The sequence below is a fragment of the Verrucosispora sp. CNZ293 genome, from assembly GCF_002754655.1.
The window spans coordinates 2284240-2341910 of record NZ_PEFR01000001.1 but is presented as its reverse complement, the minus strand read 5'-3'; the positions used below and the strand labels follow the sequence as shown (position 1 = coordinate 2341910).

Sequence of the window (57671 nt, the reverse complement as noted above, 5' to 3'; positions counted from 1 at the left end):
TGAGCAGCTCGAACACCGCATCGTGGTCGCGCACCCGGGCGGTGAACCGGTGCTCGAGCGTCTCGGCGATGCTGCGCCGCAGCTTGACCTCGATGAGGTCGGACTCGGCCAGAAGGCCCTCAGTCCGGCGGCCGATGAACTGTTGGATGTGGTCGCGCAGTCGGGCCGACCGCTGGATCTGGGTCGCCACCAGCCGCCGAAGGTAGGGGCTGGCGCGCCCGCCGAACGGGCTCATCGCGTCCCACGTCACCGTGGTTTCGCCACCCTCGTCGCGCGTCCGGGCGAGCAGTGGCAGTGGAATCCACACCGGCTGCCCATCGGTCATCACCGACACGCGCGAAACTACCCGTTCGGGCGGACCAGCCTGCCAACGCCGCGTCCGTCCGCCGCCCTGCCGTTTGGCGGTCTCACCGCGGGAGACGGCTTCAACGACCTGCTCGTGAGCCGGCGGCTCGGTACTGTTCCAGCCGCCGGCATAAACGGCGAACGCATGCACCCGAAGCGGCGCGCCTGCGGTGCGCAGTTGCAGCGTCGCCGCCGTCCGACTCTGCCAGTCGCATTGGCAGTGACCCGGTTCGACGGTCGAGGCCGGCCAGAGCGTGCCGGTCGTCACGTCCTGGTAAACGTAGGTCGTGATGACCCGCGTGGGGTCGGGGAACCCGCCCTGCAGGACGTGGCGGCCGCTTGTCGTGATGACGCCGTACCGGTCGAGGTACTTCAGCGCGCGCAGGTCGGAGCGGACCAACTCCACGAGGTCGTCCTGGAGTCCGAGGAGCCGGCCGATGTCGGCCGCCTCACGCAAGCCAGCGCGGGCCAGGCCCAGCACCGCTGCCTGGAACACATTGAGGCGGTCCTCGTGCACCAGCGGCGACACGACGCGGTACCGCAGCGCCGGCCAGAGCAGCCACCGCTGCCGTCCCCGGAAATCGGCGAACTCGGGCCGAACGACCGGGCACTCAGGTCCGAATCCCCGCACCATGCACCCCCTCGCAGAACTCGCGAAACGCGACAATGCCCTCGGCGACGGACCGGCCCGGCCGGCCTGGCAGCTCCGGCGTGGCCGCCCGGTCGGCCATGGCGACGTCCCCGACGGCGATAAGCAACCGGCGTTGTCGGCTCATCGCCACGCACATGCGGCTGTCGCTGAGCAGGTGCCCGTACCTCTGCACGGCCTCGGCGGGACCGCCGACGGGCCGCGGGACCTGACTGCTGCGTGTCACCGACAGCAGCACGACGTCGAATTCCATGCCCTGGAACGCATCCACAGTGCCGACCCGCAGCCTCGGCCTCGGCTGCTCCTCATCCGTGAACTGCATCGCTGGCACGGGCATGAAGGTGTCGTCGTCGTCGACCACGGCCAGCCCGGCCTGCTGTAACTCGGCCTCCAGCAGCTCCTGCTGGGCCTTGTAGAACGTGATTACACCGAACGACAGTCGCCGCTCCCGGTCCAGCTCGGCCAACTCGGCCAGCTCCCGGACTAGCCGACGGGCCTCGGCGGGCCGGGTCCAGCTCGTCCCGGACCGCTTTTCGTCTCCGTCCCGTCGCGGCACATCGATCCAGGCCGCCACCTTGCCGGCGTAGGTCGACAGCTCGTGGGTCAGCCGCGCTGTCGACGGATCGGGCTTGATCACGTCGGGGCCGCCGTAAAAGACCTCGCTCACGAACCGACCGAGTGCGGGATGCATGCGGAACTGCGTGTCCAGCACGATCGTTCGCGCCGCCGGCTTCTCGTCGGCGAACAGGCCAAACCAGCGCTCGAAAAGGCTTTGCGACAGCTCCGAGCCGTCGAGGGAGCGGTTGCGGCGCAGCTCACGCTCGACCTTCTGCTCCAAGACGTGCGGCAGCTGCTTGTGGTCGCCGACGAGGACGATGCGCCGACGAGCGAACGCCATCGGGATCATTAGGTCGAGCGGATTCGCCCGCGCCGCCTCGTCAACGACGACGGTATCGAACACGGGCAGCGGCGCGTCGAGCAGCCGCGACATCTCCTCCGAGTTCGACTGCTGGACGGTCGAGGCGAGCACGGCGTTGTACCGGGCCAGCGTCGACTCCACGAGCGCCAAGTCCTCCCGCAGATCGTCGCGGTAGGCCAGCAGGACCTCGTCCGCGCTGTCGGCAGTCTCGGCGGCCTCCTCCGCCACCGCGTCCGCGACGAGGTGCAGCAGCGCCTCCACGTCGGGATCGTGCATCGGAGCGTGGAGCAAAGCGGTGTCGGCGGCGAGCCGACCGAGCAGCTCGACGCGTAGCGCGGCAAGTTCGGCCAGCAGGCCGTCACCGCTGTCGCCGACCTCCGCAGCGGCCTCCAGCAATTGTCGGTCTGGCTTGTCGAGCAGCCGGTCCAGCTCGCGCAACGCCCGGACGGCGCGCTGCGGACCATCGTCGGCGAACGCGACCGCAGTGATGCGCAGCGACCGCGCCTCCCGCGCCAGCCGTTCCCGCTCGTCGCCGGCCAGCGTTACGGCGACCCGGTCGACCACGGCCCGGTCAGCCAGCAGGTGGTCGAGCTCGTCCCGCAGCACGCCGGGCAAGCGGGTACCCGCCAGCTCCTTGACGGTGCCGAGGAGCGCGACCAGGTCGGGACCGCTCATCGGGTGCCGCTCGTAGGCCGACGCGAGCTCCCGCAGCTTTCGCGCAGCGTCGTGGCGGGCGGACGCAGGCCGGTGCTCCTTGAGGTACCGCTCGACCGTCGCGACCACGCTGTCGCGCCATTCGCGGGAGCTTTCCCAGTCGCGGCCCGGCCGCGCCCCGACCCGCGTCGGTGGCAGGCCGTGCCGGCGTGCCTTGCGGGCGACGTTATCGACCGCGTCGTGCTGCACGCTTGAAAGCAGGATCCGCTGCATCGACACCGTGCGCTCGCCCAGCTCGTCCAGGCAGCGCAACAGGTCCGCGATGAAACGGGTCTTGCCGGTGCCTGGCGGTCCCTGCACGAGCAAGACGTCCGGGGTTCGCAGCGCCATGCGCAGCGCGGCCCGCTGGACGTCGGTGGGGGCCGGGCCGTCAGAGCCATTGATAGCCGTGGCGATGGCCTTCTCGTGAGCCCTCTCAGCGCGCGGATGCGCTCCCGGCCGCGGCACCCCCTCGATAAGCAGCCGCAGTCCGGGCATCTCGGCCTGGTCAGTCTCAATCCGTTCGCGAGCCAGGTCTCGGCGGCGCAGGCGGACCCGGTCCCCGGAGAGCGACCGGAACAGGTGGCCGGTCGGCGGGGGCGCGTCGTCTCCGCCAACAGCGAGGTCGACGGTCCAGTTGTTCCTGACTACGTACCGCACCTCGCCGTGCACACCGGCACCCGGCCGGCCGCGTCCCCCGTGCAGCTCGGGCGGGATGTTGACGGACGCCTCTAGCTGGAGCCTTCCGCTGAACGAGGCCACCGCCCGGAGGAAGGCTGCGGCGCGGTCGTCGGGCTGCAGCTCGAAGCGCCAGAGCCCATCCGCGGTGACCTGACACGACCGGTACCGGGCAGAACCCATACGCCGGGCTTCGTCGACCAGCGACTCGCGCTCGATCTCGTTGTACGCCTGCCAAAGGTCGAGGTATGTCCGCCCGTCCGAGGTGAGCCCCTGTAACGCGGCCCGAATGACCTCACTGGCGGCGGCCTCGTCGCCCCGGTCGACGAACCGCAGGTCGATTGGGCTGAGCCGAAACCAGCGAGCGTGCTGCCGAGAGGACGCGTCGGTGAGGCGCACGAGGCGCAGGGCATCGTCGGCGAGGGCGATGTCGGCGACCCATCGCCGACCGTGCAAGGTAAGGGCGCGGACGCCGGACCCCACCTCGCTGCCCGGACCTCCGCTATGGACGAATCGCTCCGCGGTCTGGCCCGGCAGCGCCGGAAGCGCGAACTCCTCGCGCAGCCAGTCCCGGATCGGGTCGAAACCCGTCACCGCCCGCTGAGTGGCGATCCGCACCTGCTCGGCCACGCCGTCATCAATGCCGACGGTCATGCTCGCTCCGATATCCGCGGTGGCGAACGCGTGGCACTGCAGGCCGATCTGTTGCGCGGTGACGTCGACGACCCACGACACGACCGTGCGCCCACCTGCGGTGAGCCAGTCCACCGTTTCCTGGTCCGTGACCGGAAGCCGGATCGGCTGGCCGCCGCCGATTGCGGGCGCCACCTCGAACTCCGCGCGGCCGGTCCGCTGACGGAGGACGACCTCCCGGTTCTTGGCGTACTTGTCGGCGAGCTTAGTTAGCCACCGCGGGACCGAAGTGGCCGGGCCAGTGGGCAACGACACGATGCGAATCTCGCCCGGCCTCAACTGCTCAGCGAACACGTGACCTCCGCAGGCTGCGGCACCAGCATTCGGTGCGGTCGGCTGTCGTCGCCGAAGTGCCACGTCCACGCCGCGGACAGCGGCTCGTCGGCACGGCCGCCCGGCAACAGCGACCGGCCCAGGCCGCCCTTCGGCGGCACTCGGCGGATCACACCAGTGCCCCGGTTCCGTACGACCAGGGTGTCGCCACCGTCCCAGCCAACCTCGGCGACCACCGCAAGAGGATCCTCGGCCCCGCGATGCACGGTACGGGCGGTGATGAGCAGCGGCCGGTCCGCCTGGACAAACAAAGTCAGGCCTTTCTCCTCCAGCGTCAGCGGACGCCGGTCACCGAGCCACGGGAACTGCTCTCGTACCAGCACCGGGACGACCGCCGGTCGGACCGTGCCGCACCACGGGCAACGGTCCTTTGCGACGACAAAGCTGTGCGGACACTTCGAACACTGCACACACCGGTCTGCCGCGCCGTCGAGGGCGGCGGCCCATTCGCCAGCGCCCGGCCGGGCGCGAGGGTCGTGAATGCCATCTTCGAAGGTCCGCCGAAACAGAGCCAGCAGCTGCCGGGTCAGGACCCGCTCAGCCGGGTAGCCGTACGGGGTCCGGTTCCGGTCGTCTGTGCTGTGCTCGATCCAAGGCAGGAGGCCGCGCTGGGCGTCATCCTCCAGCTCCGCCGGTCCCTGGTCGACGTAGTCCCCGATGAGCGGGTGATTCGTGGTGAGGGTCTCGTAAGCCAGGACCGCGAACGAGTAAACGTCGCTGAACACGGTGTTGCCGGATGTGCCCCGCAGCACCTCCGGCGCTGCGTAGTAGGCGGTGATGAGGCGGTGTGGGCCAGGAGCGCTCTCCGTCTGAAGGTTGTCTGCATCGACGAGCCACACCTCGTCGTGCTCCGGTTGGGCGGAGACGAGCACGTTGCCGGGTGAGACGTCGCCGTAGACAATGCCCCGGTCATGCAGCGTCCCGAGGATCGCGGCACACCGGGCGAGCAGCCGCAGCCGACGGCGCAGCCCGCCACCCTGCGCGTACCAGCCCGCGACGTCGTCGCTTGTAGGCCCGCAGACCGCGCTGAGCGCGACCATGTCCTGCAGAAGCTCCATCACGTAACCGACGTGGGGTGCGGCCAGTGGCTCCAACGGGCGGCAGATCGGGACACCGTGAAGTGGCAGCCAGCGCAGCCGACCCAGGCGGTCCTCCAGGCGCATCGCCGAGCCGCCGGTGCAGATCTTCACCGCCAGCCCGCCGTGGTGGGTGCGGAACACAACGCCCTCGCCGCCTTGGCCGAGCGGTGGATCGAGGACCAGTTCAAGATGTCGACCGCTGCGCGCCGTCCGCACGCTCGATGGCCAGTCTGCCGCCGGCTGACCGGCCATCAGTCGAACTCCTCCAGCCGCACCGCCTGTTGACCCGTGCGCTCGTGCAGAGTGGTCGTGACGGTGGCCGTCACCCACCGGAACAGTCCGCTGATGTCGTGAATCTGGTCGGTCCGCAGGACGCCGACGCCGGGCGTGCTGAACGTGCGCAATACCTCATCAGCCTCGGCCGTCCGGTCGGTGCCGATGCCGACGGCCACCCGCAGCGCGCGGCTCCCCCAGCGCGAGGACAACAGGTCGTCCAACGGCGCTTCCCAGTCGTCGGTCGGCATGCCGTCCGAGACCAGCACGAGGGCCGGCGGGAACGCCCGCTCCGGTACCACCTCGGCGTCGTCGAGCAGCTCGCGAACGCGGGTGAACGCGCTGCCCATTGGCGTGCGACCGCGAGGGGTCAGGTCGACCCAGACAGCTCGCGACGCAGGGACCATCGCCTGGTGCAGCACGGCCTCATCGCCGCCGAAGGCGACCACCGCCACGTGGATCTCACCACGGACGGAGTCCTCCGCGCCGAAGGCGTCGAACATCCCCGCGATGCTCCGGTTGAGCTGGATGATCTTGTCACCCTCCATGCTGCCGCTGACGTCCGCCAACACGATCACCGGCATCGGCCGGGGCGCCCTGCGGGACCGGGACGCCAGCGTGTCCGGCTGTACCATCGCGGGTTCCACCACGAAGTTCACTCCTCCACCAGTCGTCAAACGACGTCCCTGCGCCCAACATTGACGAACCTCGCAATGGCGCAGAGCCGGTCAGAATCGCAGACCCAAAATCCGAGCGTCAAGCAGTCAGAAGGATTGATGACACATGCCTTGACGTCCCGCCGGAAGGTCACGCGGCGCTCTGACCGGCGCGTGATGACCGCTTACCTCCGGCGGAGGCGGGCGTCATGGGCAGATACCTCGCCCCCGGGTAAAGCCGCCGGCTGGGCACTGGTTTTGAAGACGGAAGGCCGACGCAGAGTCGACGTGCCGGCTCATCGACCATCTGCGCCGGCTGCCGGCGCAGATGCAGAACTTCGTCCGCGGCTACTGCACGCGCTCGGTCCGGCCTGGCGGTTCTATCGCCCCGGTCGTCGGGCAAGGGGAGACGGGCTGCCTGGGTTGGGCGCTAACCGAGGATCTCCCGAGTTAGCCGGCGCGCACCGTCGCTAGCAGGGACGGGTTCTCCTCGATCAGCGCCGCGATGGCTGCCCGGAGCTGGTCGGCGGCGAGCGCCTCCACCGTGCTGCCCAGTGCCAGGAGACAGATGCTCGCCGAGCTCGAGGCTCCCGATGCCGGGATATTGCCGGACGAAAGAAGCGTGGCTGGGACGCGCTGAATCGATCGGAGGGGACGCGGCGGCCGGAAGTAGCGACGGCATACGGCGTTGTCGTGATCGAGGGAGTGGCGCTGGCGATTGCGCCAGCGGCACTCCAAACTGGACTGCCGTGATATCTCACGCCCGTCTCACGGATGCTCCGGGAAAGCTCGATAGAGCCCGACCTGTCCCGGACCGCCACCTGCCCGTTGACCTGCATGTCCGGCAGGAGCCGGTACCGTTCGGCAGACCCCGGCAAGCCGGCTGGTTCTCTGGGGGTCAAGGGGTCGTCGGTTCGAATCCGGCCGTCCCGACATAGTCAAAGCCCTGACCTGCGGAAACGCGGTCAGGGCTTTGACTTTCTTCGATGGAGATTTGAACCGCCCCCCGGAAACCCCCCGTTTACCGGGTGCGGCAATCCCGCAGGAAGTGCGTGCTCTTATCCATGATCGGCCGAAGGGGAACGAGGAACAGTCCACCTGACTTCACGAATGGCGCGAGTGCCGCCGGCCGCACGCCCTGTGCCGGTCCCGGCAGCCCGCTGACTGCAACGCCCAACGCGTCCACCGCCAGCAAGGTCTTCCTCATTTAGCCGCGAGTTGCTTGTCGCCGAAGGTGACCCGGCCCTCGATCTACCGATGACCGGGCGTCATGGCGCGGACAAAGGGTCGCTAGCCTTGGGGCCTGCTCGTGTTGGGAGGCGTCAGCCCGGAGGCGGCGGTGTTTCACCTGAAGGTTGCAGATCTTCGGGGATACAGACTGCTGCCGCGCCCCCGGGGAGTGCGCGTTGGATGTGCGATCATCAGAGCATGACGACCAGAAAGGCTTATGGCCACTGACCGCCGGCTCGCGCTCGACGCGACGCTTCCGGACCGTTACGCCCATCTCGAGGTCGTGGCCTGCAGCATCGATCATCTCGGCCGGCTCGTCGCCCTCGTCGCCGATCCCGGCCAAGGTTTCGTTCCTGTCCCGTACGTCTCCGCGCTGCGTCCGCCGCCGCGTTACGATGCGACCGCCCTCATCTGTGATGGCGTGGAGGTTCACGAGATCCCGCTGAGGGATCTTGATCTGTGGTTCTCCGACATCGACGCGCTCGGCGACGGCGTGGTGCTGGCGGCCGCTCGCTGTGATCCGCCGGGTGTCTCGTACGAGCGCTATGGGGAGCCGGTGCCGGAGGGCCAGCTTCACCTCACGGAGAACGTTCGGGTGTTCGATAGTCGGGGTCAGCTCCGGGCGTCGTTCTATGCGGGCGACGGCATCGAGCAACTCGTGACCGATCCCCACGGCAACATCTGGACAAGCTACTTCGACGAGTCGAGCTACTGGTCGGCCAATCCAGACGGCACACGCTCGTACGGGTTCATGTTCGGCCTGGCACGCTGGGACAGCAGCGGCGGCGAGCCCTGGATGGTCTCATCCGACACCCCAACCGTGGTCTGGTGCGACTGCTACGCCCTCAACGTCGGCCGGGAGCGCGTACACGCCTGTCCCTACACTGACTTCCCCTTGGTCGAACTCGACGCGCAGGGTGTCCGGGCGGTCATGTCGAACACCATCAGAAGCTGCTCCGGCCTGGCCGTCTCCGGCGCCGATGTCGCCTTCCTCGACCAGCACCGAGAGGGCGGCCGGTACCGCTGGGACATTCGTCGAGCCCGCCGAGACGGCGACGTCGTGGTCGAGAAGGAACGCGAGCAGCTGCTGCTGCCAGACGGCCGGCAACCGTCAGGTTGGGCGCGGGGAAAGGTCGGCCGTGACGAGATGCTCTGGCTTCAGGTCGACGGCGATCGCCGACGCTGGTACCGCTACGAGATCGATGCTTAGGTCCACCACCCCTCAGCATCCGAACCGATCACCTGTGTCCCCGATCGGGCGTCACCCTGGGCAAGGCTCGCGCAAAGTGCACGAGACGCGGTCTTGGCCGGTGTCAGCGCGCATTCGACGCCTCGATGATGGTGGCTGTTCCTACCGCGGGTCGGCCCTCGTGCATGGTGATCGTCATGCCCGGCTGCAGGTGACGCCAGAGGGCTGGTGACAGCGGTCCCAAGCGGACCGGCCCGGTGGCGCCTGGCGGCAATGCTGGCGCGGACTCCACCCACACGCGTGCCACGAGCAGATCGGGATCGCCCGCAGCCGTGCGCCGGCCGAGGTCCCACAGCGGTCGGACGGCGCCCTTGCCCGGAATCGGCGTTCGCCGGCCGCCTTCGGTGGGCGACAGGAGTCGCAACTCAGCGCGGATGATCCCGTGGATGCTCTCCCACCGAGCCCACCGAGCCCAGCGGCACCAAGCGGCGGCATCGGAGAGCCACATCAGCTCGGCGCTGTCGATCAGCAGATCCCACCACACGGTTGGGGGTCGCCAACCCGTGTCGAGGTCTGCGAGGAGGTCGAACGCGACCTCCCACTCGTCGTGGTCGAGGTACTCGCGTACGTCCACCACCCTCACGCCGGCCTCGTTCACGACATGAGCCGGCACCATGGCCGCAGCCCGAGCGAGCAGTCCGGCAACATCCACCCGCGGATTATTCAATGTCGCCGCACCATCAGCGCAACGGCTTCCACCGGCGCCCGGATCTGCAAACGATCAGAGGTACCGACCGGCTTACTGCTGACGGTCGATCTCCACCCAGGTCAGTCTGTCGAGCGCCGACTGCACCTCGGGAAGCGGGGTGCGGCACACGGTACCCGGCAGGGCCGGCAGGAGAGTGTTGCCTGACGCGTCCGTCAGTGCCAGCAACACCGGCATGACGAAGACCGCCGCACACACCGGCTCGCCGTGCTCCTCCTGCGGCGGTAGGTGCAGCGCCCGAACGAGGCCGTCGAACGGACCGGCGGACCGCTGCGCGGCCACCCAGGCGAAGCCGGACGAGGGCGAATCTGCGGACTGCTCGACGGACAGCCCGAAGGTGCACCGGACGGCCGAGACCGGACGGAAGTCCGTGGGCAACGGGTTCCCAGAGCGTTGTCCGGCCAGCCCGTCCACGGGCGGGCAGGAAACTACCGGCTGAGTGAGGTGGAGCGCGCGCCCGGAGCCGTTTGAACAGGCTGCCACTGCCAGGACGGCCACGAGCAACAATCCGATCCGTCGGACAGTCATGTTCATGAGACCGTGTGGCAAGGCCGTCGGTTCCCAACAGACACCGAACGCATGCTCGCTGAACAGCCGATACCCCTACCGGCAAGCCTCCGCCAACCCGAAAATCCGGGAGGTGATCGAGTATCCGCTTCTGGCTCCCCTCTGTGTCAAGACACCGCCGGGAGGAGGGTTCTATCCTGGGTGGCGGCGGGTCCGGGAAGTGACTTCTCCGAAGAGCCGGCTTGGGGATGAGAGTCGGTCACGCTGGAGCCAGTTGCCGTTCCCTGTTGTCCTCCCGGGCCCGCCGCCGTGGCCACCGCGTCGTTGGTCATGCTGCGGTAGACGATGTCGGACAGGCGTCGTTTCAGGGCGCGCATGGCTTCCATCGAGGTCTTGCCGGAGGTCTTCTTGCGGTCGAAGTAGGCGCGTCCTTCGGTGGGGTTGCGTAGCTGGACGGTGGCCATGATGTGCAGCACCCGGTTGATCTGCCGGTTGCCGGCGCGGGAGAGCCGGTGTCGCATCTGCTCGCCGGAGGAGGCGTCGATGGGGGCGGTGCCGTTCCAGGAGGCGAAGTGGGCCCGGTTCGGGAACCGGGTGATGTCGCCGACCTCGACGAGCAGCCGGGCGGCGCCGGAGGGTCCGATGCCGTGCAGGTCCATCAGGGTGGTGCCGGTGGAGGCGACCAGGTCCTTGAGTTCCTTGTCGGCTTCCTTGGTGCGTCGGTAGATGCGTTCGAGGTCGGCGATCAGTTCCGCGGCGACCCGCCGTCGGGCCTTCCCGACGGCGTCACGGGGACGGACGGTGGCCAGCAGGGCTTTGGCTTGGGCGGCGGACAGGCTCTTCTTCGCGCCACCCGGAATGAGTTCGAGGAGGAGTTGGTGCAGCTGGGACACCATCCGGGTGTGGTCCTCGCCGAGGGAGCGGCGCCGGTCGACCAGAATTCGCAGCAGGGCCAGCTGCTCGTCGTTGACCACCGGCCGCAGGCCCGCCATGCGGGTGCCGACCAGGGCGATGGAGTGGGCGTCGGTGGCGTCGGTCTTGCGGCCCTGGCCGGTGGCGAACACCCGCGCCCTGGCCGACAGCTTCGGTGGCACGTCGACGACCTGCTCGCCGTCGGCCAGGAGCCGGTTGGCGATGTGCCGGCCTATCCCTTGGCAGCCCTCAATCGCCCAGACCCGGTGCGGCCATCGGTGAGCGTACCTTCGCATCGCCGTGTAGCCGTCGCGGTCGGTGTCGAACCGGCCGCCGCCGACGACGGTCTCGTCGCCGGCCATCACCTCGATCGTGGCCGAGCGCTTGTGCGGGTCCATCCCGATGACCACACGATCCGACATGACAGTCAACGCGTCCTCCGATGCTCGGTCCACCTGGGTTGTCGAGCCGGGAGGGCAACGCTACTTCAAGCCGAGCAAACCCCTCTTGAGCCTCTCCCCGCCCTGGGGCGACGCCCGGGCTACGCAGGCCAAATGAGAGCCACACGACCAGCGTGGGCAGCCGAAATGAGAGCGACAACCCGGGCACCTCGACCGAAGCCTGGCCGGCAACGGTCGCAGGTCAATGAAACAAGTAGCCGAGATGCGGATGCCAGCATCAGCAAGCTTCATCAACGGCGTCGTGACGCATGCGTGCGTTGCGGATGTCGTGCTCGTGGATTTCCGCCCAGCGGCCGACCGCGATAATGAGCGGCAACAACGATCGACCCAGGTCGCTGAGAGCGTAATCGACGCGCGCAGCAAGGCCGGGATGCGGTGTCCGGTCTACCAGCCCGTCGCGCACCAGCGCCCGCAACGTCCGGATGAGGATCCGCCGGCTCAACCCGTCCACGGCCCGATCAAGCTCGTTGAACCCGTACGGCCGTTGCGCGAGCACCGCCATCAGCAACACGCTCCACTTGTCTCCGGTTCGCCGCAGCACGTCCGCTGCCGCACACGAGGATCGGTCCTGCGCCGAAATCGGCACCGGGATGAGTGGGGACATCAAGGTTCCCTCTTTCGCCGTCCTGAGCCGCCAGCCGAAGATCGAGCGTACCGACAGGTGGAAAGGAGCATCCGGTGCGCACTTTGGTCATCACCGGCGGAACCCAGGGCATCGGCAAGGCACTGGCTTTGCACTATCTGAGCCGAGGCGACCGAGTCATCGCCGTCGGAACGAACCAGATCAAGGGTAAAACTCTACTCGCCGAAGCCGGTAACCTCCGCGCCGGCGACCGGTGCTCGTTTCTGCCCGCCGACCTCAGCTCGCCGACGATGACTGTCCGGCTCGCCGACCGGCTACGCACGCGGTACCCGAGCATCGACGCTCTCGTGTTCGGCGCCTTTCGCTACCACACTAAGCGTCAGGAAACCGCCGAGGGAATCGAGCGCACCTTCGCGCTGTACGTGCTCAGCCGGTTCCTGCTCGCCGAGGAACTGCGCACGGCACTGGAACGAGCGCCACACCCAGTCATCGTGAACCTGTGCGGCACCGGCGGCACGGCCGGCGGGCTGCACTGGGATGACCTCCAACTCCGCAGACGTTACCGGCCCCTCGCCGCCACCATGCAAGGCGCCCGCGCCAACGACCTGCTCGGCGTCGCCTTCACCGACGAGCACCCCGACAGCCCCATCCGGTACGTGCTGCATAACCCGTTGTTCGTGAAAACCGGACTCGCCGAACCATTCAAACAACCGACCCGCACCGCGGTAAGCATCATGACAAAGCTGTTCGCCACACCGGTCGACAGAGCGATCCAGCCAATCGTCGAACGGATCGACACACCACCAGACTCCGCACTGTCCGCCTTCCGGGTACGCCGCACGATCGACGTCACCGGACCCGCCTTCGACCTGAACGCCGCCCGCCGGTTGACAAGCACACTACGTAACCTGATCGTCAACACCGCCGAGGCATAGACAAAGGACGGAATAACACTGACGGGCCGCTGCTCCCAGACACTCACCACCCACGCCGAGTCCGCCTCGGCGGAATGCGGCATCCGACATGTGTCGCCTCTTCGGCGGCCATGCCGTGGGCTCGTCGGGCGGACGCGTCGTGGTGCCTGCCGGCGTTCGACGCTGGGGTGAGCTTCTCGTACAGTCCCGGTGTGCTCGATCATGTGCCTGGTTGCTCGTGCTGCGGTGAGCCTCTGGATGGTGTCGACCTTGACATCCGGTCGTCGTTGCCGGACGCGATCCTGGCCCTGCCTGCCGAGCAGCGGGCGTCGGCCTGGGGAAACTCCGATTTCCAGCGGATCGAGGGCGTAGGCGGCTTCCTGCGCTGTCTCATGCCGGTGCACCTGACCGGTGGCGCAAGCGTGACGTATTCGGTCTGGCTGAAGCTCGACGACGAGCAACTGCGCCACGCCAACGCGGTCTGGACCACACCCGAGTACACCGATCTCACGCTCCGGGGTGAGGTTGCGAACGCGATCAAACCATGGCCCGGGCTGCTCGGTGAGATTGCCCGGGCGGAGGTCCGCGATGCCGCAACCTTGCCGTATCTGGTCGCAGAACGGAACAGTCTGTTGTCGCGGGTGCTGACCGAGGCGTGGGACCGCGACGATGTGCTCAGTCGGATCTGGCACCCGCTGCCGCTTTCGGTCCGCCAGCAGATCACCGCGAGCTGGTCCGTGGAACGCACCGCCGGGCTGGGCTCGCGAACGGCCGACGGCATCATGATGTTCGCCGGACGCGGCCGGACCGTTCACATCGAGGCGTTCGATACCTCGAAAGCCATGACAGCCGACGCTGCGATCGCCGAATTCAGCGGAGACTTGCCCGAACGGTGCGACGGCGAGTTGTCGGAGCAAGACGGCGAGGTGGTGCGACGGGCATTCTGGCTCACAGTGGTCGTCGACGGTAAGCCGCAGCATGATCTCTACGGTTATGCCGCGACCTCCGAAGGCATCCTCTGTATCACGTGCATGCACGACGACGCCTCCGACCAAGCGTGGGCTCAGAGGGTCTGGCGATCGGCGCGGTACGACAATACCGAACAAGACGCGGGTCATCTCCCTGTGTAATCAGCGGCAGCGTCACCCGGGAAAGGACGGCGCACGGATTTGCCGCTGGTCGAGCGCTGACCATCGTGGGAATTCAGGTGGGCAACTGCAGGCTCGGTGAGGGAGAGGGGAAGGGTCGCGCCCGGGTGAGCGGGTGATGCGTGTCGTCACGGTGACGGGGCTGTGCGGGTGACGTCTTCACAACGCCCCTGACATCGGCCAGTTGCTCCAGTGCGTGTTGCCCGGCAGGGTCGGCCGGTAGCGGGACGGGTCGGCAGTGGCGAGCACGTCAGCGATCTGCTGGTAGGTCTCGATGTCACTCGGGCGGACCTCGAACGGTACGCGGTGCTGCGGCAGCGTGTGACGCGAGCGGTTCTCGTGCAGATGGCGCTGTCGTTCTCGCTCAGGGTTGGGCCGCTGGACCCGCAGCGCGGTGTGGTGCCAGTCGTCCAAGCGCAGCACCTGCGGGAGATCTCTCGGGACGAGCTGACGCAGTTCCGCGTCTTCGGCCAGCAGACGATCGCGATGCTGGGGAACGAGGAGGCGAAACAGGTCCGGGGGACTGATCGTCGCAGCGGCGTCGACGCGTACGGCCTGCCCCCGGATAGTGATCGGCACCTGGCGGTATCGGGTCATGCCAGCCTCGCACTCGAACAGGTCCGCGTAGTTGTCAATGCGGTTGATGGACCGACTGGTGCAGCGCTCGTCGGTGCCGGTGAGGCAGTTCCCGAGACCGTGTAGGACGTCAACGACGTTGGCGGCGCGCGGGTTAAAGCCGACGATGTCCACGACCAGTGCCCACCGCTCACCGTCACTGAAAGCATGCAGCCGAGCCGCTATCAGATAACTGTAGGGATGCTCCGGCTCAGGAAACCGCAGCTGCTCGGCAGCTCGGTCGAACGCAGCGACGACAGCCTCAACCCGCACCATGCCCGGATCGTAGGACCCCGGTATGTCAGCCTGACCGCCCTGAGCCAGCATCCGCACATGCCGCTGTCTGTGCAGTGGCAGCCCTGCTTCGAGCGCTTCGCTTTCGCCGCCCTCTGGGCGATCATGTCGTCATGGCCGACATCGTCGAGATCCACATTCCGTTGGCACCAGCTCCTGATCTTGAGCCGGACGACTATGCGTATCCTTGGATCGATCAGATCGAGGACTTCCTGAGCGAGCTGGAAGACGAAGGCGCGATCGAGGTGTACGACGACGGCGAGGAACTCGGCGACGCATATGTCTTCTTCATCACCGCAGCGACCGAGGCCAGCCTGCTGGCCGCCGCGTCACGGGTAGCGACCCTCGTCGGCGTACCGGCCGGCGTGTTCGCCGTAGTCACCGACGACAACGCCCCGGACGGAACCGGACGACGGGTCGACCTCCCAGTCACCTGAAATGCTGGCCAGACGCACCCGCAGCCGAGCCCTCTTCCAAGGAAGAACGACGAAGGCAGCGCGGAGTTGGGCGTCCTGATCTGCCGCTGGTCGAGCGTGGCGGTGACCGTCGTGCCGATGAGGGCTATGCGGTTGTTCCGAGTCCTGCAACTCCGGGGCGCCCTGCGAAGTGCGACCTCTGCGGTGTCATCGCCCGGTTGCACCGGGCGGCCTTCGGTGGGCCGCCTGCGAGATTGGGACCCGTGCGGCGGCTCCGCTTGCATCATCCGGGAGGGCTTGGATCTCCATTCGGTGCAGCCGACCGGGTGGGCGGTGCCAGAGGCAGATCCCGGTGGGTGCCGGTGATCCCGGCCGCCTGTTCGTGGGCTTGGTTCAGGATCGCCTCGGCCTCCCGTCGGGCAGCGGTCACGATCGCCTCGCTTTCGCGCCGTGCCTCGGCACGGTGGTCGTCGGCCTGCTCCTCGGCGAGTTTGAGAATTTGTTCTACCCGCGTGCCCAGGCCACCGAGGCCTGGCCGCTGGCGGTTCCGCCGTCGTGGGGCAGCGACCGGTGTTCCTGTGGGCGGCCCGTCCTCTGCCACCGCGGCATCCTCGTCGCGGTCGACGAGGCCGTCCCCGACGAGATCGGATTCCCCTGTACCGACCAGGCAGAGCGCGGCGCCGAGCACGGCAATCGCGACGCCAGACCAGACAGCTGCCGGTCCGAGGGTCGGACCGATTGCGACGCCGACGCCGAGCCCGACAAGGACGGCGGCAGTCTTGACCGGCTTGCCCATACTTCTCCTCGGATGATCCGGACGTGTGCTTGCGGTTTCAGCATGGCGAACGAGTCAACCCGCACCACCCCGACAACCCTCCCTGAAACCCGAGGGGAAGCTGGATCAGCCGAGGTCGTCGGCCCCTGAGGCGGACAATCGAATGTCCGGACTTGCTGCCGATCGTGCGTGCTCTCCCCTGTGGTGGGCTTCGCCGTCAGTAGCAGCCGCAGCTTCCGGCGAGGTGGGGACCTTACGATTGCTCTGGCGGCCGCACGTGCGGAGCCAGGCGTTCTCCAGCAGAGAGGTTGTCGCGCCAGTAGCGGTAGACCAGGCCGAGTACCACCTCAACCGACCCTGCTGCGACGACACAGGCAGGAAGACCGCCCCCGGCTGGTGCATCGACGTCGAAGGCAACGATCACCGGTGATTCTTCACCGACGTGCCGGCGCACCAGGGCGCGCTCGTCGAGGGTGGGTTCCCGGAACCGGGGATCCCAGAACTGGGTCGGGCAGGCCAGGTATGCGACGTCGGTGAAGACCACCTCGAGACCGTGGTGGTAGGTCAGGTTGTGTCCCGCGGCTAACCGAAGCTGGGAGCCGTCGAAGTGCAGTACGTCCCAGTCCCGCCAAGATCCCTCCGGCAGTTGGATCACACCGCCGATCCTCCCATCGGTGACCAGTCAATGAATCGAGTCTGCGTCCGGATTTGCCGCGATCTGGTCGCTACGCCGAGTTATCTGGCTCAGCGTCTGGCTGTAGATGGTGCGGATGCCGGGGCCGGTCGTTCCTTCTATTCGCGGGTCAGCTGCACCACGTATCCGGCGAACTTGAGGTCGCCGCGGTCGGGAGTCCATCCGTCCGCGGACCGGACCGAGGTCATGGTGCCGGATCCGGGCACGGGGAAGAGGTGAGTGGAAGGTTCGTCAGGCAGCGGGGCATACCGACAGTGCACGGCATGGATCGAGGCAACGATCCCCACGACAGGGGCTGCATCCTCGCTCACGCGTCCGTGGTGTTCCTCGGCTTTGTCAACGCCACGGGCCAGGTCGCTGCCCAGCACGAGCCCAGGCCACTCGGGGTCCAGGTCTCGTAGCCTCCAGGAGACTCGATCGCCAACCGTAAACGGCTCGCCGCAGCACTGCATCTGCCAGTCATCCACCCAGACCCTGGTCTCCACGACGCCATTTTTACTCGACGCGATCCCGTCCTCATCTAGCCGTCGATCGGGGGCGAGATCGGCGCAAGCTCGACAAGAGGCTCTCCTGGGTTCAAATCTCCTCGTTCGCCACGAGAGTCTGATGTGGAACCGGGGATGCGCCGATTGGGGATCCTACTCTTCGCAGGTGGGTGTGTCGGCGTAACGGGCCTTGCAGGTGTTCCTTGCTGTTGCTGGTTCTCCGGGTGTCACCAAGGTCTTGACCTGCGGAAAACAAGGGCCACGGCCTTTCTTTACCATTTTTGGCTCCGATCTTCCCGTCTGGTGGGAGGGTGGTGATCCTGTGTTGGCAACGTATCGTTCGACAGTGGAATAACCGCCTCGACTACACGCCGCGCGGTGCGAGATCAGGTCGCGTCGTGCAGCCTGGTTCGGCAAAGCCACCAGGCGGTCATGGCGCCGAAGGTGCCCGCCGGGTCGATGCCGGTGACGGCGGCGAAGCGCCGGACCCGATTGCGAACCGTGTTGGGGTGCACGAAAAGTCTCGCCCCGGCGAGGTGGACATCGCGGTCGCTCTCCAGCCAGGCGAGCACGGCGTGCGCCACCGATTCGGCAGTCGGTCCGAGTGTCGCCCAAGCGGGCGCGTACCGGTCGAGCAGCACCGTTGCCAGGTCTGCCCGCTCGGTCAACGCCGCCAGCCAGGCCACATCGGCAATGTGGATCAGTCCGGTGCGGCCGGTGGACTCGGCGGCGGTCAGGGCCGCGGTGGCGAGCCGCTGCACCGGCGCGAGTTTCTCCGGTTCGGCCGGACCGGCGAGCCCTGCCACGGCCCCGATCCCCTTCAGGCGGGCGGACGGAGCCCGGGACAAGACTCCGACCATCAGGTCGTCCACGGTTGCGCACAGCACCGGCGGGTGCTCGCGTACGGCTCGTTCGATGCCGGCGGCGGTCTCCCCGGGCCGGGCGACGAGCACCCACAGCCCGTCGGTGACCGGAAGGCCGGCCTCGGCGGCTGCCATCGTGGCCGCCGAACCACCCTGGAGCAGCCGCCGCAGCAGGGCCGTGTCCCGGCGCCCGGGAAGCGGATCCGTGCTGGCTCCGGTAGCCCGATGCGCGCTGATCAGCCGGGCCCGGACGGCCTCGGCCCAGTCGTCGTAAAGGTCCCGGACGTCCAGCAGTTGCTCGGCGCTGACGCCTTGGTCCCGGGCAAGTTCCCGGGCCCGGGCCCAGATCGCGCGCTCGGCGAAGTGGATCGCGCCCAGCACCGATTCGATCGGCACGCCCTGCCGGGCACGGGTGACACCGAGGTCCGCGACGAACGACAGCTCAGCTTCGGTGGGGCCACGCCGTGCGGCCAATGCGCGGGTTGCGGCCACCAGCAGAGCGCGGGTGTGCCCGGCGATGTCGGAGGTGGGCAGTGCGGAGACCTCCCGCACGGTGGTACGGACTCCGGCGACCACCGACGGCAGCAGTTCGTCATCGCCCACGACGCGTTCGATCAGGTCCACCACCGTCGTCCAGCCGTCCGGATGCGTCATCCTGTCATGCTCCCCGCCGTTGTGGTGCGCTACAACAAGAACCCGAAACTGCGTGGTCCACGCCATGTGTTCGCCCCCGTGCCAGGCCCTACGGTTTGGCGGAAGCTACAACCGTCGAGGAGCACCATGGCCGTTTCGTCGAGTCGGGTGGCGGTGATCGGTGCGGGAGCGGCCGGTCTCGCCACGGTGAAGGCGCTGCTCGACGCCGGTTGTGCGGTGGTGGCCTACGAAAAGGGTGACCGGCCCGGTGGCCTGTGGGTCAGGGACAACAGCAGCGGCCTGTCTCCGGCGTACGCCTCCCTGCACTTGAACACCAGCAAACGCCGCACCGAGTTCGCGGATTTTCCGATGCCCGCGGACTGGCCCGACTATCCGTCGGCCAGTCGCGTCGCCAGTTACCTGGCCGACTATGCGCAGTCGTTCGGGCTCATTCCGCACATCCGGTTCGGGAGCACGGTCACCCGCGTCGAGCGTGACCGGCTCTGGGCGGTGACGACCGAGTCCGGTGACACCGAGCGGTACGACGCCGTGGTGGTCGCGAACGGCCACAACTGGCATCCGCGCTATCCGGATCCGGCTTATCCGGGCACGTTCCACGGCACCCAGATGCACGCCCACGACTACCGCACTCCGGACGTCTTCCAGGATCGGCGGGTGCTGATCGTCGGCATGGGCAACTCGGCCATGGACATCGCGGTGGACGCCTCGCACGTCGCTCGGGGGCCGGTCCTGCTCTCCGCCCGGCGCGGCGTCCACATCGTCCCCAAGTACCTGTTCGGCCGCCCGGCCGACGCGACCGGCGGCGCCCTCGCCGCCCTGCCGTGGCGGCTGCGGCAGCGCATCGCCGAGACCCTGTTGCGGCTCGCCGTCGGGACCCCGCAGAGGTACGGCTTACCCGCCCCGGCCGGTGGCCTGTTCCAGAACCATCCGACGATCAGCGACACGATCCTGCACCGGCTCACCCACGGCGAGGTGACCCCACGTCCCGGCATCGAACGGCTGGACGGGGAACGGGTGATGTTCACCGACGGCAGCGCCGACCCGGTCGACGTGATCGTCTGGGCCACCGGGTACCGGGTGAGTATCCCGTTCCTGTCCCCGCAATGGCTGGGCCCCGACCCCCAGCAGCTGCCGCTGTACCAGCGGGTCTTCCATCTCGACGACCCCAGCCTGGCATTCGTCGGCCTGATGCAGTCCACCGGTGCCGCTCTGCCGGTCGTGGAGGTCCAGGCCAAACTGGTCGCCGCGTATCTCTCCGGCGGCTATGCCCTGCCCGGCATCGACGAACAGCAGCACGCCGTGCAGCGAGCCTTGCGCGCCGCCATCGAGCGGTGGGGCACGAACGCGCGGCCGCACATGCGTATCGATTTCGACCGGTACGTCGCCGACCTGCCCAGGGAGATCGCGGCTGGCCGGAATCGCCTCGCCCGGGGCGGACGCACCTTCACCGCCGAGGAGAGTGTGGTTTGAGCGCCCGAGACCCCCGCGGATTGCGTGTCCTCGTCACCGGTGCCTCCGGCACGTTCGGCCGGGCCATCTGTGCCCGGCTGGACGAGCTCGGGGCCCAGGTCGTCGGGTTGGACCTGGCCCCCCGTGCCGATGACCCGGTCCGGGTCCTGGCCTGCGACATCACCGACGACGACGCGGTGCCGGCGGTGGTACGCGAAGCAATTGACCAGCTCGGTGGGCTCGACCTGCTGATCAACAACGCCGGGATCGGTGGGCCCGCCCCGGCCGAACTGGCGCCGGGCGCGGAAGTACGCCGCCAGCTCGACATCAACCTGCTGGGCACCTGGCGGGTCACCGCCGCATGTGTGGACGCGCTGGTCGCCTCTGGTGGCCGGATCGTCATGCTCAGCTCGCGGATGGCCGTCATGCAGTTACCGCTGGCCGCTGCGTACGGTGCCTCCAAGCGCGCCCTGGTCGCGTACGCGGACGCGCTGCGTCTGGAGCTCGGCACCCATGTCGGCGTCACCTGCGTGTACCCGTCGGCGGTACGAAGCCCGATCCACGACTCGACGGCCGCGGCCGGGCTCTCGCTGGAGGGCATGAGCCAATACGAGCCGCTGGACGGAGTGGTCCGGACCGTGCTGCGCGCCGCGCTCAGTCGTCGTCCTCGCCGTGATCTACCCACCACCCGGCGGGGCGCGGTCGAGTTCTTCCTGGCCCGTCACCTGCCCGCGCTGACCGATCGGATCGTGGCGCGCATCCTCGCCGGCCGGGTCCGCTCCGGCGCGTTCCAAGGCGCCGAGCTGGCCGCGGGTGTGGTCGCACGGCACGAGGCGACCCGATGACGGCGCTGCGCGGGGCGGCGGGCGAGGTGCGGACCAGGGCAGGTGACCTGATCGCGTACGCCACCGGTTCGGTCGGGATGGGCGTCTGGGTGATCGTTCCCGGCCTGCTGTTGCTCTACTTCCTCACCAATACGCTCGGTGTCTCGCCGTTCCTGGCCGGTCTCACCCTGCTGCTGCCGAAGATCATCGACATCATCGTGCATCCGATGCTGGGCAGCCGATCCGACCGGGAAGCGCGCAGCAGCGGACACCGGCTCGGCATGCTGCGGGTCGGTCTGCTGCTTCCGGTGGCCATGGTGGCGATGTTCTCGGTGCCCGCCGGTTTCTCCGGCGCATCGGCGGCGCTCTGGGTGGGCGGCTGGTTCATCGCCGGCAACCTGCTCTTCGCGTGTTTCCAGGTGCCCTACCTGACCACCCCGTCCGATCTTCGAGTCGGGTACCACGAGCGCACCCGGGTGTTCATGTTCCGGATGCTTTTCCTCACCCTCGGGTTGCTTGGTGCCGGTGTGGCCGCACCGGCGCTGGTGGAGTCGGGACGGCGCGGCGACTACGGCTGGATGGCCCTGCTGCTCTCCGGCGTCATGGTGATCTCCGGGCTGGTCGCACTGACCGGGGTACGGCGTCTCACCGCCCACGCCGGTTTCCGGATGCCCGACCAGCAGGCGGCCCACTCGACCATCGGTGACATCGCGGTCGCCTGGCGGGACCCCGACTTCCGCGCGCTGGTGCTGTCCTACCTGTTCACCGGCACCACTACTCACCTGTTCCTCGCAGCGCTGCCGTTCTACACCAAGTACGTCTTCGAGAACTCTGGGCTGACCGCCCTGTTCATGGGGGCGTTCCTCGGTCCGGCGGTCATCGCCGGTCCGGTGTGGATGCAGTTGTCCCGGCGCATCGGCAAGCAGCCTGGCCTGCTGATCTGCCAGGCGGTCTTCGTGGCCGGTTCGCTGGCGCCGCTGCTCGGCTACGGCACCGGGCCGGCTGTCGCGGTGGTCGGCGTCCTGGGCATCGCGTTCGCCGGGCTGCAGCTCTTCGCGTTCTCGATGGTCCCGGACGCGGTCGCGGCCGCCGAGCAGCGCGGTACCGTCCGGGCTGGCGCCTACACCGGTGTCTGGACTGCCACCGAAGCCACCGGCACCGCAATCGGCCCGTACGTGTACTCGGCCGTGCTCGCCCTGGGCGGCTTCATCGCCACCACCGAGGGGCAGACCGTGACGCAGCCGGAGTCCGCCCACACCGCCCTGTTGATCGGCTTCACCGTGGTCCCGGCGGTGCTGATGGCCGCGGCGCTGACATTCCAAGTGCGCTGGAAGCTGGATCGGACACGCCACACCGGTTGAGCGTTGTGTGCTCAGGCCGGGCACCGGTCGCCGAGCGAAAGCTTGCATGGCCAGCGTCCCGAGCAACGGGCGGGGAGCCAGCAGCCAGAATGGGGGCTGACGTTGCCGGCTTTGCGCCGGTTCGGGTTCGGCGATCGCGCGGTGCCACCGCTGCCAAAGCGTCCCGCACCGCCGCATCGACAGCTGGTCAATCGGCGACGCGTTCGATGAGGACCGGCGCACGCCGGCGTCGAGCAACGCCTGGGCGCGGTGCTGGCCGTTTGGTGTAGCCCTCCCGGCTCGGCCAGGGCGCATACGGACGGATCGTGTCGATGGTGAGCCGTCGCCGTCGGATGCGGAGGGTGCCGCGGCCGGTGGTAGGCCGCGGCACCCTGTCGAGGTCAGCTGGTGGTGTCGGTGACCGTGCTGCTGAACCAGGTGATGTAGTACGTGACCTGGGCGCCGCTCCAGAAGTGGAAGGTGATCGTCACGGCTATGCCCGCGCGCACGTCAGGGCCGGCATGCTGTTGGTGCCGTTCCAGGTGCCGAGGAAGCCGAACGTGGTCGAGGCGTCCGCACCGAGGTTGCCGTTCCAGCTCTCGTTGGTGACGTTCTGGGTGCTGCCGCTCGGTGCGTTGCGGCCGCCCCAGATCTGCGTGATGGCCTGCCCGTTGGCGAAGGTCCAGCTGACCCGCCACCCGGTCAGGGCGCCGGCGCTGGCGGTCACGGTTACCTCACCCTGGAAGCCGCCCTGCCACTGGTTCACCACCTTGTACGTGGCGGTGCAACTGCCCGGCGGCTGGCTGGTCGGTGGGGTGGTCGGCGGGGTTGTGGGTGGGGTGGTCGGCGGGGTCGTGGGTGGGGTGGTCGGCGGAGTCGTAGGTGGGGTGGTCGGCGGGGTGCCCCCGAACTGTGCGAAGAACCGCCACACCTCTGCCCTGGTCCAGGTCCGGGCGCCGTCCTCACAGCCGGAGCATCCGTCCACCGGAGCTGGCCCGTGGCCGCTGTCGTACGCGGCCCACTGCACCGGGTAACCCGCCCGGCACGAGTAGAGGGTGGTGAAGTGCTGCCCGCTGCCCTGCGACGGTTCGCGCGGGTTCTGGGCGGCGCAGCCGTTGTTGCGTACGAACGTGTCCCGCAGCGAACGGCCCTGAGAGATGTTCAGGACGTTGTCCGAGATGCCATGCAGGCCGAAGTACGCGATCGGCTGGGTGCCGCCGCTGCATCCGCTCAGCTGCGCGCCGGAGTAGACCGCGACCGCCCGAAAGACGTTGGCCCGGCTGCACGCGATCGAGTAGCTCATGCCGCCGCCGTAGCTGAAACCGAGGGCGAAGCGCAGCGTCGTGTCGACACAAAGAGCATCGTCGATCCGCCTGATCATGTCGTCGACGAAGGTTATGTCCTGACCACCGGAGTTGGGCCAGCCGTTGCCGATACCCTGCGGTGCGACGAGGATCGCGCTGTTATTCGACTGCTCCTGCATCCCGTAGTAGGACCAGATGCTGCCACTGCTCCCGCCCGACGCGACGTCGTTCATGGTGCCACCGCGCCAGTGGAACGCGAAGATCAACCGGTACGGGTTGTTGTTGTTGTAGTTGGCGGGCACCCGCAGGATGAAGCTGCGATTCTGGCCGCCGCTCTGGATCGTGTGCGTGCCACTGTTCAATCCCGGGGCCTTGCCACATCCGGCCGTCGCCGCGAGTGGGACGGCATCCGCGGCCGACGCGGTGCCGCCGAGGCCGCCACTCAGCATCGTGCCACCCGTGGCCAAGACGAGAGCTACTGCGAACGCGACGGGTCCAAAGAGGGATCTACGCCTGGACATCATGGAACTCCCTCTGCCGTTCGAATGCCGGCATACGTAGACAGGGAACTGGGCTTGCGAACCCCAACACCCATTGACGACCGCGCCCAGAGGCCGCCCGGTAACACGGCGCCGGCCCGGTCGCCATGCCCGCCATCGAAGGCTGTCACTGCGAACGGTACGACGGTCATCAGATGAAAGTCAACAGATCGCGTGGCCAGGTCGCTCTATGGCCGGATCTGTCCGATACAAACGCCTCCAGAACTCGTATCAATCTGATGGCTCTACCGTCCCCGGCGCTGTGCGACAGGCGGGCGCTCCCTGGGCAGCCGTCCGGCGCACCGTGCCGGAGCCGCTACGGTGGACGAGGGTGCCGGCATGGGCGGCGTGAACGGCGCCGCTGGCGAGGTGGTACCGCTGGCCGGTGGCGTGCCGCACGTCATGGCCACTCCACCGGCGGCCGTCCAAAACGATCAGCCGACCGCCAAGCGGCCGATCCCCCGTCGAGGCGGCGTACCCGACGCTGACGATCGTTGCCCCGCTGTCCCGCGGCGCGGCCGTCCGATCCGGCTACCAGCCGCCCAGTGCCGACCGGACCACACTGATCGAATCGGCACGGTGGCTCGCCACCCGGCCCGCCTTCGCCGGAACGGCAACCGGTCTCCTGGTTGACCTCAACCGACTGGACAATCTCGACGAGATCGCCGACCTGTGCGCAAGCCGACCCATCCTCGCGGCCCGCACCGCCGAACGCATCGGTGTCCGTCTGCGAAGCCTCCGCGAGTGGCCCGACACACACGCTTTGACCAACAGCATCATCGAACTGGCAGAGCGCGGCGACCTCGCTGGCGGCCTGTTCGCGATATCGCTGGTCCACCACGGAGCCATCTTCGGATGGAAAACGCCATGGCGAGACCTGCTGATCCGGCTACGCCAACACTCGGACCTCGACGTGCGGGAAGAGGCATACGCCATCGACATGACCTGACAACGGCCCTGGCTCGGCTTGACACTCGGACTGGGTGATGGGGCCGAGGACCGAGGGCGAGTTGGTGGCGTACAAGGTCGACGTGTCCCGGGAGCAGAAGTGGCGGCGGTTCTCGCCAGCCCTATCCGGGTGGGCCCGGGCGGCACCTGCTGTCGCCCGGCAACGGGGATCTTCTACTCCCGCACCGCCGCCTGGGGCTGTGGAACGCTACCGGGACGACGAGGCTTTGGACGGCAGCGGTACGGACATCACCGCGCTCCCGAACGATCCGGTGAACACCGGTGGCTGGAACCAGACCAACCTCTCTGCCCTGCCGTTCAGTTCGTTCCCGCGCAGCGCGGCGGCGCCGGGCGGCGGCTATCAGTCGGCCAGGGCCTCAGCCGCCTGCTGCAAGTGGCGGGCAGCCGCGGTCAGCGCGAGGACGGCCCGGGTCGGCAGCAGGCCCGGACGTGATCCCTGGCGCAGGAATTCGCGGGCCAGGGCCACGTGCCATTGCCAGTGCCAGTCCACCCTGCGCGGCGCCAGGTCGTCGAGGCAGAGGTACGTGACGCGTTCGGTGACCAGCTCCACGATGTAGGCGTCGGTGGGACTGCTGGGGTCGGGCTCGAGGCTTCCGGTGCAGTCGCACAGGCCGGTCGCGAAGCCGGCCTCGGCCGCGACGCCCGACCACAGCATCGACTCGATGCCCGGGCGGCGGACCTGGAGGACCAGGTCGACCAGCAGACGGGTCGTGTCGGTCGCCCAGTGGTGGACGCCGTACTGGGAGGCGTCGATCAGCAGGGGGTGGGGCTCGCCGACGGACTGCACCAGGACGTTGCCCGAGTGCAGGTCGCCGAAACCGCCAGCGTGCAGCACCTGCTCGCCGAGGCGCTTCGGCGCGACGCCGGGCAGCGCTCCCGTACCTACGAAGTCGCGCAGCACGGCGGCCATCGGCTCCGCGTCGGCCTGACCGGCGCCGCGATCGTCGCGCCACACCTGCGCGTAGGTGCCGAGGGCGTCGAGGACGCGGCCACGCAGCACCGGCGACATCGTGAGCCACTGGCTGACTGGCTGGGGCTCGCGCAGGGCCGGCTGTAGCAATTCTCGGAGATGGCCGCGGTGTAGTTCGCCGGCCACTCTCGTCGCCTGCTCGGTGGTGGTGCCTGGCTGCTGCAGCCAGTCCTTGAGCGTAACGGCGTCTCGTGCCAGCTCGGCGGCGATCGCGCTGTAGCCCGACTGCTCGTGGGACCGCAGCTCGCGGTCGAGTCGGACAAGTACCTGCGAGCGCAGCGCCCGCGCCGCTCGGCTGTTTGCCTCCTTCTCAGCCATGAGGGACGCGCGATCGAGGCCGATCTTGAGGACGAACGACTCTTCAGGCTGGCCCTGCTGTACGCGAACGACCTTGCAGACGTGGGCGCCGGAGCGGCCGGGCGCGAGGTGCCGCACGGTCAGTGAGGTGCCGACGTCGTCGTCGGTCCCGAGGCACTTGACGATCAGGGTGCGCGCGATCAGGTCGCCGCGCCTCATGGCATCGCGGTACTCCCCGGGTGGGTCGCCGAGGCTGTGAAGCATGGATTGCACCCCTGCCTCCGGCGCGAAGACGATCCGGAACCCGTCCTCCCGATCCTGCACGCGCATCCGCTCACGGATTCTGCGGGCCAGGTTCTCGCCATCCCAGCCGTTCCGGTCGCCCTCGAACGCTGGATACATGGTCAGCTGGTCGTCACGGATGATGGCGTCATCCGCACCGGCCTCCACGGACCGTTTCAGAAAATTCGGGTTCTTCTTCGATTCCCCGGTCACGACGAGGATGTAGCAGTTGTCCTTGCGGCGCTTGCGTAACTCCCGCACCACCGGGAGGCAGGTCTCGTCGTTGAGGTCGAAGTCGAGGACTGCGAAGTCGAAGTCCACCTCGCGCGCCAACTTGACCGCCTCGGCAGGGGTACCCGCCTCCTCGTACTTCACCTCCCATTCGCCTAACTGGGAGAAGCCGTAGTCGAGGATGTCCTGAACCTGCAGGATCACCGCGGGCTTGTTGTCGACGACGAGCCCGCGCGCACGGGTCCTCATGTAGACATCCTCCAGCGGTCTAGTTCCACCGTCACCGCATAGGTCCACGGCCGCTCGAACTCGGCCTCGTACAGCGTTCCGCCGAAGCGTTCGAGCCGGTGCCGCAAAGTCTCCAGGCCTTTTCCGCTGCCACCGGACTGTGGCGCACTGCCGGTATTGCGAACCGTGATCAACAGGCGTTCCTGGCGGTATTCGAGGTCCACCCGGAACCTCTGCGGCAGGTCGGTCACCCGGTGGGTCGTGCTGGCGTTGTGCCGGATGTCCAGCAGCACCTGCTGAAGCAGCCGATCGGTACAGAAGACGCGGAAGGCACCACGCTGCTCGGCCGGCATCAACCCGTCCGCGAGTACGTCGCCCCGATCCCCGAAGAACTCCCGTACCGCTGGCAGCGCGTCCACTGGACCGCGTGCGACGAACTTGCGCAGCACGGACTTGTCACCGTCGAGCGCGAACCGAAGCCACCACATCAGGTAGGGGAGCAGGTTCGCGGCCTCTTCCTTGCCAGGGACCAGACCGGACTTGATCTTCCCGACAAAGTTGTCGACGCGCACCGTCGTTTCGTCGACGAACTTCGGCCCGTCGTCCGAGAGGGCCCGCTCCCACAGCGGAATCTCCTCCTGAGACAGGTCGCGCTCCGCGCTGCGACTGACCAGGATATCCCGCAGCATTGCCGCGTTCGGCAGGATCACACCGAGCAGGAAATTCTGGCAGTGGTTCCAGGCCTCTCCGATCGCCTCGTGGTTGCGCGGCAGCCTGCCGGTGGCGATGACGAATTCGACTGTCGACTTCGCCAGCCACATCGGGGTTGAGAAGTCGTGCGCCGCGTAGGCGATCTCGTGTCTGATCTGCGACCAGGCCTCCTGCTTACCGGCCGGCGGCGCGTGCAGCGGCCGCCGTGTATGCGAAAGCAAGTAGCGGACGAGCGGCACCTTGACGTGACTGGACCGGATGCCCGGTGCCTCGTTTTTGTCGCGCAGGTCGTCCAGGAGGCGGCCCAGGGCGTCCGTGAGCTGCCGCGCCACGCGTAGCCGGGGAAACGGTGCGCCGGTGCGCGGCGCAGCCATCAGCTGCAGAACCTCCAGCATGACCTGCGGGACGACGAGCCCTTCGTCACGGTTGGTACGCAGGATCCGGACCAGTTCGGCGGCGAACCGCTCGGGCGCGGCCTGGGCGAGCAGGATGACTGCTTGCACCCGCAGGCGCGCCTCGATCAGCAGCGCGGCCTCGCCCACGAGCATCGCCGCAGCCATGTCCACGATCAGGGCACGGCAGCGAGGAAACGACAGCGGCGCCGACGACAGCCACTGCGGCTCGGCGACCAACAGACGGATCAGCGCGTCGCGGTACTCCCCGTTGCCGGCCGCCTCTTGGAGCCGCTCCACCACTCGGGCGCGGCGCCTGGTGTTGACGTCGGCGTCGCGCAGGCGCAGCCGCCAGCTCAGGTAGGCCACACATTCGCGCTGGGTCACGTCGGCACCGAAGAGGTCGGCCGCCTGCTCCTCGAATAGCTGCTGCTTGGTTCGGGTCTCCAGCAGATTCAACAACCAACCCCGGTGGTTGGCGAGCGGCTCGGGCACGGGCGCGTAGAGCGTCAGCTCCGCATACCGGCGGCGAAGCGCACAGATGCCGCAGTGGCCGCTGCGCAGGCTACTCATGGCGGTCCGGGCCACGTAGTAGATCCTCAGCGCAGCCCGTTCCCGGGGCGAGGACTCGTCCGAGCGGCGGACCCTCGCGATGCGCTGCAGGTTCACCGCGTCGCTGTCGCCGAGCCCATTGACTAGCAGGATCACGGTGATCGTGACGGCGCCCTTGTCAGCCGCCAATCCGACCAGCTGCTGCACCGTCCGGCCGCTGTTGGCACCCGAGTCGAGGATGAGCGCGTGCTCTACTGTCGGCAGCGCCGCCGATCCGGGCAGCTGCCAGTTCGCGGTGTGTGCCGCCCGGGGCACCGAGGCAGCCTCCGCTCGCAAAGTTGCCGACAGCGCCTGCTTCATCTGGTCAGCGGTGACGGTCAGATCGTCCGCCGTTCCCTCGGGAAACAGGATGGTCACCCTGGCCGACGCCTCGCCGAAGGCCTCACGGTGGCGTCGTTCAATCTCGCAGACCAGGTGGCCGAACACCGTATCGGTCCAGCCTTGCTCACGAAACAGCAGCGTCGGGTCGACGTAGGCGGTGTAATGCCGGTCGGCCGGCCGTTCGATATGGCCGAGCCGGGCTGCCGCGTTGCGCTGCATCGTCTCGACGTACAGGACTTGGTCGATGACCGTCGCCGGCAGCGGCCGGCTGCCGTGCTCGGGGCTGCGCAGAACCGGGTCAATTGGCTGCGCCAGGCCGTCGTCGTCTGGGGGAAGACCGACGTCCACCACGGCGAGCGCTGCCACCGGCAGGTCGATGCCCGGTTCGCCGGGCGTCCGCGCGTCGACGATCGTCGTGACGGCGACCGGATCCATCCCCAGATCGAGCACCTCTGCCACGACGCCAGCCACCGAATTGCCGCTGGAGACCACGTCGGCCACGAGCAACACCCGCGGCCGCTCGTCGGTGTGGGGGACGTTGCGCAGGAAGTCGTAGTAGGTGCCTTGCGCGGTCACCGTGCGGGCTACGGCGGCGGCGACCTCCGTGGGCGTGTGGGGAAGCCGCAGCACGACCAGCGGCACACCCTCGTCGGACGGTGGCAGGCACTCCTCGGCGCGTGCGGCCAGGGTGATGCCGACGAGCGCCCGAAGGTCCAGCTCGGACAGGACACCATCGAGGTCGAACCAACGGCTGGTCCGGCGCAGGCTAGGTGTCAGAAACCGTCCACGGCGCACGTTCCCGCCGGCCGCCGTGCCCTCACCGGTGTTCTCGGGCGCGTCCATGATCGCGGCGGCTATCCGCTCCCCGACCCAGGTCGCCATGGCCCGCACGGCGCTGTGAGGTGACGTTCTCAGCCGCACCCGCTCCCCATCGGTCACGATCAGCGCCGTGTGCCGGATTAGGTCGTCCACGGCGGACACCTCGTCCGGGGTGAGCTCCGTCAGCGGCAGCGGCTCGCCTGCCGTGGACAACCCGATGAGCACCTGTCGCTGCGCCGGCGTGCCGCCCACCCAGTAATGCCGGTTGCCTGGCGCCAACACGAGGACGGGCGGGGGAACGGCCATACCGGCGGCGACCCGGTCGTTGTACTCGGCATTGACGTATTCCATCGCTACCGCCATGAGCGGGCGGTTGACGCTAGGGAACGCCAGGATAGCGGCGCGGTCGCCGCGGAAGCCCGCCACGATGTCGATCACCTGGAAGGCGGCCCGGCCGATCTCGACGTCGTGAGCGCCGTGACCGTCGTCCGGTGCATTCACCGCCACGACAAGGTGTGGGTCGTTCGCAAGGTTGTCGCGGATGTCATCGCGGCCCTTCTCGTTAAGCCCCAGCGACGAGTAGAGCCTGACCGCCAGACAGTTCGTCGCCGCCGGCTCGTCGTCCTGGTTCGCCGTCGGCGTCCGCAACTCGCCGGCCTCGGCTAGCGCGGAATCGCCGGGATCGGCAAGGATGTTGCACTCGATAAGAGTGCCAGGCACGATCGCCGGCCTTCGGCCGGCGATCTTCTCGATTCTGCCCCGGTAGACGTGGCCGCTCGCCAGTCCCTGGCTGGTCACCAGCAGGGCGCCCTGAAAGGCGCGGACCACCCGCGCGACCTTCCACATCCCGCGGGCCGCGCCCTGCGCCCCGGTGCGCGTGTCGGCCACGCCCACACCCCCATCGATGCCCCGGCCGGTGTCTGCCACGACCAGCCGGATCATCGGGCTGCGAGCCGCCGCAGCATGCTGGGCAAAGCCTTCCAGCGACTGATCGAAGTCGGTCGCCCGCTGTCCGTAGGTCTCGGGGTCGACGATCACCCCGCCGATCAGCACCTCGTTCGCCCCGGAGTGCCGTTCCGCGTTCTCGAGAAGCTCGAGCAGGATGCCGCGGGTCACCGCGGCGGCTGTTTCGGGCCCCAGGCCCAGCTCGCGCAGCGACCGTTCCGTGGCGGTTGGCCGGGTTACCAGCGTGATGTCGCGCAGGCTCTCGCTTGGTAACCACTGGTACCGCAGGATGCGTCGGTAGCGGTGCGGCCGCTCGGACGTCGGCGGGGCCGTGAGCACGTCGCCGTCCGCGTCCGTCGACGTGCCGGGGCCCGCGACCACCTGCTCGTCCAGATGCTCGCCCAGCACCTCGACGACGCCCGCCTGTTCCAGGTAGCGGCGGCAGTTGTGCCGTTTCACGATGCGCTGCGCTGCGAGCGGATCGGCCGGAATATCGCTGGGCAGCGCGTCGGCGCTGGGTAGACGCACCTTGCAGTCGGCGCCCGCGGCCGCAGCGGCCCGGACGAAGACCAGCAGGTAGCCAAGGGTGACGAAGTCGGCGAAACCCAGGTCGCTGAGGTCGATGAGTAGACGTCTGCCTCGCAGCGGGCCGGGTTGCAGGCGGGCCAGCGCCGCAGCCCACGTCGTCGCGTTAAGGCGGCTGCCGACTCTCAGATCTGTCATGGTGGGGGCCGTTCTGTCCAGGGCTGGATCGGCAATGGACTTTCGAAGCTACCCACAGCGATCCACGTATCACCATCCTGTGGACGCGTATTGATTCGAACCGACAGACGTGATCCGATCCGACTGGGCCGAAAATAGGCCGGAGTGGAGGCTAACGGACGTGACGGTCCCCAGCTATGACGGAGCGCTCGCCGAGTTCAGCGCCCTCCGGACCGAGATCGACTCGCGATCCAAGTACCAGCAGCAGATCCTGTCGCTGCAGTTGACCCTCACGACTGCCCTCTTCGGACTCGGCCTAGCCAAACCGGTGCCGATTGGTGTCCTGCTGGTCATCCCGCTGACGTCCTTTCTGCTCTGTGGGCGCTACGTCGGACAGCGCTCTGCCATCCGCTGGGCGTCACGATACATATCCGAGCAGCTCAGCCCGCGAGTGCCGGATGGCCTCGGCTGGTCAGCGTGGGTCGCCCGGAACCGCCGACCCGACCGTCTGATCGACTGGTACGTGCCGATGCTCCTCTGCTTCCCCGGGGCGAGTCTGCTCGCGCTCGGATGGACGATGCGCCTCGTCTTCGTCCCGGACCATCGCTCCGGCTGGGCCACCCTCGGTCTGGTCATCGTTTGGCTGGCCGGGCTCTTCGCCGCGGCCGCATGCGGCTATCTCGTCAACCGCGTCTTCCGCGACCGATCACCAACGGCACCCTCGACCCAATGATGTGGCCGGCCAGTTACGCTTCCAACATTTCGGTACGCTGTGATCGGCTCGCTCGCCCGGCCGAATCGGCATCAGGTGCGGAGCCCTTCCGATCGCCACTCCGGGCGCCATGCATGCACATCGCCTATGAGTGCGCAGGGCGTCGGGTCGTGGAGGCGGCGGTCGTCTGTTGAGGCGGTAGCCGATGCCTGGTAAAGGTCCTCCTCGAGCGCGTCAACAGCGACGGTCCACGAGGTCACATCCTCGCTGAGGACTCCTGTGGCGCGCGGGGTGGGCCCGGCGGAGCGCCGGGCCCACGTGGTTCAGTAGCCGTAGCGGCTCTTCAGGTGACGCCACCAGTCGCGGAGCATCCAGGCGTCGAACTCGGTGATGGAGCTGGCGCTGCCGGCCTTCATGATGAATCCACCGACGCCGGTCGGGGTCCAGTCGTAGAAGTCGTCGAGACCGAAGGTATGGCCGATCTCGTGCAGCAGGATCGTCATGTTCTCGGCGTTGAGGTTGTTCATGTAGTATTCGCGGCCCATGCGTTGGCCCCAGTCACCACCGGCGCCGCCGCCGAAGCCGTCGGTCAACCAGAGTGACTGGTCGTAGTGTCGGGCGGCACCGCCCGGGCAGTTGGGGTACTGGCCGTTCTGGTTGAAGAAGCGGCCGCATTCGGGGGCGCACTGCGGGGCGTTCTCCCGGATGTTGTTGACGTAGACGTCGACTGAGTTGTCGGTCCACTGCAACTGGTTGCGGTCGCGCACCGCCCAGCCGACCACACGGATCGGTACCTCCCGGTACGGCCAGGCGTTGTGGCCGGCCATCACGTCCATCCACTTCTTGTACTGCCGGGCGAGGGTGGCGTGGATCTGGTCGCGCTGGGCGGTGGTGACGGTGGCGCTGGAGTCCCACCGGACGCAGAAGTTGAGGTATCCGCGGTTGGCCATGACCTGGTCCCAGCCGTAGTTGCGGAAGCCGTACGGGTTGCCGTTGTTGTAGGTCTGCTCGACGTGCTGCCACACCTGGTTGAGGGGGGTGACAAGGTGGGCGGGCGGGTTCCAGCCACTTGTCGGCGGTGGCGTGGTCGGACTCGGTGGCGGGGTCGTCGGCGCGGGCGTGGTCGGTGCGGGCGTGGTCGGCGCCGGAGTGCCGGGCGTGCCGGTGCAGGCCACACCGTTGAGAGCGAACGATGTCGGCGCAGGGTTGCTGCCACTCCACGAGGCGTTGAAGCCGAAGGAGGTGCCGGCCCCGGTGCCCAGGGCACCGTTGTAGCTGACGTTTGTGGCGGTGACCCGACCGTCGGCCTGGGTAACTGTAGCGTTCCATGCCTGGCTGATCCGCTGCCCGGCGGAGTACGTCCAGGTAAGCGTCCAGCCGTTGAGCGGATCGCCGAGGTTGGTGATGGTGAGGTCGGCACCGAACCCACCCGACCACTGGTTGGTGACCCGGTAGTCGACCCGGCAGCCCGGCGCGGCCGCCTGTGCGCCGGTCACCGCGAGCGACGCGCCGCCGACGGTGGCCAGCGTGGCGACCAACGCCACAGTGGTTCGGGTACCTGTTCTTGACGATCTCATTGAAGATCCTTCACGGTTGGGCCCAGAGGTCTGCGGCAGCGACCACCAAGGCGATATAGATTGGGATCCATACAAACTAAGCCGCCCTCGCGGTGGACAGTGCCCAGCCCCGAGAATTTCGCAACCTTCGCGGCATCTCGCGGCTCCCTCTTGCCGAAAGGGTTTTCGTGCGTGAGGGTGGCGGGCTGGCTGGATGAACGGTCTCAAGTAGCCGGTTGCGCTCTGCCTGCCCCTCACCACCGGTCGGTTAATCCCTGACGGGCCTGTAAATGCTCATCCGGTAGACATTGCCGAAACCCTTTTCGGCAGGCATCGTCGGAGGGAAGTACGACACCGCCCGTCGAAGCGGCGGACTGCCGCTTGCCGAGCGTGCGTTCGTGGATCTTCGCTGGCCGGCAGGAGAGGGGTGACTTTGAACGAAAAGCATGACCTGGCCGTGGCGGACGATGCGCGTCCGCCGTCCGTTCCGCCCCGCGCTGAGCGGCTGGCCGGCCGACCGGGTCGGTCGATCATGCGCGATGTGGCGGAGCTGGCCGGCGTTTCCGCGCAGACGGTCTCCCGCGTGGTCAACGGACATCCGCACGTCGCGGCCGACACCCGACAGCGGGTGACCGCCGCCATGCGGGCACTGGACTATCACATGAACCTGGCGGCCCGGACGTTGGCAACCCGCCGTTCCGGCACCCTGGGCATCTTGGGTTACGAGAGTCCGCTGTACGGGCCGACCTCCATGCTGTACGCGATCGAGAAAGCTGCCCGGGCTGCGGGCTACGTCGTCAGCGTCGCAAGCGTCAGGGAACCCGACCGACGGTCGGTGCTCGATGCAGTGGACTGGCTGCGTTGTCAGTCGGTCGAGGGAATCATCGCGATCGCGCCCAAGGCGGCCATGGCTGGCGCGTTGGGCGAGGTGTCGACCGAGGTGGCGTGCGTGACCGTCGGCGGAGGACGTAGCGAGGCGGTACCGAACGTGCGGATCGACAACGTCGCCGGGGCGCGAGTGGCCACCCGCCACCTGCTCGCTCTGGGGCACCGGATCGTCCACCACCTGTCCGGCCCAGACGACTGGCCGGAAGCGAGCGAACGGGTCGTCGGCTGGCGGGAGGCGCTCCAGGCGGCGGGCGCACCGGTGCCGTCACTGGTGCCCGGTGACTGGAGTGCCCGCGTGGGATTCGAACAGGGCGGCCGACTGGCGCGGGATCCTTCCGTCACGGCGATCTTCTGCGCCAGCGATCAGCTAGCCCTGGGCGTGCTGAGGGCGCTACACGAGGCCGGGCGGAGAGTCCCGGATGACGTCAGCGTGGTGGGCTTCGACAGCAGCCCCGACGCGGCGCACTTCCTGCCACCACTGACATCGGTGCGGCAGGACTTTGCCGAACTCGGCCGCCGCAGCGTGCGGCTGCTGCTGTCCCAGCTCGACCGGGCCGTCGACCGGCGCGCGTCCGGATGCGACCTGCTGGTGCCCGAGCTGATTGTCCGGCAGAGCACGGCAGCCGCGCCCGGCAGCGGCCGGGTGGATACCGGGCATTCGCGACGGCACACGGCGGCCGGGACGCTCGACCGCCGGTGACGCCACGAACGCTCTCATGGGCGTGAAGCGGGCCCGGTGGACTCGCGGACCACGAGGCGCCCAGTTTGCCGGATGACACCCGAGCGGGGGGTGCCGTCCAAGGCGGCGAAGAGGTGGTTGACCGCTGCGGCACCGAGCTGCTCCAGGTTGAGGTCCACGGTGGTCAGCGGCGGGCGACAGTCGGCGGCGAAGAACTCCCAGTTGTCGTAGCCCACGATCGCCACGTCGTCGGGGATGCGCCGGCCGAGACCGCGCAGGGCGTCGGCGACACCGGCGGCTACCTGGTCGTTGCCGCAGAAGATCGCGTCCACGTCCGGCCGGACGGCCAACAGCAGTCGAGCCGCATGCCGGCCCCAGCGTTGCGACCATTCGCCGAAGAGTGGGTCGCCGGCCAGGGCGAGCCCGGACCCGGCGAGCACCGTCTGCAGGCCGGCGAATCGGTCGCGTGCCGCACGGTAGGTGTCCGGTCCGGTGATGTGCCCGATCCTGCGTCGGCCCTGCCCCACCAGGTGCTCGACGGCGAGTCTCGCCCCGCCTTCGTCGTCGGCGACGATGGACAGGTCGCAGGGGTCGGTCGACTCGGCGTACGCGTAGACCACCGGCACCGGGATGTCCCGGGTCAGCGACTGGCGTACATCGTTGCTGTCACCAACCACGATGAACCCGTCGACCTGGCGGGCGAGCAGGGTGCGGATGTAGTGCTGCCGGCGGATCGCGTCGCCGCGCGCGTCGCAGAGCAGCACCGACATCTGCCCGTTGCCGAGGGCGTTCTCGGCCCCGAGCAGGATGGGTATGGCGAAACGGCCACCGAGTTCGTCGGTGAGCAGGCCGACCGTCCGGGTGCGCCCGGAGATCAGGCCGCGAGCCAGCACGTTGGGCTGGAAGGAGAGCTCGGCGGCGGCCCGCAGGACGCGTTCCCTGGTGGCCGGGGCGACCTCGGCCCGACTGTTCAGCGCCTTCGACGCGGTGGCCACGGAGACCCCGGCGCGGCTTGCCACGTCGCTCAATGTCACTGACTGGGATCGTCGTCGGCCCACCGAAAGCCTTTCGCAAACTTTTTAGGGCGGCCGGCGGCTGTGCTGCCGTGCCGGTACTGACCGGAAGCGTAGTGCCCAGACCGGTTGCAGGGGAAGGTGGCCGCGTCATCGAGAGGCCGCAACTTTTACACGGTCGACATCTTGTCGAAAGGGTTTTCGTAACGCACTCTGGCGGCTGGAAGCGACGAAAGTCAATCCCTTGCCGACAGGAGTTCCGCCATGCGACGACGAACCGTTGCCCGCGTCCTGGCCGCCGGGTGTGCTGCGGCACTGGCCGCGAGCCTGGCTCTCGCACCGCCCGCCTTTGCCGCCAATCCCATCATCACCAGCATCTACACCGCCGATCCCGCCCCCCTCGTGGTGGGCAACACGATGTACGTCTACGCCGGGCGCGACGAGGCGCCGGTGGGCACCAACAACTTCGTCATGCGCGAATGGCACGTGCTGTCCACTACCGACGCGGCGAACTGGACGCACCACGGTGCCCGGGCGAACATCGGCACGTTCGGCTGGGCGGGCGCGGACGCCTGGGCCAGCGAGGTCGAACACCGAAACGGCCGCTACTACTGGTACACCTCGGTCAACGGCAACGGCCCCGGCTGGATGAACATCGGCGTCGCCGTCGCCGACAGCCCGCTCGGCCCGTTCAGCGACGCCAAGGGTGGACCGCTGATCAGCGACAGCACCCCGAACTCCTCGCCGCTGAACATCGACCCCACCGTCTTCGTCGACGATGACGGCCAGGCGTACATGTACTGGGGCGGCTACTGGGGAGCCCGGGCGGTCCGGCTGGCCGACAACATGATCGACACGGTGGGTTCGGTGGTCACCCCGCAGGGGCTGACCAACTTCTGGGAGGCCCCGTTCATGTTCAAGCGCAACGGCCTCTACTACATGATCTACGCGGCCAACGACACCCAGGGCTGCGTCACCTCGTCGAGCTACGCCTGCCAGCGCTACGCCACCGCCACCAACCCGATGGGCCCGTGGACCCACCGGGGCGTCGTGCTCGGGCAGGTTTCCTCGACCACCAACCACGCCGGGGTCGCCCAGCTCAACGGCCAGTGGTACATGGTCTACCACAACGCCAACGCCCCCGGCGGCGGCAATTTCCGCCGTTCGGTAGCGGTGGACCGGATGTACTTCAACGCCGACGGCACCATCCAACCTGTCGTGCAGACGAGTACCGGACCGCCGCCGAACCCCGGCGGCGGACTCCAGCCGCCGGCCGGCACCAACCTGGCACCGGGGGCGACCGCGTACACCTCGCACGTCTCCGCCTGGGAGAGCCTGACCGCGATCAACAACGGCGGGGTGCCGAGCAGCTCCGCCGACCGCAGCAACCTGGCCTACGGCAACTGGCCGCAGCAGGGCACCCAGTGGATCGAGTACCGCTGGCCGACCGCGCAGAACATCAACCGCACCGCCACCTACTGGTTCGACGACGACCAGGGCATCGACCTACCCGCCTCCTGCCAGGTGCAGTACTGGAACGGCAGCGGGTACGTGCCGGTGCCCAACCAGTCGGCCTGCGGCGTGGCCGGCCACGCCTACAACGTCACCACGTTCGGCGCGGTCAGCACGACCCGGCTGCGACTGAGCATCACCTCCCGTAGCGGATACTCCACCGGAGTCCTGGAATGGATGGCGTTGCAGTCATGAGCGGAATCCAGCCTCTGCGCGCGGCCCTGGCCGCGCTCGTCACGACCACCGTGGTGGCAGGCAGCCTGGCCGTCACCACCGGCGGGCCGGCGCACGCGGCCCAGACCATCGGCTACCCCACCTTCTCCGGCCCGGCCGTGCCGGCCCCGCCGGTCGGCTACTCGACCGGCAACACCATGCAGGCCATCTACGACGCCGAGAGCACCGGCACCGACTTCTGGATGGACCGGCTGCTCGCCCGGCCCGGCAACGATCCGGCCGGTACCTGGCTGATGACGCGGGGCCGCGGCCTGTTCATGTACACCCACAACCCCTCGGTGATCGGTTTCGGTGGCAACACGGCCTACTGGGACAACATCAGCAGCCAGGGCGCCTACACCGTCACCGTCGGCTCGGGCACGCTCACCGAGCAGGTGGCACAGCGCTGGCAGGCACCCAGCCACTGGCGCAGCGTCCACACCGGTGGCTCGCTGCGCGTCGACGTCACCAAGTTCATCACCCACCAGAACGTCGCGGTGACAAACCTGACCGTGACCAACACCGGCTCGGCGAGCAGCACGGTGCAGTTGCGGGTCACCTCACCGTACGCCACCTCGGGCAGCGGCAGCGAGTTGACCGGCAGCCGGCAGGTGAAGAACAACCTCACCACCATCCGACCACGGCTGTCCGCCGACGGGTTCACCGTCAGCAGCGGCGGTCTGAACCGTTCGGTGACCCTCGGCGCCGGCCAGAGCGTCACCACCAAGGTGCAGTTGGGCGTCGTCACCGACGAGATCCCGGAGTCGCTGGCCGAGTACACCAGCTACCGCAATGCCACGCCGGCCAACGCCTTCGCCACCCATGTACGCGAGTACAACCGCTGGTGGGCGGAGAACCTGCCCTACATCGACGTGCCGGACCCGGCGATCAAGAAGAACATCTACTACCGCTGGTGGCTGATGCGCTTCAACCACCTCGACGTCGACATCCCCGGCCAGGACTTCCAGTTCCCGACCTCGATCGAGGGGGTCACCGGGTACAACAACGCGATCGTGTTGACCCAGCCGATGCACGTCGACGACCTCAAGTACCTGCGCAACCCGGTCTACTCGTACGGGCCGTGGCTGTCGGTCGGGCAGTCCTCGGCCAACGGCCGTTTCATGGACAACCCCGGCGATCCGGAGAACTGGTCCAACAGCTACACGCAGTACCTCTCTGAGGCGGCCTGGCGGGCGTACCAGTTGCACGGCGGGCAGCCGGCGATGCTGCACAACTTCGCCCGCTACGCCGAGACGGACGTCAAAGGTCAGCTCGCCACGTACGACACCAACAACAACGGGGTCATCGAGTACGACTGGGGTGCGATGACCGGCAACGACGCCGACGCGGTGTCGTTCCACTGGCGCTCCGGCAATCTCGACCGTGCCGAGGGCGCGTACCTCTACAGCAACGCGCTGGCCGCCGCGCAGGCGTACACGGTGCTGGGCAACACGGCCAAGGCCAACGAGATGCAGACCCTGGCCAACCGGGTCCGCGACGGCATCGTCAACGTGCTGTGGAACCCGAGCCGGCAGCTCGTGGAGCACCGGCACGTAGCCACGAACACCCACGTGCCCTGGAAGGAAATCAACAACTACTATCCGTACTCCGTCGGCCTGATGCCGAACACCGCCACCTACCGTGAGGCGCTGCGGCTCTTCGACGACCCGGCCGAGTACCCGATCTTCCCGTTCTACACGGCGAACCAGCGGGACAAGGCCGCGGCTGCCGCCGCCGGCAACCCCGGCAGCAATAACTTCTCCACAATCAACTCGACAGTGCAGTTCCGGCTCTACTCCTCCGTGCTGCGCAACTACCCCAACCAGTGGATGACCGCCGAGCACTACAAGAAGCTGCTCTACTGGAACGTCTGGGCCCAGTACGTCAACGGCAACACCCAGTGGCCGGACGCCAACGAGTTCTGGTCCAACTGGAACGGTTCGTCGATCACCTACCGTTCCTGGATCCACCACAACATCCTGGGCAGCAGCAACTGGACCGTGGTCGAGGACGTGGCCGGGCTGCGACCGCGAACCGACAGCACGATCGAGCTGTGGCCGATCGACATCGGATGGTCGCACTTCGCGGTCAACAACCTGCGCTACCGCAACGCGAACCTCAGCGTGGTCTGGGACGACCCGGCCGACGGGGTGACCCGCTATCCGGGTGTCCCGCAGGGCTACTCGATCTTCCTCAACGGCAGCCGGGTGGCCACCGTCGATCGGCTCACCCGCGTGCAGTACAACCCGGCCACCGGCGCGGTCACCCTGCCGGCCGGCGGCACGACCACGTTCAGCGCCACGTTCGCTGGTCTGCAACTGCCGCAGAACGTCAACCACACCTCCGCCCGGATGGTGGACATGTTCGCCAAGGCTGGCGTCGACCTGACCTCGACGACGCCGAACCTCGCCCAGGGCACGGCGACGTCGGCGTCGTACACGGCGTCCGGCACGTCCACCGGTGCGGCCGTGGACGGGTTCCCCACCAACGCACCGATCTGGGGAAGCTCCGGGTCGCCGAACGCCATCGACTGGTACGAGATCAACCTCGGTCAGGCCCGGACGGTCGACGACGCGTGGCTGCACTTCCGCGACGACCGCGCCGGTAACCGGTACCGGGCACCGGCGTCCTACAACGTGCAGTACTGGAACGGCAGTTCCTGGGTCAACGTCACGAACCAGGTGAAGACCCCGGCGTCGCCCCGGGCCAACCTCAACCGGGCCCGGTTCACCCCGGTCAGCACCGCGCGGATCCGGGTGCAGCTGACCCATGCCGCCGGCTTCCGCACCGGCCTGACCGAGGTCAAGCTCTACGGCCGGGGCGGTACCCCGCCGCCTGCGGGGAATCTGGCCGGCGCGGCGACGCCGTCGGCGTCGTACACCTCTCCCTGGGAGACGGTGGCGGCGATCAACGACGGCATCGAGCCTCCGGCGTCCAACGACACGGTCAATCCGCGTTGGGGCACCTGGCCGAACGTCGGGACGCAGTGGGCCGAGTTGACCTGGTCGACGGCGCAGACGTTGCGGGCGGCCGAGGTGTACTTCTTCGACGACAACGGTGGGGTGCGGTTGCCGGCGTCGTGGCGGTTGCAGTACTGGACGGGTACTGGTTACGCGGACGTTCCCGGGGTCAGCGGATATCCCCTTGGGCTCAACCAGTACAACCGGGTCAACTTTCCGGCGGTGAGCACGTCCAGGCTCCGGGTGGTGTTGCAGGCGGGCACCGCATCGGTGGGGCTGCTGGAGGTCAGGGCCACCGGCTGAACGACGGTATGTCCGGAGCGGATGGCGGCGGACGGGCCCTGCGGGTCCGCCCGCCGCCTGCCGTCGCGGCCCTGACCCTGGCGGCCGGTGGCTCCGCCGAGCGCGTCGTCGCCATCGGCCAGCCTCGCCGTGAGGTGGCCGGGCCGGTCCAGCTACCGAAAGGCTTTCGCAAGCTTTTCAGTTCGGCGGGCAGGTGCCCGGCCGCCCTCGATTTCGAGCAAGCGTACTGCGCAGGGCGGGTTCAGGGGAAGTTGGCGGCTCGCCGAGCAGTTCTCAGGTTTTACCCGTACGACATCTTGCCGAAAGCGTTTTCGTCCGACACGCTAGCGGCGGAACGTGACACCCACCACCCGGCGGTGGCTCGATGACCTGATCCACGGGGCCGCGCCGGATCCGGCGGAAGGCGGCGACGGGATGGCGACGTGGCTGGCATCGCACTACCGATGTGGTGCTGGGCCACGTCCGTCGGGAGTGGACGATCCCGCCACCCGACCGGCCGACAAACCGATAACCCGAGGAGAGAGATCATGAGGAGAACCCTGGGCAGGCGCACTGCCCTGCGCTCGCTGGCCGGCGTCCTCGTGGCGGCGCTGGTCGTCGGCGCGACCGCGTGCGGCAGCGACGAACCGAGTGGCCCGAGCGCCGCCGAGGCAGGGCCCGACGGCGTCGATGACGGCAGCGAACTCACCCTGTGGACCCGCGCTCCGCTGGAGAAACAGGCGAAGCTGCTTGTCGACGCCTACAACACGAGCCACCAGAACCAGGTGAAACTCACAGTCGTGCCGAACGACGACTACGTCGCGAAGGTCGGTGCGGCGGCCGGCTCCGGCGGCCTGCCCGACCTCTTCGCCGCGGACATCGTCTACGTGCCGAACTGGGTCAACCAGGGACTGTTCCAGGATCTCAGCACCAACATCGACGGCCTCAGCTTCAAGGACTCCATAAACAAGGGACACCTCTCCGCCGGCACCGTGGACGGCAAGGCGCACGTACTGCCCTTCGTGCTCGACCTGTCGATGCTGTTCTGGAACAAGCAGTTGTTCACCGACGCCGGGCTGGATCCGGAGAAGGCGCCGGCCAGCCTGGAGGAGTACGCGGCCGCGGCCAAGGCGGTCCAGGCGACGAAGAAGGAGGGCGTCTACGGCACGGCGGCCGGTCTGAACTGCGGCGGCTGTCTGGTGTTCACCTGGTTCCCCTCCGTCTGGGCCGGCGGCGGTCAGGTGCTCAGCGAGGACGGCACCGAGTCCAAGCTCGCCGACGACACCGCACAGCAGGTCTACCGCACCTGGCACGACCTGTGGCGCTCTGGCGCCGTCCTGCCCGCCTCGGCCAGCGAGACGGGACCGACCTGGACCGCCGCCTTCACCGAGGGCAAGGTCGGGCTGATGTTCTACCCGGCGACCCTGCTCTCCTCCACGCCGTTCGACGTGGGTGTCGCCGGCATCCCCGGGCCCAACGGCGGCGCTTCCACCTTCGTCGGCGGTGACGGCATCGGAATCTCCAAGGACTCGAAGAAGGCGGCGCAGGCCTGGAACTTCCTGAGCTGGATGATGTCCGAACAGGCCCAGGTCGAGGTACTGGCGAAGAACAAGGACGTGGTCTCCCGCGCCGATCTCGCGAACAACAAGTACGCCGCCGAAGATCCTCGGCTGGTCACCATCAACGAGGTTGCCGGCAAGGGTGACACGCCTGTGGCACTGAACTTCCAGCAGGCGTTCAACGCACCCAACAGCCCCTGGCTCACGCTCGTCCGCAACCAGGTGCTCAATGGCAGCGGCGACCTACAGAAGGACAACGGCGAGATCACCGCCGTGCTCAAGCAGTAACCACCCGCCGTCGGCGTGTGCCGACCCACGCACATCCAGGTCGGCACAGCCGACGGCGCGGACACGAAGCGGGCGGGTCAACGACCGTCCACGGCCGAATCGAGGAGAGGGTCCGTTCTGATGCAAGTCACCGCACCGTCTCGTCCGCCCGATGCGGCGATGCGGCGGCGTGCCCGGTCGCGTGGCCGCCAGGCCCTGCTCGGCTGGCTCTACGCGACACCGACTGCGGTGTTCGTCATCGCGCTGTTCGTGGTCCCGCTGCTGCTGGTCGTCAGGATGTCGGTCTCCCGGTGGCCACTGCTCACCGGAGACCAGGGAATCAATGCCCCCGACAACTTCGTCAAGGCGATCAACCACCGGTTCTTCACCGACTCGGTGGTGTTCACCGTCAAGTACACCGCGTTGGCGACCGTGCTGCTGCTGGCGCTCGGGTTGGGGCTGGCCCTGTTGGTGCAGGAGTCGAGCCGGTGGAACAACCTCCTGCGGGCATCGTTCCTGATTCCCAGCGCGCTCGGCCTGGCCTCGGCGTCGTTGCTGTTCTACGTGCTTTACTCGCCGTACGCGAGCCCGCTGGCGCCGGTGATGGACCGGTTGGGCTTCACCTTCCTCGGTTCCCCGAACGCGGCGTTGTTCTCGACCACCTTTCTCATCGTGTGGCGCTATGCCGGCTTCTACATGGTGCTCATGCTGGTCGGCCTGCAGGGCATACCGGCTGACGTGTACGAGGCGGCCCGCTCCGACGGCGCCAGCCGGTGGCAGACCTTTCGGAAGATCACCCTGCCGCTGCTGCGCCCGACACTGGCGTTGACGACCGTGCTCTGCGTGACCGGCTCCCTGCTGGCCTTCGAGCAGTTCTACATCCTCACCAAGGGCGGCCCGGACAACAGCACGATCACCGTCGTCCAGCTCATCTACATGGTGGCTTTCCAGGGGCAGAACGACCTCGGTGTGGCGGCGGCCCTCTCCGTGATCGTGTTGCTGGCCCTGATCCTGATCAACGCGTTGCAGCTGCGCGCGTTTCGGTCCGAGGAGAGTTGACGCCGATGGTCGTCGTTTCCCGCTCCAGCTCGACCACCGTCGGCGAAGGGCTGCCGCCCTCCGCCGCGCCGTCGGCACGGCCGGGCCGGCCCGCCGGTGTCACCATCGCCGGTATCGCCTTGCGGACGCCGTACTGGGTGTTTACCGCGGCGGTGGGGCTCATCTTCCTGGCCCCGCTGGTCTGGACGGCGGTCGCCTCGGTCGGTCCGCACGCCGGCACCAACCAGGTGGACGGTTGGGGGCTCGGCAACTACCGAACGCTGGCCGCCTACCAGGCCGGTGTCTGGCGCTACCTCGCGAACTCGGCGTTCGTCTCGCTGCTCACGGTCGCCCTGACGCTGCTGATCTCGCTGCTCGGTGGGTATGCGTTCGCGCGATTCCGGTTCCCGGGCAGGAACATCCTGTTCCTCGTCACGCTCGCCATCCTGATGGTGCCGTACGCGACGCTGCTCATCCCGCTCTACGTGCTGCTCAACCAGGTCGGGTTGCAGAACTCGCTGGTCGGCGTCGCACTCGTGCTCACGATGTTCCAGCTGCCGTTCTCCACCTTTCTGATGCGCATCTCCTTCGAGGCGGTGCCCCGCGAACTCGACGAGGCCGCGCTTGTCGACGGATGCTCGTCGTTCGGCGCGCTCTGGCGAGTGTTGCTGCCGGCGGTGAAGCCGGGCCTGATCACCGTCGGGCTGTTCGCGTTCCTCGCCGCGTGGAACGACTTCATGGCGCCGCTGATCCTCATCAACGACACCGAGCGCATGACCCTGCCGCTCGCGGTGTCCAACCTGCGCGGCCAGGTCCAAGGTGTCGTCGACTACGGGGCGACCGAAGCGGGCGTCGTCGTTCTCGCCCTTCCGTGCATCGTGCTGTTCCTGTTGCTCCAACGACACTACGTGCGCGGCTTCATGTCCGGCGCGCTGAAAGGATGAACATGAGCGGCACCGTACCCATGGCCGCGCCGGTCGTGCCGGTCCGTGGCCGGCTCCGGCCACTCGGGCTGGACGCCGTGCGTATCGCGGGCGGATTCTGGGCCGAGCGTCAGTCGATCAACGGCACGGCGACTCTCGACCATATCGAGCACTGGCTCGAACGGGAGGGCTGGATCGGTAACTTCGATCTCGCCGCGCGGGGTGGCCTGCCGCAGGGGCGCCGGGGACGCGAGTTCTCCGACTCGGAGATCTACAAGTACCTGGAATCGCTGGCGTGGGAGATCGGCCGGACCGGCGACCCGCGACTCGAGTCGCGGCTGCGGGGGATGGTGCGCCGGGTCGCGGCGGCACAGGAGCCGGACGGCTACCTGAACACCATGTTCGGCCGCCCGGGGCAGGCGCCACGGTGGTCCGACCTCGAATGGGGGCACGAACTCTACTGCGTCGGCCATCTCCTCCAGGCCGCGGTCGCACGCGCCCGCACGCGCCCCGGCGCGGACGACGGGCTGCTGGAGGTGGCGTGCCGGGCGGCGGACAACGTCTGCGACACGTTCGGGCCCGACGGCATCGACGGCCTCTGCGGGCATCCGGAGATCGAGACCGCGCTTGTGGAATTCGCCAGGACCACCGGTGAGGACCGCTATCTGACCCAGGCCGCGCTCTTCGTCGACCGGCGCGGTCACGGCCGACTCGACGACGTGGAGTTCGGCCGGGAGTACTTCCAGGACGAGCTTCCGATCCGGCAGGCGACCGTCCTGCGCGGGCACGCGGTCCGGGCGAACTACCTCGCCGCCGGCGCCGTCGATGTGGCCGTGGAACTGAAGGACGCCAGCCTGCTGGAGGCGGTACGCAGCCAGTGGCGCCACGCGGTGACGCGCCGTACCTACGTCACCGGCGGGCAGGGCTCCCGCCATCAGGACGAGGCGTTCGGTGCGGACTGGGTGCTGCCGCCGGACCGGGCCTACTCGGAGACCTGCGCCGGTGTCGGCTCGGTGATGCTCGCGTGGCGACTGCTGCTCGCCGACGGCGATCCGCGATACGCCGACCTCATCGAGCGGACGCTGTTCAACGTCGTGTCGACCTCGCCGTCGGCCGACGGGCGCAGCTTCTTCTACACCAACACGCTGCACCGCCGCGAGCTGGGCACCTATCCGGACGCCGATCGGCCCAGCCTGCGCGCGGCGGCCTCGTTGCGGGCGCCCTGGTTCGAGGTCTCCTGCTGCCCGACCAACGTCGCCCGCACCCTGGCCAGCCTGACCGCCTACGTCGCCACGGCCGACGACGACGGCCTCCAACTCCACCAGTACGTCCCCGGCACCGTGGAGCACCGCCTCGCCGACGGGCGTCACCTGTGCGTGACCGTGGCCACCGACTACCCGTGCGGTGGAACGATCCGGGTGCGGATCGACAGCGACGACGACCGACCCTGGTCGCTGTCGTTGCGGGTGCCCGGCTGGGCGGGCCAGGACGCGACGGTGACGGTCGACGGTCACACCCGGCCGGTCGGCCCGGGAGCCGTCACGGAGCACCGGGTCTGGCGGCGCGGCGACGAGGTCGTGCTGTCCCTGCCGACGGTGCCCCGGTTCACCTACCCGGATCCCCGCATCGACGCCGTCCGTGGCTGCGTGGCGGTGGAACACGGCCCACTCGTGCTCGCCCTGGAGTCCGTGGACGTACCGGGTGTCGACTCGGTCGACGAGTTGCGGGTCGACGTCAGCCGGCCACCCCGCCTGGTCGACGACCGGGTCATCGTGAGTTGCCGTCGAGTGCGCGCGCGGGAGCACGAGTGGCCCTACCTCGCCGACGCGGTCGAGTCGGCCCCGGTGGTTGGTGAGGTGCTCGACGAGGTGGCGCTGGTGCCTTACCACGCGTGGGCCAACCGTGGCCCGTCAACCATGCGGGTCTGGCTCCCGGTGGTCACCGACGGACCGGTCCCGACCTGAGGGCGGGCCCGATGTTAACGCTAACGCACTGTCCTCTCCCGCTACGCGAACACCGCCACGGTGAACCGCTGGACGCCTCACCCGGCCGGCGGCACCGATAACGAGGAGGAAGAAGATGAGCAGTAGACGCGTGCGGCGGGTGCCCCTCTGGGGCACCCTGACCGCGCTGATGGTGGGCGGGTTGGTCGGCATGCCGACGACGGCCCACGCCGACAGCCCCGTCCTGCCCGGTAACGAGGGGGACGTCGGGGTCTACACCAACGGTCAGAATCACGTCATGGAGATCGGCGACCCGGTCTACAGCAACGTCGGCGAGGTTGCCGACCAGCTACGGCCCGGGGTGCCGTTCACCGCGGGGAACATGCATCAGTCGATCTTCGACAAGGACCTCGCAGCCGGCGGCACCGACTACTACCTCGACCGCGTGCTGGGCGTCCGCGGAACGCTCGGATCAGCGGTGCTGATGACCCGAGGCCGCTCGCTCTACATGCGTGGTGCCAGCAACAACAACTTCACCGTCATGGGCTTTGCCGGCAGCGCGCACGTCGGTGGCCCCAACAATCTGGGCAACCTGTACACCGTCACCGTCCCCGGGCAAACCGTCACCGAGGTCAACGCCAACCGGTTCAACGCGCCGAGCCACGCCAAGGGTCGCTACACCATCGGCAACACCGGGGTCACCGCCGACCTGACCAAGTTCATCACCTACGACAACGTCGCGGTCACCGCCATCGACTTCACCAACCCCGGCGGATCGGCAGCCACCTTCACCGTCCGAGCCGCCTCCCCGCTGGCCACCCAGGCCGGGCCGGGCAACGCGAGCCTGACCGGCACCCGGACCATCACCAGCGGCTCCAACAACGGTCTCGTCGACACCGCATGGGACAGCATCAGGATCGACCTCACCGGTACCGGCTTCACCCGCAACGGCAGCAACCTCGACCGGGAGATCACCGTGCCCGCCGGTGACTCGGTGGCACTGTCGGTGGTCGGCGCCGTCTCCTCGGCCACCCTGCCCGAGACGGTGGAGAGCTACCAGGAGTACGCCGACCTGTCGCCGGCTGCGGCGGTGCGTGCCGGGATCACCGCCTTCAACCGGCGCTGGGCCCAGGACGTGCCGTACCTCAACGTGCCGGATCCCGCCCTGGAGAAGGCGATCGTCTACCGCTGGTGGGGCGAGCGTTACAACTCCCTCGACGCCAACGCCTCGGGCCACGTCTACCAGTACCCGACGACGATCGAGGGGGTGAACCTCTACCAGAACGCCGTCGCGCTGACCCAACCGATGCACCTTCAGGACACCAAGTGGCTGCGTACGCCCTACCTGCCGTACGGGCAGATCCTCAACATCGGTGAACTCTCCGGCTCGTCGGCCTTCCTGGACAGTCCGGGGCACACCAGCTGGAACAACCACTACTCGCAGTACCTCGGCACCGCCGGACTCGAGGCGTACAACGTGCACGGCGGTGGGACGGACATCGCCCGCAGGTTCGCCACCTACTTCGAGGGCGACGGCGTCGGCCAGCTGGAGCACTACGACGGCAACAACGACAAGCTGATCGCCTACGACACCAACTACATGCCCGGCAACGACGCCGACGCCATCACCTTCGGCTACCCGAAGTCCAACGCCGGCGCCCCCGGCGCCCGGACCATCGAGCGACCCGAGTCGGCGTACGTGTGGGGCGCGTTCGACGCCGCCCGCCAGCTCTACCAGATCTCCGGCGCGGAGCAGGCCAAGGTCGACCAGATGGCGACCGGCGCCAACGAGATCCGCGACGCGATCCTCGACCGGCTGTGGAGCCCCGACATGCGGATGTTCCTGGCCGGCACGTCGCACGGAGCCACCAGCGCGGCCAGCTCCAACGGCCGGGCCAACCCGCTGCCCGCCTCGGCCCGTAACCTGATCCCGGCGAAGGAGTCGAACCTCTACGACATCTACGCCGAGAACCTGATTCCGACCGACCAGTGGCAGAAGTACGTCGACGGGTTCCGCTTCCTGACCTACGGTGACAACTTCCCGATCTTTCCGTTCTACACCGCCAACCAGTACGACCGGTCGGCCTACGGGATCGGCGGTTCGAACAACTTCTCCAACATCAACTTCACCGTGCAGTACCGGGGTGTCCGCTCGGCGCTGCGCCACTACGACCCGGAGCAGAAGTACATCACCCCGGCCTACGCCAAGCGGCTGCTGGACTGGATGGCCTGGAGCATCTACCCGAACGCGGACCTGCGGGTCGCGAACCAGGCCGAGTACTACTCCAACTGGAACCCGACGACGCGGACCTACAACCGCAACAACCCGAACCACATCATGCTCGGCAACATGAACTACATCTTCATCGAGGACATGGCGGGCATCCAGCCGCGTTCCGATGACAAGATCGAGCTGTGGCCGATCGAGTTCGGCTACGAACACTTCATGGTCAACAACCTGCGCTACCACGGGCAAGACGTCACCATCGTCTGGGACCCCGACGGCAGCAGGTACGGCCTGGGCGCCGGCTACAGCCTCTTCCTCAATGGTCAGAAGAAGGTCAGCACCGACAAGCTCGGCAAGCTCACCTATGACCCCAACACCAACCAGGTCCAGGCCGCCGACGGCCTGACCGTCACCTTCACCGCGACCACCGGCACCGAGTTCCCGGCCGCGGTGGACACCGCGATCTCCGACGCCCGGGTCGTCAACTACCTCAAGACGGCCGGCATCGACCTCACCGAGGACGCGCCGAACCTGGCGACCGGTGCCCAGCTCAACTCGTCGTACACCCAGCAGGGCGTGCGTCCGACGCCGTGGCGGCAGTTCCACACCCCGGGCTGGAGCACCACCTCGATGAACTACACGCCGGGTGCGATCAAGGAGACGGAACGGCCGGTGTCGTTGGCCGCCGTCACCGACGGGATCACCGCCAACGAGCCCTACTGGGGCAACTACGGCACCACCGAACGCAACGGCTACGTCGAACTCGACCTCGGCTCGGCAAAGTCCTTCGACAACGTGAAGGTGTTCTTCGTCAGCGACCGGCAGTCCGGTGGCTACCGCGAACCGGCGCGCTGGTGGGTGCAGGTACCCGACGGTGACGGCGGCTGGACGGAGGTGCCGCGACAGTTCAAGAACCCGACCGTGCCGTCGGCGAAGTTCAACGAGGCGCTGTTCGAGACCGTGACGTCGAACAAGCTGCGCATCGCGTTCACCAACAGCTCGACCTTCTACACGGCGATCTCCGAGATCCAGGTGTTCGACTCCGGGCGCGAGGTTCCGGAGGTCTCCAACCAGGCACCCGTCGTCACCGCCGCGCGCGACGCCTCCGGCGACGGCAACCTGTCCACGCGACTGGTCGCCACCGCCACCGACGACGGCATTCCGTACGACAGCGAACTCAGCTTCGGCTGGGAGACCGTCTCGGCACCGGAGGGCGCCGGGGTCATCTTCTCCGACGCGGGCGCGGTGACCACCCGGGTGACCGGCACCGTCGCCGGTGAGTACGTGTTGCGCTTCTTCGCCGACGACGGCGAGAAGCGGTCGACGGCGACCGTGACGGTGACCCTCGCCAAGCGGGAGGTGAGCGCGGAGTTCGGGGCCTCGGCGGCGATCAGCACCAGCGGCACCGCCTCGTGGGAGAACCACTCGCGGGTCAACGAGGCCAGCACACCGACCAGTTCGAATCCGGGCGCCGGCAACGGCTGGGGCACGTGGGGCCAGCCGGCCAGCGGCACCAGCGTCGCGAACACGGCGTGGATCCAGTACCGGTGGACCGCACCGGTGCGGCTGTCGTCGACCGACATCTACTGGTACGACGACAACGGCGGCACCCGCCGCCCCACCGCCACCACCTACGCCATCGAAAGCTCCACCAACGGCACCACCTGGACGCCGGTCACCCTCACCGGAGACTCGACGTACGCCGGTGGGCTCGCCACCAACGCCTACAACCGCTTCACCTTCGAACCCATCACGACCAGCTACCTGCGTATCCGGATCTGGGGCCTGATGTCCGGCGGCGCGGGCACGGGTGTGCTGCGCTGGCGGGCGAATGGCGAGACGGTCGACTCGGTGCGCTCGCCGGTGCTCATCCGCACCGGGGTGGGCCAGGTGCCGACCCTGCCGAGCACGCTCGACGCGGTCTACGCCAGCGGCGCGCGTGGCACGGTTGCCTTCAACTGGCAGGAGATCACGCCCGACCAGGTCGCGGAGCCGAACGTCGACCCGTTCGTGGTCTACGGCACCAACGACGCATACGGCCTGATCGCCGAGGCCCGGGTCTACGTGCGGCCGGAGATGTCCACCGGCGGCATCTCGATCCAGGGCGTGGAGTCCTTCGAGCAGGCCGTCGAGGTAGGGGAGCTGCCCTACCTGCCGGAGCGGGTGGAGGTCTCCTACAACGACGGATCCCGGGACAACCAGGCCATCCGGGTCGATTGGGAGTTCGACGAGAACATCGTCAACACCCCGGGCCGCTACACCGTCATCGGCAACCTCATCCTGCCCGACTACGTCAGCGAGGCCGGCGCCACCCGGACCACCCTGACGTTGACGGTGGGTGACCCGCCGCAGACGCCGACGTGGGACGTCGAGGTGCAGGCCCGCACCCAGTGCACAGGCAGCAACGTCCACGTCTCGGTCAACGCCCGCAACGACGATGACGGGCCGCTCACCATCGAACTGGTCACGCCCTACGGTTCCCGGACGGTCGCCAACGTCGCGCCCGGCAAGTCCGCGTACCAGGCGTTCAACAGCCGCGCGAAGTCGGTGCCGGCCGGCGTGGCGACAGTGAAGGCCACCGGAGAAGTCGACGGTGAGCCGGTGACCGTGGAGTTCGAGGCGCCGTTCGGCGCGCTCAGCTGCGGCTGACCCCGTGTGGTGGCGGCGCCGGGGGAGCGCCGCCACCACCACCGTCCGGCTCATCAGTGAGGAGACATACCACCGTGAACACCACTATGGTGCGCGGCGCCGCCCCACCCAGCTCCCGGTCCAGACGGCTCCGCGGCGTGGTCGCCGCCGTGGCCGTCGCCGGACTCGCGGCCGGCGCCCTGGTCGGCGTGGCCGCACCGGCCCGGGCGGCCGAACCCGAGTCGTACACCTTCACCAACACGGTCAACCCGATCCTCGGCGACGGCAGCTACTACTCGGCCGACCCGGCACCGATCGTGGTGCCTGCCGGGACGCCCGGCAACGACACCGACACCGACCAGCTCTACCTCTACACCGGCCACGACCAGGCCGGACCGTCCACCAACGACTTCATCATGAACGAGTGGGGCGCGTTCCGGACCACCGACGTCCAGGCGGGGCAGTGGACCCACTACCCGTCGCTGATGCGTCCCGAGCAGGTCTTCGCCTGGGCCACCCCAGGGCGGGCGTACGCCGGTCAGGTGGTCCGGGGCGTCGACGGCCGCTACTACTGGTACGTCCCGATCCACGAACGGGACAGCCCCGCGTCGGACAAGTTCGCCATCGGCGTGGCCGTCTCGACAAGCCCGACCGGCCCGTGGACCGACCATGCCGGCGGGCCGATCATCTCCCAGCGGGTACCCACCGCCAACAACATCCACAACATCGACCCGACGATCCTCATCGACGGGCAGGCGCCCGGCCAGCGGGTCTACATCTGGTGGGGCTCCTTCGGCAACCTGCGGATGCTCGAACTCCAGCAGGACATGAAGACCCCGGTCGGCAGCCCGAGCACCGTCACCGGCCTGACCGGGTTCTTCGAGGGCGCCTGGATCTTCAAGCGCAACAACACCTTCTATATGGCGTACGCGGGCAACAACGCCGGCCCGACGTCGGCGTGCACCCCGGCGAACTACCACGCCTGCATCGCGTACGGGACGGCGTCGTCGCCCGAGGGGCCGTGGACCTACCGGGGGACGGTGCTCCGCCCGGTCTCCTCGACCACGAGCCACCCGGGCATCCTGGAGTTCAACGGCACCTGGTACCTCGCGTACCACACCGCCGACGCGGTGGGCGGCGGTCACTTCCGCCGGTCCGTGGCAATCGATCCGATCGAGTGGGACGACACGCAGACCCCGCCACGGATGAAGCTCGTCACGCCGACCCCGGCGAAGGGCCGTGACCTCACGCCCCGGCCGAACATCGCCGAGGAGGCCCGGGTCACCGTCTCCAACGAGCCGGTGCCCACCCAGTACTGGGTGAAGGCGCTCAACGACGAGATCGTCCGGTCGAACCCGTTGCCGCCGGACATGTGGGGCACCTGGACCAGCAACAACCCGCCGCAGCAGTGGGTGCAGTACACGTGGGACCAGCCGATGCGGGTCGCCGGTTCGCAGATCGACTTCTGGAACGACCAGCCGCAGGGCAGCGGCGTGGGGGTGGCGGCCCCGGCCAGTTGGCGCATCCAGTACTGGAACCTCGACCTCGGGCAGTGGGCCGACGTGCCGAACCCGAGCGGCTACCCGACCAGCACCCAGGGCTTCCAGAACACCTCCTTCGATCCGGTGACCACCACGCAGGTCCGGGCGGTGCTCAACGCGTCGACCAACGGCAGCACCTATTCGGCCGTGGCGGTCGAGGAGTGGAAGATCCTCGCCGCACAGCCGACGGGGGCCGTCACCGCACCCGGGCTGACGGTCGAGGTGGGCGAAACCAATCTGCCTGACACCCTGCCCGTGTCGTTCGGCAGCGAGACGCTGCGGGTGCCGGTCTACTGGGACGCGGTCAAGCCGGAGGATGTCGCGGCGCCTCGGACCTTCACGATCCGGGGCACCGTGCTCGGCTACGCCGCAGGGCGGGTCACCGCGCAGGTCACCGTCATCTCTCCGGACGACACCGAAGGCGACGAGACTGCGCCGACGGTGACACTCACCCCCAGCGGCAGCGCCGGCAGCGCGGGCTGGTTCCGGTCGGCGGTGCGGGTGCGGGTCGCCGGTGTCGACGACCGTGGTGGCCGGCTGACGATCTCCGCCCAGGTGGGCGGCGCCCAGCCCACGGTCGGGAACGATGTGCGGTTCGTCGACGTCGACGTCTCCGGAGACGGCCAGCACACCGTGACGGCGACCGCGACCGACCGCGCCGGGAACGTCTCGGCACCCGAGATCCTCACGGTACCCATCGACGCCACCGCGCCGGTCAGCACGGCCACCGTGAACAGCGCCAACCGGTCGGTCACGGTGACCGCCACCGACGCCACCTCCGGGCTGGCCCGGATCGAGTACGCCATCGGCACCGGTGCGTGGACCACGTACAGCGGCGCCATCGCGGCACCCGACTCGAACCGGCACACGGTGTCGTTCCGGGCGCTCGACGTGGCCGGAAACCTGGAGACGGCCAGGACCGTCACGATCCCGGCCGACCTGTCCGGTCCGCTCACCGGCAACATCGGACCGATCGCGATGCCGACCGCCTCGTACACGGCGAGTTGGAACAGCCTCACAGCCCTCAACGACGGTGCCGATCCGACGAACCCGAGCCAGGCGCAGATCTGGGGCACCTGGTCCGGCACCCGTCCGGCGACCCAGTGGGTGCAGTACGACTGGGCCCGTCCGGTGCGCCTCACCGGTACCGAGCTCAAGTTCTGGCGGGACGCCAACCAGGGGTCCGGCGAGGGTGTGGCCCAACCCGACGGGTGGGTGCTCCAGTACTGGGACGAGGCCGCGGCGGCTTGGCGGGACGTTCCGGGGGCGTCCTCGTACGGCACCAGCACCACGGCGTTCAACACCGTCTCCTTCGACCCGGTCACCACCCCGAGGGTGCGGGCGACGATCCGGGCCGACGGCAACGGCAGCGCCTACTCCGCGGTCGCGATCACCGAATGGCGGGTGTTCGCGGACGACCCGGGAGTCCGACCCGAACTGCCGGTCACGGTGAGCGTGCAGCCGCGATGCGTCGCCGGTAAGGCGTACCTGGCGGTGCAGGCCCGCAACGACCACGACGAGGCCGTGGACATCGTGCTGGAGAGCGCGTACGGCGAGCGGTCGTTCGCGGGTGTGGCGCCGGGTGCCAACGCCTACCAGCAGTTCAACTCACGGGCGACCGCACTGCCAGCGGGATCGGTGAACGTCCGGGTCACCGGCGCCGGCGGAGGCGGCGACGTGACCACCGACCACACCGCGCAACACCCGGGCGTCACGTGCGCCGGTGACGCCCGGCAGGCCCAGTAACCCGAGTGCATACGGAGAAGCAGATGAACACATCGAGTTGTAAGCGGTTGTTCGCGGCGGGAGCCGCCGGTGTCCTGCTGGTCGGTTCGGTCGCGGTCGGGTCACCGGCCTCGGCCGAGCCGGGTGACAGCGCCGATGTGGAGGTGACCGTCGACATCGAGGAGATCGAGGAGCCGGGCGTGCTGGCTCTCTCGGTGGCGGGGGCTTCGGTGGCGTTGGCCGAGGACGGGTCGACGTTGCTGGTCCGCCAGTTCGTCGGCACCCTGCCGACGGTGACGGTGACCGACACCCGGTCGGCCGACGAGGTGCCGGAGGGCGCGGCATGGGCGGTGCTGGGCAGCGCGACGGACTTCGTCGGTGGCACCGGTCAGGCGCCGATCGACGCGGGGCATCTGGGGTGGCGGCCGCGTCTGCTCGATGGCGGCGACACGGGGCTGGTGGCCGAAGGCGAGGAGGTCGTGACCGTCCTGGACGAGCCGACCCAGCCGGGCAACAACGTGGGTCTGGTGGACCAGGAGCTGCTGGTCTCGACGTTCGACTCGGGTGCGGTGTCCGGTGGCGCGTACTCGGTCGACGCGGAGCTGTTCCTGCGGACCCCGGCGGACGTGGCCGCGGGCTCGTACACCTCGACGCTGACCCTGTCCCTGTTCGAGTGACCCCCGGATGGGGCCGCCGCCCGGCGGCCCCATCCACCGCCCGGGTGGAAGGAACGCCGATGATCCGAACCTTCCCGCGCGCCCTGCCACGGCTGCTCGTCGTGCTGGCCACAGTCCTGTGCACGGCACCGGTAGCGCCCGTCGCCGCACAGGGGAGCACACCGACGGTGACCTGGGCGGTGCAGCCAGCCGACCGGCACGGCCCGGACGGCCGCCGCTGGATCGAGCGCACCCTCGACCCGGGCCAGGTCGTGACCGAGCACCTGGCGGTGCGAAACTTCAGTGACTCGCCGGTGCTCTTCTCGCTCAAGGCGGCCGACGGCTATCTCACCGACAAGGGTCGCTTCAACATGCTCGCCTCCGGCGAGACGTCGGTGGACGGCGGCACCTGGATCACCGTGCGGGAACAGGTCACCGTCGCGGCCGGGGAGACGCGGGTCGTTCCGTTCACCATCACCGTGCCCCCCGACGCGACCCCCGGTGACCATCCGGCCGGCATCGCCGCGACCGTCACCAGCACCGGCGGCACCGTCGCCGTCGAGAGTCGCGTCGGATTCCGGGTCATGATGCGCGCCAGCGGCACGGTCACCCCGACCGTGGCGATCGACAACCTCACCGCCACCTACCGACCGTCATGGAATCCCTTCAGCGGCGGCAGTGTCGAGGTCGACTACGCCACCACGAACACCGGCAACGTCACCGTGACCGGGGTCGGTCGCGTGACCGTCACCGAGCTGTTCGGCCTGGCCAGCAGGAAGACCCGGACCGACGTCGAGGAACTGCTGCCCGGAGGCGACCGGCAGATCAGTGGACGGGTCACCGGAGTCTGGGGTCTCGGATCGGTACGCACCACCGTCGCGGTGACCCCCGCCGTGCTCGGTGACCAGCCGACCGGCGTCGAGATCCGTACCGCTGCGGTCACCGTGACGACCTGGGCCGTTCCCTGGGCGCAACTCGCTCTCGCCGCTGCCGTCATCGCGCTCGGCCTGGCCTACCGGCTCGTGGCCCGCCGTCGCCGTCGCCGACTCGCGCGACTGCTCGCCCGCGCTCGGAGCGAAGGCCGCGAGGAGGCTCTGACGGCCGCACTGACCGGCGGTCCGCCATCGACCGGATGACGACAGTGTGGCTCGCCCGCCCGCCGGTGGCCGACGACGGTGCCCGACCGGTGGGCGACGCCCTGCCGGCACCCTCTCTCAGGAAGGACGATCCCACGTGGCCGAACCCGACAAGCTTCCCGTGACCCGACGTCACGTTCTGCGAGCATCCGCCTTCGGCGTCGCCGCGGCAGCCGCCGCGGGCACGCTCCCGGCGACCGCCGCCCAGGCGGCGACGATCACCGGGCCCACGCCCGGCGCGACCGGACTGACCGCGATCCCGAACGACCCGGGCCCCGGCGGTACCGCCCCGGTCCGGCCCTTCCCCCTGCGCGACGTGACGCTGGGCGACGGTCTGCTCCAGGAGAAGCGTGACCGTATGAAGGCCTACCTTCGACAGTTCGACGAGCGGCGCTTCCTCGTCCTCTTCAACGACCAGGCCGGCCGGCCGAATCCGCCCGGCGTCTCCGTCCCC

40 protein-coding genes (2 of these 40 only partly in view) are annotated in these 57671 nt (G+C 68.5%); 21 read left to right on the top strand and 19 right to left on the bottom strand.

The features are described from left to right. The 4 genes in view from CLT74_RS10710 to CLT74_RS10695 are tightly spaced (each overlapping or abutting the next) and all read right to left on the bottom strand, a layout consistent with a single transcriptional unit that may run on beyond the window. A protein-coding gene (locus CLT74_RS10710) for a hypothetical protein (RefSeq protein ID WP_099846405.1) crosses the window boundary here: on the bottom strand, positions 1 to 979 show its 5' portion. The gene continues 569 nt to the left of window position 1, outside the view; 979 of the gene's 1548 nt are visible here — the first part of the coding sequence; its start codon is at positions 977 to 979; its stop codon lies off the left edge, out of view. Continuing rightward, complete coding sequence (locus CLT74_RS10705; protein ID WP_143697133.1) at positions 957 to 4271, bottom strand: AAA domain-containing protein; 3315 nt, start codon at positions 4269 to 4271, stop codon at positions 957 to 959. Before CLT74_RS10705 ends, CLT74_RS10710 begins: the two co-directional genes overlap by 23 nt. After that, positions 4253 to 5641, bottom strand: a complete 1389-nt coding sequence (locus CLT74_RS10700; RefSeq protein WP_099846403.1) for a protein kinase domain-containing protein — start codon at positions 5639 to 5641, stop codon at positions 4253 to 4255. Before CLT74_RS10700 ends, CLT74_RS10705 begins: the two co-directional genes overlap by 19 nt. After that, positions 5641 to 6309, bottom strand: coding sequence for a VWA domain-containing protein (locus CLT74_RS10695; protein WP_143697132.1), 669 nt, complete (start codon positions 6307 to 6309; stop codon positions 5641 to 5643). The genes CLT74_RS10700 and CLT74_RS10695 overlap by 1 nt, the downstream gene beginning before the upstream one ends. A gap of 1456 nt (positions 6310 to 7765) precedes the next feature. On the opposite strand from CLT74_RS10695, the gene CLT74_RS10690 reads away from it, so the two are divergent. Further along, positions 7766 to 8758: a hypothetical protein gene (locus CLT74_RS10690; RefSeq protein ID WP_099846401.1), complete on the top strand. Its 993-nt coding sequence runs from the start codon at positions 7766 to 7768 to the stop codon at positions 8756 to 8758. 103 nt (positions 8759 to 8861) lie between these two features. On the opposite strand, the gene CLT74_RS10685 is transcribed toward CLT74_RS10690, so the two are convergent. The 4 genes from CLT74_RS10685 to CLT74_RS10670 all read right to left on the bottom strand — a co-directional run bounded on the left by CLT74_RS10685 (position 8862) and on the right by CLT74_RS10670 (position 11987). After that, positions 8862 to 9395, bottom strand: a complete 534-nt coding sequence (locus tag CLT74_RS10685) for a hypothetical protein (protein WP_486582231.1) — start codon at positions 9393 to 9395, stop codon at positions 8862 to 8864. A gap of 141 nt (positions 9396 to 9536) precedes the next feature. Continuing rightward, positions 9537 to 9881, bottom strand: a complete 345-nt coding sequence (locus CLT74_RS10680) for a hypothetical protein (RefSeq protein WP_143697131.1) — start codon at positions 9879 to 9881, stop codon at positions 9537 to 9539. Between the two features lie 296 nt (positions 9882 to 10177). Beyond that, positions 10178 to 11344, bottom strand: coding sequence for an IS110 family RNA-guided transposase (locus CLT74_RS10675; RefSeq protein WP_486581939.1), 1167 nt, complete (start codon positions 11342 to 11344; stop codon positions 10178 to 10180). Between the two features lie 256 nt (positions 11345 to 11600). Further along, entirely contained in the window at positions 11601 to 11987 is a 387-nt protein-coding gene (locus CLT74_RS10670; RefSeq protein WP_099845255.1) for a winged helix-turn-helix transcriptional regulator, read from the bottom strand. A gap of 74 nt (positions 11988 to 12061) precedes the next feature. Here CLT74_RS10670 and CLT74_RS10665 point away from each other — a divergent pair, with 74 nt between their 5' ends. Beyond that, positions 12062 to 12901, top strand: a complete 840-nt coding sequence (locus CLT74_RS10665; protein ID WP_099845254.1) for an SDR family NAD(P)-dependent oxidoreductase — start codon at positions 12062 to 12064, stop codon at positions 12899 to 12901. Positions 12902 to 13092: 191 nt separating this feature from the next. After that, a complete protein-coding gene (locus tag CLT74_RS31275) occupies positions 13093 to 14010 on the top strand; it encodes a DUF2199 domain-containing protein (RefSeq protein WP_486582230.1) in 918 nt (305 codons plus the stop codon). Between the two features lie 177 nt (positions 14011 to 14187). Here CLT74_RS31275 and CLT74_RS10655 read toward each other — a convergent pair whose 3' ends face one another. Next, positions 14188 to 14919 carry a DUF7003 family protein gene (locus CLT74_RS10655; protein ID WP_099846398.1) on the bottom strand — a complete coding sequence of 244 codons (732 nt, stop codon included), beginning with the start codon at positions 14917 to 14919 and terminating at the stop codon, positions 14188 to 14190. A 131-nt stretch (positions 14920 to 15050) separates the two neighbouring features. Here CLT74_RS10655 and CLT74_RS10650 point away from each other — a divergent pair, with 131 nt between their 5' ends. After that, the gene (locus CLT74_RS10650) at positions 15051 to 15374 is read left to right on the top strand and encodes a hypothetical protein (protein ID WP_099846397.1); all 324 of its coding nucleotides are present in this window, start codon (positions 15051 to 15053) and stop codon (positions 15372 to 15374) included. 262 nt (positions 15375 to 15636) lie between these two features. Here CLT74_RS10650 and CLT74_RS30205 read toward each other — a convergent pair whose 3' ends face one another. From CLT74_RS30205 to CLT74_RS10635, 4 genes are all read right to left on the bottom strand, one after another. Next, the gene (locus CLT74_RS30205) at positions 15637 to 16149 is read right to left on the bottom strand and encodes a DivIVA domain-containing protein (RefSeq protein ID WP_199172162.1); all 513 of its coding nucleotides are present in this window, start codon (positions 16147 to 16149) and stop codon (positions 15637 to 15639) included. 232 nt (positions 16150 to 16381) lie between these two features. Next, positions 16382 to 16783, bottom strand: a complete 402-nt coding sequence (locus CLT74_RS10640; protein WP_099846396.1) for a hypothetical protein — start codon at positions 16781 to 16783, stop codon at positions 16382 to 16384. A 137-nt stretch (positions 16784 to 16920) separates the two neighbouring features. Then, positions 16921 to 17307 carry a DUF6578 domain-containing protein gene (locus CLT74_RS31270; protein WP_486582229.1) on the bottom strand — a complete coding sequence of 129 codons (387 nt, stop codon included), beginning with the start codon at positions 17305 to 17307 and terminating at the stop codon, positions 16921 to 16923. Positions 17308 to 17693: 386 nt separating this feature from the next. Beyond that, entirely contained in the window at positions 17694 to 18824 is a 1131-nt protein-coding gene (locus tag CLT74_RS10635; RefSeq protein ID WP_099846395.1) for a helix-turn-helix domain-containing protein, read from the bottom strand. A gap of 126 nt (positions 18825 to 18950) precedes the next feature. Here CLT74_RS10635 and CLT74_RS10630 point away from each other — a divergent pair, with 126 nt between their 5' ends. Genes CLT74_RS10630 through CLT74_RS10620 form a run of 3 tightly spaced genes read left to right on the top strand, consistent with a single transcriptional unit; the run spans position 18951 to position 22458 of the window. Then, entirely contained in the window at positions 18951 to 20294 is a 1344-nt protein-coding gene (locus CLT74_RS10630) for an NAD(P)-binding domain-containing protein (protein WP_099846394.1), read from the top strand. After that, on the top strand, positions 20291 to 21118 hold the full coding sequence (locus tag CLT74_RS10625) for an SDR family NAD(P)-dependent oxidoreductase (RefSeq protein WP_232511420.1): 828 nt from the start codon (positions 20291 to 20293) through the stop codon (positions 21116 to 21118). Before CLT74_RS10630 ends, CLT74_RS10625 begins: the two co-directional genes overlap by 4 nt. Beyond that, on the top strand, positions 21115 to 22458 hold the full coding sequence (locus CLT74_RS10620; RefSeq protein ID WP_099846393.1) for an MFS transporter: 1344 nt from the start codon (positions 21115 to 21117) through the stop codon (positions 22456 to 22458). Before CLT74_RS10625 ends, CLT74_RS10620 begins: the two co-directional genes overlap by 4 nt. A 380-nt stretch (positions 22459 to 22838) precedes the next feature. Here the strand turns inward: CLT74_RS10620 and CLT74_RS30445 are convergent, their stop codons facing one another. Both CLT74_RS30445 and CLT74_RS10615 read right to left on the bottom strand, forming a co-directional pair. After that, positions 22839 to 22928, bottom strand: coding sequence for a hypothetical protein (locus CLT74_RS30445; protein WP_158240238.1), 90 nt, complete (start codon positions 22926 to 22928; stop codon positions 22839 to 22841). Between the two features lie 2 nt (positions 22929 to 22930). Further along, positions 22931 to 24262 carry a cellulose binding domain-containing protein gene (locus CLT74_RS10615; RefSeq protein WP_099851717.1) on the bottom strand — a complete coding sequence of 444 codons (1332 nt, stop codon included), beginning with the start codon at positions 24260 to 24262 and terminating at the stop codon, positions 22931 to 22933. A gap of 403 nt (positions 24263 to 24665) precedes the next feature. Here CLT74_RS10615 and CLT74_RS10610 point away from each other — a divergent pair, with 403 nt between their 5' ends. Further along, positions 24666 to 25229, top strand: a complete 564-nt coding sequence (locus CLT74_RS10610) for a hypothetical protein (protein ID WP_199172161.1) — start codon at positions 24666 to 24668, stop codon at positions 25227 to 25229. A gap of 360 nt (positions 25230 to 25589) precedes the next feature. Here the strand turns inward: CLT74_RS10610 and CLT74_RS10605 are convergent, their stop codons facing one another. After that, positions 25590 to 27278: a response regulator gene (locus CLT74_RS10605; protein ID WP_099846392.1), complete on the bottom strand. Its 1689-nt coding sequence runs from the start codon at positions 27276 to 27278 to the stop codon at positions 25590 to 25592. Further along, entirely contained in the window at positions 27275 to 31780 is a 4506-nt protein-coding gene (locus CLT74_RS31265; RefSeq protein WP_099846391.1) for a hypothetical protein, read from the bottom strand. Before CLT74_RS31265 ends, CLT74_RS10605 begins: the two co-directional genes overlap by 4 nt. 160 nt (positions 31781 to 31940) lie before the next feature. Between CLT74_RS31265 and CLT74_RS10595 the strand changes: the two genes are divergently transcribed. Beyond that, positions 31941 to 32492 carry a hypothetical protein gene (locus CLT74_RS10595; protein ID WP_099846390.1) on the top strand — a complete coding sequence of 184 codons (552 nt, stop codon included), beginning with the start codon at positions 31941 to 31943 and terminating at the stop codon, positions 32490 to 32492. A gap of 302 nt (positions 32493 to 32794) precedes the next feature. On the opposite strand, the gene CLT74_RS10590 is transcribed toward CLT74_RS10595, so the two are convergent. Then, complete coding sequence (locus CLT74_RS10590) at positions 32795 to 34048, bottom strand: cellulose-binding domain-containing protein (RefSeq protein ID WP_099846389.1); 1254 nt, start codon at positions 34046 to 34048, stop codon at positions 32795 to 32797. A gap of 511 nt (positions 34049 to 34559) precedes the next feature. Between CLT74_RS10590 and CLT74_RS10585 the strand changes: the two genes are divergently transcribed. Further along, on the top strand, positions 34560 to 35615 hold the full coding sequence (locus CLT74_RS10585) for a LacI family DNA-binding transcriptional regulator (RefSeq protein ID WP_099846388.1): 1056 nt from the start codon (positions 34560 to 34562) through the stop codon (positions 35613 to 35615). A 14-nt stretch (positions 35616 to 35629) separates the two neighbouring features. On the opposite strand, the gene CLT74_RS10580 is transcribed toward CLT74_RS10585, so the two are convergent. Then, entirely contained in the window at positions 35630 to 36652 is a 1023-nt protein-coding gene (locus CLT74_RS10580; protein ID WP_099846387.1) for a LacI family DNA-binding transcriptional regulator, read from the bottom strand. A 219-nt stretch (positions 36653 to 36871) separates the two neighbouring features. Between CLT74_RS10580 and CLT74_RS10575 the strand changes: the two genes are divergently transcribed. The 11 genes from CLT74_RS10575 to CLT74_RS10525 all read left to right on the top strand — a co-directional run. Then, on the top strand, positions 36872 to 38314 hold the full coding sequence (locus CLT74_RS10575; RefSeq protein ID WP_099846386.1) for a family 43 glycosylhydrolase: 1443 nt from the start codon (positions 36872 to 36874) through the stop codon (positions 38312 to 38314). Next, positions 38311 to 41595 carry a discoidin domain-containing protein gene (locus tag CLT74_RS10570; protein ID WP_486582228.1) on the top strand — a complete coding sequence of 1095 codons (3285 nt, stop codon included), beginning with the start codon at positions 38311 to 38313 and terminating at the stop codon, positions 41593 to 41595. Before CLT74_RS10575 ends, CLT74_RS10570 begins: the two co-directional genes overlap by 4 nt. Before the next feature lie 527 nt (positions 41596 to 42122). Next, positions 42123 to 43421, top strand: a complete 1299-nt coding sequence (locus CLT74_RS10565) for an ABC transporter substrate-binding protein (protein ID WP_099846385.1) — start codon at positions 42123 to 42125, stop codon at positions 43419 to 43421. A gap of 159 nt (positions 43422 to 43580) precedes the next feature. Then, the gene (locus CLT74_RS10560) at positions 43581 to 44459 is read left to right on the top strand and encodes a carbohydrate ABC transporter permease (RefSeq protein ID WP_486582227.1); all 879 of its coding nucleotides are present in this window, start codon (positions 43581 to 43583) and stop codon (positions 44457 to 44459) included. Between the two features lie 5 nt (positions 44460 to 44464). Beyond that, entirely contained in the window at positions 44465 to 45382 is a 918-nt protein-coding gene (locus CLT74_RS10555) for a carbohydrate ABC transporter permease (protein ID WP_099846383.1), read from the top strand. A gap of 2 nt (positions 45383 to 45384) precedes the next feature. Further along, the gene (locus CLT74_RS10550; RefSeq protein WP_099846382.1) at positions 45385 to 47325 is read left to right on the top strand and encodes a beta-L-arabinofuranosidase domain-containing protein; all 1941 of its coding nucleotides are present in this window, start codon (positions 45385 to 45387) and stop codon (positions 47323 to 47325) included. Positions 47326 to 47440: 115 nt separating this feature from the next. After that, the gene (locus CLT74_RS10545) at positions 47441 to 52180 is read left to right on the top strand and encodes an Ig-like domain-containing protein (protein ID WP_486582225.1); all 4740 of its coding nucleotides are present in this window, start codon (positions 47441 to 47443) and stop codon (positions 52178 to 52180) included. 74 nt (positions 52181 to 52254) lie between these two features. Then, positions 52255 to 55446, top strand: a complete 3192-nt coding sequence (locus CLT74_RS10540) for a family 43 glycosylhydrolase (protein WP_486582224.1) — start codon at positions 52255 to 52257, stop codon at positions 55444 to 55446. A 23-nt stretch (positions 55447 to 55469) separates the two neighbouring features. Next, the gene (locus CLT74_RS10535) at positions 55470 to 56102 is read left to right on the top strand and encodes a hypothetical protein (protein ID WP_099851709.1); all 633 of its coding nucleotides are present in this window, start codon (positions 55470 to 55472) and stop codon (positions 56100 to 56102) included. A 59-nt stretch (positions 56103 to 56161) separates the two neighbouring features. After that, complete coding sequence (locus CLT74_RS10530) at positions 56162 to 57217, top strand: hypothetical protein (protein ID WP_099846381.1); 1056 nt, start codon at positions 56162 to 56164, stop codon at positions 57215 to 57217. 97 nt (positions 57218 to 57314) lie between these two features. Next, a protein-coding gene (locus CLT74_RS10525) for a beta-L-arabinofuranosidase domain-containing protein (protein WP_099846380.1) crosses the window boundary here: on the top strand, positions 57315 to 57671 show its start. 3036 nt of this gene lie beyond the right edge of the window; the window shows 357 of its 3393 coding nt (coding positions 1-357); it begins with the start codon at positions 57315 to 57317; its stop codon lies off the right edge, out of view.

What these genes read in the sequence shown, in the direction of transcription:
- CLT74_RS10545 (WP_486582225.1), top strand. Translation starts at nt 47,441, where the DNA reads ATGAGCAGTAGACGCGTGCGGCGGGTGCCCCTCTGGGGCACCCTGACC.
- CLT74_RS10635 (WP_099846395.1), bottom strand. Translation starts at nt 18,824, where the DNA reads ATGACGCATCCGGACGGCTGGACGACGGTGGTGGACCTGATCGAACGC.
- CLT74_RS10590 (WP_099846389.1), bottom strand. Translation starts at nt 34,048, where the DNA reads ATGAGATCGTCAAGAACAGGTACCCGAACCACTGTGGCGTTGGTCGCC.
- CLT74_RS10550 (WP_099846382.1), top strand. Translation starts at nt 45,385, where the DNA reads ATGAGCGGCACCGTACCCATGGCCGCGCCGGTCGTGCCGGTCCGTGGC.
- CLT74_RS10675 (WP_486581939.1), bottom strand. Translation starts at nt 11,344, where the DNA reads ATGTCGGATCGTGTGGTCATCGGGATGGACCCGCACAAGCGCTCGGCC.
- CLT74_RS10615 (WP_099851717.1), bottom strand. Translation starts at nt 24,262, where the DNA reads ATGTCCAGGCGTAGATCCCTCTTTGGACCCGTCGCGTTCGCAGTAGCT.
- CLT74_RS10650 (WP_099846397.1), top strand. Translation starts at nt 15,051, where the DNA reads ATGGCCGACATCGTCGAGATCCACATTCCGTTGGCACCAGCTCCTGAT.
- CLT74_RS10575 (WP_099846386.1), top strand. Translation starts at nt 36,872, where the DNA reads ATGCGACGACGAACCGTTGCCCGCGTCCTGGCCGCCGGGTGTGCTGCG.
- CLT74_RS10560 (WP_486582227.1), top strand. Translation starts at nt 43,581, where the DNA reads ATGCGGCGGCGTGCCCGGTCGCGTGGCCGCCAGGCCCTGCTCGGCTGG.
- CLT74_RS10570 (WP_486582228.1), top strand. Translation starts at nt 38,311, where the DNA reads ATGAGCGGAATCCAGCCTCTGCGCGCGGCCCTGGCCGCGCTCGTCACG.
- CLT74_RS10700 (WP_099846403.1), bottom strand. Translation starts at nt 5,641, where the DNA reads ATGGCCGGTCAGCCGGCGGCAGACTGGCCATCGAGCGTGCGGACGGCG.
- CLT74_RS10620 (WP_099846393.1), top strand. Translation starts at nt 21,115, where the DNA reads ATGACGGCGCTGCGCGGGGCGGCGGGCGAGGTGCGGACCAGGGCAGGT.
- CLT74_RS10655 (WP_099846398.1), bottom strand. Translation starts at nt 14,919, where the DNA reads ATGGTGCGGGTTGAGGCTGTCGTCGCTGCGTTCGACCGAGCTGCCGAG.
- CLT74_RS10535 (WP_099851709.1), top strand. Translation starts at nt 55,470, where the DNA reads ATGAACACATCGAGTTGTAAGCGGTTGTTCGCGGCGGGAGCCGCCGGT.
- CLT74_RS10530 (WP_099846381.1), top strand. Translation starts at nt 56,162, where the DNA reads ATGATCCGAACCTTCCCGCGCGCCCTGCCACGGCTGCTCGTCGTGCTG.
- CLT74_RS10670 (WP_099845255.1), bottom strand. Translation starts at nt 11,987, where the DNA reads ATGTCCCCACTCATCCCGGTGCCGATTTCGGCGCAGGACCGATCCTCG.
- CLT74_RS10555 (WP_099846383.1), top strand. Translation starts at nt 44,465, where the DNA reads ATGGTCGTCGTTTCCCGCTCCAGCTCGACCACCGTCGGCGAAGGGCTG.
- CLT74_RS10690 (WP_099846401.1), top strand. Translation starts at nt 7,766, where the DNA reads ATGGCCACTGACCGCCGGCTCGCGCTCGACGCGACGCTTCCGGACCGT.
- CLT74_RS10605 (WP_099846392.1), bottom strand. Translation starts at nt 27,278, where the DNA reads ATGAGGACCCGTGCGCGCGGGCTCGTCGTCGACAACAAGCCCGCGGTG.
- CLT74_RS30205 (WP_199172162.1), bottom strand. Translation starts at nt 16,149, where the DNA reads ATGGGCAAGCCGGTCAAGACTGCCGCCGTCCTTGTCGGGCTCGGCGTC.
- CLT74_RS10630 (WP_099846394.1), top strand. Translation starts at nt 18,951, where the DNA reads ATGGCCGTTTCGTCGAGTCGGGTGGCGGTGATCGGTGCGGGAGCGGCC.
- CLT74_RS10565 (WP_099846385.1), top strand. Translation starts at nt 42,123, where the DNA reads ATGAGGAGAACCCTGGGCAGGCGCACTGCCCTGCGCTCGCTGGCCGGC.
- CLT74_RS10585 (WP_099846388.1), top strand. Translation starts at nt 34,560, where the DNA reads ATGCGCGATGTGGCGGAGCTGGCCGGCGTTTCCGCGCAGACGGTCTCC.
- CLT74_RS31265 (WP_099846391.1), bottom strand. Translation starts at nt 31,780, where the DNA reads ATGACAGATCTGAGAGTCGGCAGCCGCCTTAACGCGACGACGTGGGCT.